This is a genomic window from Streptomyces sp. NPDC020801 (genome assembly GCF_044334385.1).
Lineage (GTDB): Bacteria > Actinomycetota > Actinomycetes > Streptomycetales > Streptomycetaceae > Streptomyces.
The window spans coordinates 1-54,924 of sequence record NZ_JBIRST010000027.1; the positions used below are offsets into that span (position 1 = coordinate 1).

The window sequence follows — 54,924 nt, forward strand, 5'->3', positions numbered from 1 at the left end:
AGCTTCGACCCCTGCCTCCCCTGCGGCGTCCACATGTACATCGGCAACGGCAAAACCCTCACCACCCACCACACCCCCACCTACGGAGCCAACCACGGCTGAGCAGGGCGCCGGGGCGGACGGCGGACGGCTGGAGAACCTCTTCGCGCAGCTCACCGAACGACAGTGAGGAGCAGACCATGGGCAGCATCCGAGTCGGCAGGCCCGACGTGCGGCCGGACACCACAGGACACGTTCCCGGACTCCACGAGGGCAACGCCGGCCCCTACCGGCGGCAGCCGGGGCACCACAAGGACGGCACCGCCGACGCGCGCCGCTCCACGGGCATCCACTGGAAGAAGCACAACGCGATCATGAAGATCATGCCGAACATCTCGCCCGGATGACGGCAACGGCACGGCGAGGGCAGGGCGACGACAAGTACGAGTACAGGGCAAGTACAGGGAAGGAACGGGGATGACAGCCAAACAGGTGCTGACGGCGGAGGCCGTCGTGGTCGGCGGGCTGGCGCTGGCACTGCTGGTCAAGGAGATGCCCGGGATCGTGCGCGAGATCAGGATCTGGCGGATGGTCGGTGTCCGCAACGGCTCCCGCCACTCGCGCTGACGCTCGAGCGGGGCCGGTGCTTGATCAGGACAGGGCCCAGCCGGTCGGCGTGCCCTTCGCCGACCACCGCGGCACGGTCCTCGACCAGGTCGAGCCTCCGGTACGCGGCCACGTCGCCGGGCCTGGAGGAACGGGCCGTAGCCGCGTACGTCGACGGAGACCGCTCGGTATCCCGCGGCCGCCGACGCGGCCATGAATACCAGGACTCCGGGAAGCCGTGCACGAGCAGGACCAGCGGCCCGGCGCCCTGCTCCACCAGGTGGATCCGGCCGGCGGGTGCGGGGACCAGACGGTGTACGGCCTTGGTGTCCCGGGCGGGCTGCGGCATGAATCCTCCGTGGTGGCAGGGGTGTTGGGCGGGACGTGGTGTACCGATCCTGCGTCCCGGTGAGGGAGGACCGCGCATCGTGTTGCCGATCCGGGAAAACCGGTGCCCCCACCCGGATTGCGGCGGCCGGAGGAAGGCCGGGGCCGAACCTGTAATCCGTCGCGGACTGCGCGGCGGATTGGTACGGGATATTTCCTCACCTGATCGGGGGAGTCACCAATCCGCCCCGGCCGCAGAACCGGATTCCCTGTGTGAGGGACGAAGAGAGGGACCAGCGAGAACCGCGCAGCCTGCCGCGTCTGCCGCGGTCCGCGCTCGGTGCGCTGAGCGGGGTTCTGGCCGGGTTCGCCGCGCCGGCGGTGGCCGAACCGGTGGCGGCGGGAGTCCGTCCGCAGTCCGGTCCGGTCGTCGCGGTGGGAGGTGCGGCCATCGACCGAACACCGGCCCCGGTGAAGGACTGGGCGATCCGTCATTTCGGCACGGACGACAAGCTCGCGCTGCAGCCCGGCATTCTCGCCGTGCTGACCGTGCCGGCGCTGGTGCTGGGCATGGTGGGCCCTGCGATACAGGCGGACCGGAGCCGCCGGGGTACTTCTCTTCGGAGCCGTCGGGGCGGTGGCCGCCACCGGCAGACCCGACTCGAGCGGTCCCGCCGACGCGCTGCCCTCTCTCGTGGGCGCCGTCGTGGGCGCCCTCCTGCTGTACGTCCTCGTCGGGCGCCTGCGGGCATCAAGCCGCCCGGAGGAGTCCGCGACAAACCGGTCCTCCACAGCCCGAACCCCGGCCCGGCACGCGGAAGTTGCCGGCCGAGCCCGACGACTGGGACCGCAGGGGCTTCGTCCGCGCGGCCTCCGCCGTCGCGGGCGCCGTCGGACGGTCGCTGAACGGCGCCCGCGGCCAGGACGCGGCAGGCCCCGACCGCGTCGATCACCGCCTGGCGGGAAGGAATGCAATGCAACGACCGTCCGACAAGACGCGCACCGGGCGCGCACCGAAGCGGACACGCGGTCCGCGACCCGCACCCCGCACCGCCGTCGTGGGCAGCGGAGTCGCGGGACTGACCGCCGCGTACGTGCTGGGCCGCACCCACCACGTCACCCTGTACGAGGCCGACGGCCGGCTCGGCGGCCACGCCCACACGCACGACCTGACGGCGTACGACGGCAGTACCCACCGGGTCGACTCCGGCTTCATCGTGCACAACCGCCGCACCTACCCGAACCTGCTGCGGCTCTTCGGTGAACTCGGTGTCGCCACCCAGGAGTCGGAGATGAGCATGTCGGTGCGGTGCGAGGGCTGCGGCCTCGAGTACGCCGGCGCCCGCGGGCCCCGCGGACTGCTCGCCCAGCCGCGCAACGTCCTGCGCGGGGCGTATCTGCGGATGCTCGCGGAGGTGCCGCTCTTCCACCGGGCGGCCCGCCGCCTGCTCGACCGGGGCGCCGACGACACGCTGACCCTCGGCGGCTTCCTGCACCGCGCCGGCTTCTCGCCCTACTTCCGGGCCCACTTCATGACGCCGGTGGTGTCCGCCGTGTGGTCCTGCGACGCGGAGACGGCCCTGCGGTACCCGGCCGTCCATCTGTTCCGGTTCCTCGCCCACCACGGGATGCTCTCGGTGAGTGGCTCGCCGGTGTGGCGGACCGTCACCGGCGGCTCGCGCTCCTACGTCGACCGCATCGCGGCCGGCCTGCCCGAGGTGCGCACCGCCACGCCGGTCCGGTCCCTGCTGCGGCACACGGACGGCGTGGACGTCACCGCCCACGACGGGACAACCGCCTCCTACGACCACGTCGTCGTCGCCGTACACCCCGACCAGGCCCTCCGGCTGCTCGCGGACGCCACCCCGCCGGAGAAGGAGGTGCTCGGCGCGTTCCGCTACTCGCGCAACACCACCCTGCTGCACACCGACACCACCCTCCTCCCGCGCTCACCCGGCGCCCGCTCCTCCTGGAACTACCTGATGCCGTCCTGCCGGGCGGGCGCCGACCGGGTGCGGGTGAGCTACGACATGAACAGGCTGCAACGCCTGGACGCACCGGAGACGTTCGTCGTCACCCTCGGCGGCCAGGACCGCGTCGACCCCGGCCGGGTGCTGGCCCGCATGACCTACGAACACCCCTTGTTCACGCCCGAGTCGGTGGCCGCCCAGCACCGGCTGCCCGAACTGAACACGGCCGTGACCGCGTTCGCGGGCGCCTACCACGGCTGGGGGTTCCACGAGGACGGCTGCCGCAGCGGAGCCGGGGCCGCCGCCGCGCTGGGGGTGAGGTGGTGACCGGTCAGTCCACCTCGCGCGCCGCCCCGCCGGGGCCACCCGCCCTCTACCCGTGCACGGTCACCCATGTCCGCACTGCACCGCGGCGCTACGTCCTGCGCCACCGCACCTACCTTTGGCTGGTCGACCTCGACCAACTGCCCGGGCTGCCGCGCGCGCTGCGGCCGCTCGCCCGGTTCCGGGCCCGCGACCACTTCACGGGCCGGGCTCCCTCGCTACGGGCCGCCCTCGACGGCTTCCTCGGCGAACACGGCGTCGACCTGCAGGGCGGCACGGTCGTGATGCTCGCGCACGCCCGCGTCCTCGGCCATGTCTTCAACCCGCTGACCCTGTACTGGTGCCACGGACCCGACGGGCGGCTTCGCTGCGTGGTCGCCGAGGTTCACAACACCTACGGCGAACGCCACGCCTACCTGCTGGCGACCGGCAAGGCCGAAATCGCCCACGCCGAAAAGGAGTTCTACGTCTCGCCGTTCTTCCCCGTCGACGGCCGCTACCGGATGCGGCTCCCGCTGCCGGGGGAGCGGCTGGATCTGACGGTGCGTCTGGACCGGCCGGGCAGCAGGCCGTTCACGGCCACCGTCCGCGGCGTCCGGCGCGAGGCGACCACGCCCGCGCTGCTGCGCCTGGCCCTGCGCAACCCCTGGTCCACGCTGGCGGTGTCGGCCGCCATCCGCTTCCACGGCATCCGCCTGTACCTGCGGGGCCTTCCGGTGCAGCCGCGCCCGGACCGCCGCACCCGGAGAGAGTGTCATGACCACAGCTGAAACCCGCCCCGCCACCCACCGCCCGCGCGGCGGCCGCCGAGCAGCCCCGGCCGACCCCGCCCGCTGGCCCGACGTGGCCGCCGCGCCGAAGGCGTCGTGGCCGGTGCGGTCCGTCACCGCGTCCGTGGTCGGGCGCGCCCTGCGGCAACTGCCGCTGCGGGTGAGGTTCGCCGGTGGCGCCACCGTGGGACTGGGCGGCCCGCTGATGGAGGTGCACGATGCGGGGGCGTTCCATGCGCGCCTCGGCACCCGCGGACTCATCGGCTTCGGCGAGTCGTACATGGCGGGCGAGTGGGAGGCCCCGGACCTGGTCGGCGTCCTCACCGTGTTCGCGGCGCACGCGGCGGGCCTGATCCCGGCCCCACTGCAGCGGCTGCGTGGCCTGTGGGCCCAGCGGCAGCCGGACGCGCAGCGCAACACACCCGACGGGGCGCGCACCAACATCAGCCGCCACTACGACCTGTCCAACGGCCTCTTCGCCCTTTTCCTGGACGAGACCCTCACCTACTCGTCCGCCGTCTTCCGCGGCTTCCCCGCCGACTGGTCGCTGCTGGCCACCGCCCAGCAGCGCAAGATCGACCGTCTCCTCCACCTGGCCGGGGTACGCCGGGGCACCCGGCTGCTGGAGATCGGCACCGGCTGGGGCGAACTGGCCCTGCGGGCCGCCGCCCGCGGCGCGCACGTCACCTCGCTGACCCTCTCCGGCGAACAGCGCGAACTGGCCCTGCGGCGCGTGCGCGCGGCCGGACTCGCCGACCGCGTCCGCGTCGAGCTCCGCGACTACCGCGAGGCCCGGGGCACCTACGACGCGGTGGTGAGCGTGGAGATGATCGAGGCCGTCGGCGCGGAGTTCTGGCCCGTGTACTTCCGCACCCTGGACGAACGCCTGGCACCGGGCGGCCGAGTGGCCCTCCAGACCATCACCATGCCGCACGAGCGGATGCTGGCCGCCCGCGGCACCCACACCTGGATCCAGAAGTACGTCTTCCCCGGCGGTCTCATCCCCTCCGTGGAGGCCGTCGAGGCGACCGTCCGCGACCACACCGGCCTGAGCGTCGCCCGCCGCGACGGCTTCGGCGCGCACTACGCCGAGACCCTGCGCCTGTGGCGGGAGCGGTTCACCGAGCGCGCCGAGGCCGTCGCCGGGCTCGGCTTCGACGAGACCTTCCGCCGGCTGTGGGCCTTCTACCTGGCCTACTCCGAGGCCGGTTTCCGCTCCGGCTACCTCGACGTCCAGCAGTACCTGCTCACCAAGGAGAACCCCGCCCCATGACCACCGCCCGCACCTCCGCCCGGCCCGGTGCCGCACACCGGCTCGCCGCACTCGCCGAGGGCGCGCTCGGCGGCCCCCTGCCGGTGCGCCTGCGCACCTGGGACGGCAGCGAGACCGGGCCGCCCGACGCTCCCGCGCTCGTCGTACGCTCCCGGCGCGCGCTGCGCCGCCTGCTGTGGGAGCCGGGCGAACTGGGCCTGGCCCAGGCGTACGTCACAGGCGAACTCGAGGTGGAGGGCGACCTGGTGGCCGCCCTGCGCGCGATGTGGGCCGCCGCGCGCGAGCGGGGGCTGCACGCCCCGCGGCCCTCGCTCGCCGACCGGGCCCGCGCGGTCGGCCACGCCGTGCGGCTCGGCGCCCTCGGCCCGCGCCCGCCCGCGCCCGGCTCCCAGGCCAGGCTGCGCGGCGGCCTGCACAGCAAGGCCCGCGACCGTGCGGCGATCAGTCACCACTACGACCTGTCAGGCGACTTCTACCGGCTGCTCCTCGACGAAACGATGGCCTACTCCTGCGGCTACTGGCCGGGCGAGGACCCCGAGGCCGCCCCCGCCGTCGCCCAGCGCGCCAAACTGGAGCTGATCTGCCGCAAGCTCGGCCTTCTCCCGGGCGCCCGCCTGCTCGACATCGGCTGCGGCTGGGGCTCACTGACCCTGTACGCGGCGGAACAGCACAAGGCACAGGTCACCGCCGTCACCCTGGCCCGGGAACAGGCGGCGTGCGTACGGCGGCAGGTGCGCGAGCGGCAGCTGGAGCACCGCGTCGAGGTGGTCTGCCAGGACTACCGCGACATCGAGGGCGCGGGCCACGACGCCGTCGCCACCGTAGAGATGGGCGAACACGTGGGTGACGCCGAGTACCCGGCGTTCGCCGCCGCCCTGCACCGTCTGGTCCGCCCGAAGGGACGCGTGCTGGTCCAGCAGATGTCGCGCGGTACGCGTGCCCCGGGCGGCGGGGCGTTCATCGAGGCGTACATCGCCCCGGACATGCACATGCGCCCGATGGGGGAGACCGCAGGGCTGCTGGAGGCGGCCGGTCTGGAGGTCCGCTCGGTGGAGTCGATGCGCGAGCACTACGTCCGCACCATCGCCGCCTGGCACCGCACCCTGGAGGAGCGGTGGGAGGAGGTCGTGCGGACGGTCGGCGCCCAGAGGGCACGCGTGTGGCGGCTGTACCTGGCCGGTGGTGCCCTGGCCTTCGAAGAGCGCCGCATGGGCGTCGACCAGTTCCTGTGCGTGCGGCCCACCGCCGACGGTGTCAGCGGTCTGACGGGTTCGGAAGCCGCCGGCTGGTACCGGAACCTGGAGGGCCGGTGAACCCGTTCGCATGGCACGCCTTCGCCGTCGGCCTCGGATGGGCTGCGGCGGCCGCCCTGGCCGTCATGCTCGTCACCTTCGGCTTCGCCCTCCGCCTCGGCGTGCACCGCGTCGTCGACGTCGCCTGGGGGGCGGCCTTCGCCGCGGTCGCCGGGGTGACCCTCGCCGTCTCGGCCGGGCAGGGCGACACCGCCCGGCGCGTCCTGGTGACGGTCCTCACCGCCGTGTGGGGGCTGCGGCTCGCGGCGCACATCGCCCGGCGCGGCCGCGGCCACGGCGAGGACCCGCGCTACGAGGCCATGCTCGCCCGTGCGCGGGGCAACCGGAACCTGTACGCGCTGCGGATGATCTACCTGGTCCAGGGAGCCCTGGTCTGGCTGGTCTCCCTGCCCGTGCAGGCCGCCCAGTACGCTCCCCGGCCGCTGTCCGGCCTGGCCTGGACCGGGGCGCTGGTGTGGTCGGCCGGACTGTTCTTCGAGGCCGTCGGGGACGCCCAGCTGGCCCGCTTCAGGGCCGACCCCGCCAACCGCGGCCGGATCATGGACCGGGGCCTGTGGGCGCTCACCCGCCACCCCAACTACTTCGGCGACTTCTGCGTCTGGTGGGGACTGTTCCTCGTCGCCTGCGACGGCGGAGCCGTACCCGCCGCGGTGTCCGTGGTCTCCCCGCTGGTCATGAGCGCGCTGCTGATCAAGGGCAGCGGAAAGCGCCTGCTGGAGCGGCACATGGCCGGCCGCCCGGGCTGGGACGCGTATGCGGCACGCACCAGCGGGTTCTTCCCCCGCCCGCCCCGCAGGCGGGGATGAGCCGGTGGGGAGCCCGCCGGGCGACGGGCTTCGAAGGGCTCCCCACCGGACCTACGACGGCACGCTCAGCAGGGCGATCGCCGCGGTGGTCGGCTGCCGCGATCCGCCGGCCGGCTCCACGGTGATGCCGATGCCCGACGCGCCGTCGACGGCTCCCCGCATCAGCACCGCCTGGCTGGTGCGGCCGGGGTTCATCAGGCCGGCCGAGCGCATCCTGCCTGCGTCGTCGAACCACAGCTGGTACACCTTGCCCCGGGGCGGCTCGGGCATCCGGGAGGCCACGAACACGGCCCGGTCACGGACGGCGGAGACCACCAGGGTGCCCGCCCCGCCCGCCACCCGGGCCGAACGCGACTTGGCGTCGGGAGCCGCCAGCACCCCGGCCAGCTCCTCGACCTGCCGCTCCGCCCGCACGGCCCGGTCCTGCGCGTCCTGGGCCCGCTCGTGCTGCCAGATCGCCGTGCCGCCGAACGCCGCCGCGGCGGCCACACAGGCGGCCAGCGCCCACCGGGCCGGACCGCGCCCGCCCGGCACGCGGTGGCGGACCCGCTCCAGGTGCGCGGCACCCGGCGGCACCTGGCGCACAGTGGTGATGCGGTGCAGGACCTGCTCGCGCAGCGCTGGGCGGGCCGGCACGGACGAGGCCAGCGCCAGGCGGGCCGCCGTGGCCGCGAACTCCGCGGTCTCCCGCACGCACGAGTCGCAGTCCGCCAGGTGGCGTTCGAAGGCGGCACGCTCGTCCCCGGGCAGCGCGTGCAGGGCGTAGGCACCCGTCAGGCCGTGCGGATCCGTGGTGGTCATGCCGTCACCCCCAGGCAGTCGCGGAGGCGTATGAGGCCGTCGCGCAGCCGGGTCTTGACCGTGCCGAGCGGCAGCGCGAGCGCCTCGGCGACCTGCCGGTGGGTCAGTCCGCGGTAGTACGCCAGGGTGACCGACTGCCGCTGCAGCTCGGTCAGGGTGCGCAGACAGCGGCGTACCTGCTCCTGCTCCAGCCGTGTCTCGACCTGCTCGGTCACCTCGTCGTACTCCGGGGTGCGCTCCAGCAGCGCTGCCCTGTGGTCGCGCATCGCCGCCGCCTCCGCCGAGCGGACCCGGTCCACCGCCCGCCGGTGGGCCAGGGTGAGGATCCAGTTGACGGCGCTGCCGCGTTCGGGCCGGTAGCGCGGGGCGGAGCGCCACACCTCCACCAGCACGTCCTGCGCCACTTCCTCCGACTGGGCCTGGTCGCGCAGCACCGCGCGGACGACCCCGAGGACGGAGCCGGCCACCGCGTCGTAGACCGCGGCGAAAGCCTCCTGATCGCCCAGTGCCACCTCGTGCAGCAGCTTCTGCAGATCAGGTTCGGCTGAGGGGTTTCTGCCGATATGCACGGCTTCCTTCACAACGGTCCTCCCATGAGTGCGACAGGTGAGTGCGACAGGCCAGAAGATCCCCGCGTAATCCGGGGCCGCACGACCTGCGGATTGGTCGCGCGGGAAAGTGATTCAGGCGCGGGGCGCACGACGTCCGGCCGTCCGCGCTCCGGTGTGCCGGCACGGCACCCCCGTTCCTCGTCGCCCTCCGCCGCGCGGACGGCCGGCAGGGCGGTCCGCGCCGCCGTGCCGTCGTCCTCCCCGGACCGCCCGCACATGCGTGATCCGTCACGCGGCACACGCGGCACACAAGGCACACGCGGACACGCGGCAGACGCGGTACGAGCGGTACACGCGGTACTTCGGGCACGGGCACCGCCGCGGATGCGGGCCGGGGACACATCGGGGGAGAAAAACCGGGAATGCGTGTCACAGCCGCGGCCCGGCCGGGTCCACGGGTAAGACAGCAGTTCACCGGACCGCAGAGAGGACCTGGCTCATGACCCCGCAGACTTGGCCGGCCGCCGCCACCGCCTGCGGGGCGGCCTGCGGGATCCCGGGCGCGGACGACATGGGCGGCGGTCTGCCCCGCACGATCGGCGGCGTGGCCCCTGACACTGGGGAGAACGTCATCGCGGGGGCCGAGCGCCTCACCGGCCCGGCGATCGCCGAGGCCGACGTCATCGCCGCCCTGTCCCCGTCCCGCCCGGCGTCCCTGGCCGGGACGGTCCGGCAGCAGGTGTCCGTGCGCAGCGGACACCCTCAGGTGCGGCTCCAGCCGGACATCGCCCCGGCCGCCGTCCCGCCCCGGCCAAACGGGCTCGTCGCCCGGGCCGAGGCCGCGGCGGCGCCGTACCCCGTGCGCGCCCGCGTCCGCGCCGGCGGCCTCTCCCACCCGATGCCGCATGTCCGCTCCCACCCGATGCCGCATGTCCGCTGAACCAGAGGCCCCCGGCGCGGTCCGGCTGCCGCGGAGCCGGCCACACCTGTCCGCCGCCTGGTGGCCGGCGCTGCGCCGCACCCCGGTGGCCATGTGGCGCGACGACGTCTCCGACTACGCCGCTGCCCTGACCTACTACGCGATCCTCACCGTGCTGCCCGCCCTGCTGGTCACGGTCATCGCCTTCGCGCTGATCAGCCCGGGCACGGCGGAGCAGTTCATCACCCACGTCACCGCCTACGCCCCGGCCCAGTCCGGCGCCGAACTGCACGATGTGCTCGCCCGCATGCTGCGGGCCGACTCCACGACGTGGACCCTCCTCGTCACCGGCGCCGCCAGCGCCCTGTGGTCCGCCTCCAGCTACCTCGCCGTCTTCCGCCGCGCCCTGCACCGCATGCACCGCACGGAGGACCGGCGCTCGCCCTGGCGCAGGGCGCACCGCATCGTCCTGACCGCCCTGGCGCTGCTCGGCCTGCTCGTCGTCAGTGCCCTCGTCCTGCTGCTGACCGGCCCCGTCGCGGAAGCCGCGGGCCGGCTGCTCGGTCTGGACGCCACCGTCGCCTGGGCCTGGAGCCTGCTGCGCTGGCCGCTGCTGCTCGGTCTGGCGGCCGTGCTGGTCGTCGTCGTCTTCCACACCGGCCCCTTCCCGGCCCGCCGGCGCCGCCACAGCCTGCCCGGCGGCATCCTGGCCGCCGTCCTGTGGCTGACCGTCTCCGCGGGCTTCGCCCTGTACGCCTCCGCCCTCGGCGCCTACAGCAGGCTCTACGGCTCGCTGGCCGGCTCCGTGGTCTTCCTCGTCTGGCTGTGGCTGTCCAACCTCGCCCTGCTCACCGGCGCCCAGTTCACCGCGGAACTGAGCAGGACACCGCACGGGCGGTATGAGCGGTGCGATCGGGGGTAGGCGGTGGAGGCCGGCCCGTGGCGGGCAGGCACGGGGGCTGGTGAACCGGGAGGGAACACGATGGCGGCGACGACCACGGTGACGACGGACAGGGGCACGGCAGCGCGGCTGCCGGAGGTCGCAGACCCGTCACGGGTGGCCCCCAAGGACGCCCGCGCGCTGTCGAAGCTGTTCTTCGACCAGCTGGCGACGCTGGAGGAGGGCACCCCCGAGCACCAGTACGCGCGCAACACCCTGATCGAGATGAACATGTCCCTCGTCCGCTACGCGGCGGCCCGGTTCCGCAGCCGGGGCCCGGAGGAGATGGAGGACATCGTCCAGGTCGGGATGATCGGCCTGATCAAGGCGATCGACCGGTTCGAGCTGACCCGCGAGGTGGAGTTCACCTCCTTCGCCATCCCCTACATCGTGGGTGAGATCAAGCGGTTCTTCCGCGACACCTCCTGGGCCGTCCACGTGCCGCGCCGGCTGCAGGAGGCGCGGGTGGAGCTGGCCAAGGCGACGGAGGAACTGCGCAGCCGGCTGGGCCGCACCCCCACGGTCAGGGAACTGTCGGAACTGATGAGCCTGTCCGAGGACGAGGTCATCGAGGCCAGGCTGGCCGCCAACGGCTACAATTCCGCCTCCCTGGACGCGGCGCTCAACGCCGGCGACGAGGGCGAGACCGCCCTCGCCGACTTCATCGGCTCCGACGACGCGGCACTGGAACTGGTGGAGGACTTCCACGCGCTGGCCCCCATGATCGCCGAACTCGGCGAACGGGACCGGCAGATCATCCACATGCGGTTCGTGGAGGAGCTCACCCAGGCCCAGATCGGCGAACGCCTCGGCGTGTCGCAGATGCACGTCTCACGTCTGCTCTCACGCACCCTGGCCCGGCTGCGCGAGGGCATGCTCTCCGTGCGCTGACTCGGCAGACCCAACCGGACGAGGCTCGGGCGGGCGGTGGCGCACTCCGCGGCCCGGCGCGCTCAGGTGGCGGTGATGACGAGGACCGCCTGGTCGTCCTCGACGTCCCTGCCGCCGGTGAAGTCCCCCACGTCGCCGGTCACCGCGTCGAGGACCTCGGTGGCCGTCGGTTTGCCGGGCGCAGAGGCCAGGGCCTCGGCGAGCCGGTCGTCACCGTACCTCTCGCGGCCGCCGCCACGGCATTCGGTGATGCCGTCGGTGTAGAGCAGCAGGCTCTCGTGCGGGCGCAGCAGGACGCGGCGCGCGGCCAGCTGCGGGTCGGTGCCCAGACCGAGCAGGGCGCCCGGTGCGTCGATCACGTGCACGGTGTGCCGGTGGTCGAGCAGTAGCGGCTCGGTGTGACCGGCGCGGACCAGGTCGACCGCGACGCCGTCCGGTCCGGGGGTCAGACGGCCGTGGACCAGGGTGACGAACCCGGTGTCAAGTCGTTCGGGGCGGTCGTTCAGAGCCTTGTCGACGGCCTCGACCACCTTCACGGGGCCGGGCAGCAGCGGAGAGACGGCGCGGGCGGTGTGCCGGACCAGGGCGGTGGTGGTGGCGGCGAGCGCGCCGCGCCCGCAGACGTCGCCGAGCAGGAACGCCCAGGACCCCTCCCCGGCGGGGAAGACGTCGTAGAAGTCGCCGCCGATGTCCAGGCCCTCGCCCGCCGGGTGGTAGTGGGCGGCGAGCTGCACACCGGGTATCTCGGGCAGGTCGGACAGCAGCAGTCCGGTCTGCAGGTCGCGAGCCAGGGTGACGCGCTGGGTGTACTGACGGGCGTTGCGCGCGGCGGAGGCGGCGCGCCGGGCCAGCTCCTCGGCCAGCGAGACCCGGTGGCCGTCGAAGGCGGGATCGCCGGTGGAGAGCAGGGTGAGCGCCCCGAAGGGCCGTCCCCGGTCGGTGAGCGGTGCGCAGACGTAACCGGTGACACCCAGGTCGCGCCAGGGGCCGGGGCAGGCCGGGGCACGCCGGGCCACCTCCGTCACCCCCGAGGCCAGCACCTGGACGACGGGATCGCCGTCCGTGCCGTGGCCCGGTGCGCCGGCGGCCAGCAGGGCTCGGCCCCGTGGGTCGGCGGCCGCAACGGCCGCCCTCCGGACGTGGCCGGCGTCCACGACGTCGACCGTGGCCAGTGGTGCGAGGGCGGGGACGCACAGGGTGGCCAGGCGGTGCAGCGCCTGCGCCTCGTCCAGATGGGCGGCCAGGGCGGTGCTGGCGGTCAGCAGGAACGTCAGGTCGTCGCGGGCCGCCTTCTCCCGGGCGTCGGCGGCCAGCCGGGCCTGTTCGGCCTGGTGCCGTTCGATGGCCAGGGCGGCGGTGTCGGCGAAGACACCGGCGAGGGCGAGGTCGGCGTCCTGCGGTGCGCGCGGGGTGCGGTGGTACATCGCGAAGGTGCCCAGCACCCGGCCGTCGCGGGAGAGGATCGGTGCGGACCAGGACGCCGCCAGGTGGGCCCGCTCGGCCGGGGCGCGGAAGTCGGCCCACAGCGGGTCGTGGGCGATGTCGGTGACGATCACGTTCTCCCGCCGCCAGGCCGCGGTGCCGCACGAGCCCACGCCCTCGCCGATGGCGATTCCGTCGACCGCCCGGTTGTAGAAGCCGGGCAGGCTGGGCGCCGCGCCGTGGCGCAGATGGCGCCCGTCCGGTGTGGCCAGCAGCACCGAGGCCAGCATGTCGGGCGTGAGCTCCTCGATCGCCCGGCACATGCCGTCCAGCACCTCCTCGAGCGGCGCCTGCCGGGCGATCTGCTCCAGCAGCACCCGGTGTTCGGTGGTGAGCCGCTGCGCCTGCTTGACCCGGGTGGTCTCCACCCCGATCATCCGGACCCCGGCGATGCGGTCGCGTGCGTCCCGGCGGGGCTCGCAGGTGAAGTCGAAGTACGCCTCGCGGGCCCCGGGGCCCTCGCCCAGGACGACACGGGCGTCACGCCCCACGTACGGTTCGCCGCTGCGGTACACGTGGTCGAGCAGCCCGACGAAGCCCTGCGCGGTCGGTTCCGGAAGCAGTTCCCCGAAGGGCAGGCCCGTGCGGGTCTGCTCCGCTGCGCCGAGGGCGGCGAAGAACGCGGGATTGGCCGCTTCCAGCACGTGCCCGGGACCCGTCATCGACGCGAACAGCACCGCGGAACTGCCGAACAGCGTGGAAAGATCGTCAACGGCGTGCGGGGAGAAGCCACCCTGCTCGGGGGGTGGTACGGCTGGAGACGGCTGTTCTGGGCGGCGCTCGGTCGTCATCTCCTCACCCGCTCCCAGGCGGCGCATGGCGTGCGCCTCTGGCACCCATCATCGCGCAGTGCCCCGGCGAAGGCATGCACTGACGATCGAGGGGCGGCAGCGCCCCAGGCGGGGGATCCGGCGGACCGGGGCACCGGGCCGCCGGTGTGCTGCGGTGCGGGGCGGTCAGCGGCGGTGAGCGGCGGGGTGGAGTGGTGTGCGGCGGGGTGGGGGAGTGGTCGGAGTGTTCCTGGTGCACCGGCGTCAGGGCGTGGCACCCGCTCATCCTGACGCACGGGACGCCTCAACCCCCGGGCCGAGACCACGGCCCGCGCGTGCCCCTGGGCCCGTGCCCCCCGCGCCCCCCCGTGCCCCGGGCCCCTGTGCCCCCGTTGCCCCGTGCCCGGGCTCCCGCCCGTCGTCCGCCGGTAGGCGGGGCCGGGACCGCCCGCGGGGGCCGGGCCTAGCGGTTCACTGCCCGCATCCCGGCCGCGTCGTAGCGCTCACCGGCGGCCTGCGGAAGCTCGGCGTCGATCCGGGCCAGGTCGTCCTTGGTCAGTTCGACGTCGACCGCGCCGGCGTTCTGCTCCAGGTAGGTGCGGCGCTTGGTGCCCGGAATCGGGACCAGGTCCTCGCCCTGCGCCAGCACCCAGGCGATCGCCAGCTGCGCCGGTGTCACGTCCTTCTCCGCGGCGATCTCCTTCACCTTCGCCGCGAGCCTGAGGTTCGCCTCGAGGTTGTCACCGGTGAAGCGGGGACCGCCGCGCCGGAAGTCGCCCTCTTCCAGGTCGTCCGGCGAGGAGAACCGGCCCGCCAGGAAGCCGCGGCCCAGGGGCGAGTAGGGCACGAACCCGATGCCGAGCTCCCGGCAGGTGGGCAGCACCTCCGCCTCCGGGTCGCGCGTCCACAGCGAGTACTCGGTCTGCACCGCCGTGACCGGATGCACGGCGTTCGCGCGGCGGATGGTCTCCGGCGCCGCCTCGCTCAGCCCGATGTGGCGCACCTTGCCCTCCGCGACCAGCTCCGCGAGGGCGCCCACGGTCTCCTCTATCGGCACGTTCGGGTCGACGCGGTGCTGGTAGTAGAGGTCGATGTAGTCGGTGCCGAGCCGCTTGAGCGAGCCGTGGATCGAGCTGCGCACGTGGTCGGCCGAGCCGTCCTGCGGTCCTATCGTGCTCATGTCGCCCGGAACGGCTTCGTCCATCCGGTAGTTGAACTTCGTGGCGATCACGTACTCGTCGCGGTGGCCCCTGATCGCGCGGCCGACCAGCGTCTCGTTCGTGAGCGGCCCGTAGAGCTGCGCGGTGTCGATGAAATCGATGCCCAGCTCCAGGGCGCGCCGGATGGTGGCGATGCCCTCTTCCTCGTCGGTGGCGCCGTAAAAGGCGGACATCCCCATGGCCCCGAGGCCGATGGCCGATACCTGGAGGTCTCGCAGCCTGCGCTGTTTCATACCGAGTCCCAGCCTTCCCCTGCAGAGTCGATCTTCGATCCGCCGCACGGCGGTCCGTGACGCGGCCGCCGGCCTTCGTCCGTCCAGCCACTCGTCCAGCCGCGGGATGCCCGCCGGACGGCCATGCTCGGGACGTTAGGTGCTGAAGTGCGCTCCAAGTCAAGGCGAGTCCTTGCGGCGCTCTCGCCCAGAAGTGCGCGGCATACCCTCGCGTGGTGCAATGGGCGTGGCGGGCCGCCGATGTCGCTCGTGCCGCGGGCGCGCCGCCCCAGGGGACCAGGTGGCCGGCCACCGGCCCCTGTACCACCCATCCGCTCCTGAGGAGTGGCCGTGAACGATGTCGAAGAAATGGGTCCCGTCGACTACCTGGTCATCGAGTTCCCCGGCAACGGCATGACGGGCGAGTCCTTCCCCCTCCTGGTCGATCTGGTCGAGCGCGGGATCATCCGGATCATCGACCTCACGTTCGTACGCAAGGACGCCGATGGCTCGGTCACTGCCCTGGAACTGACGGATCTGGGCGACGAGCTCGATCTGTCGGTCTTCGAGGGCGCCTCGGCCGGACTGCTGGACCAGGGCGACCTCGACGAGGCGGGTGCCGCGCTGGAGCCCGGCAACTCCGCGGCGGTCCTGGTGTACGAGAACGTGTGGGCCGCGCCGCTAGCCAGGCAACTGCGGCGCAGCGGGGCCCAGCTCGTCGCGGGCGGCCGCATTCCCGTGCAGGCCCTGCTGGCCTCGCTGGACGCCACCGAGGGGTCGCCGCCGCCCGGTGGCTCCGCGGTCGCGTGAGGCACTGGTCCACGCGGGCCGTGACCGTATCCGCCGTCATCCGTACGCAGTGTGGGAGATGAGAGAGCATGCCCGGACTCATTCGGGGCGTGGCGCGTACCGCCGCAGTGGCCGGCACCGCGACCGCCGTGTCCAACCGTGTGTCACGGCGCCAGGCGGGGCGATGGGCGCAGCAGGACCAAGCGCAGGAGCAGGCCCCGCAACAGGCGCAGCAGCCGGCCGCACCGCCCGCGCCGGCCGCACCGCCCGAGCCGCCTGCGCCGGCCGCACCGCCCACGCCGGCCGCGCCGGCGGCAGCGCCGACCATCGCAGACGACATGTCCAGCAAGATCGATCAGCTCAAGGAACTGGGCGAGCTGAAGGCGCAAGGCGTGCTGACGGACGAGGAGTTCGAGGCCCAGAAGCGCCGGGTCCTCGGCTGAGGGCGACGTAACCGTCCAGGACTCGCTCGTGCAGCGATGCACTTCAGTAGCGCTGCGCCTTGGCGAGGACCGGGGTCAGCCTGGGCTCGGCCGGCGCCCGGCTGAATGCGACGGGCTGGCCGCTCTGGCCGGGTCCGAGGTTCTCCGCACCGAGGTAGCGGGTCTCGACCACGTGGCCGTCCGGGTCCTTGAAGTCGATCTGCACGGCGTACGACGCCTTCTGGCCCGTCTTGTTGGTGATGGTGACCAGCACGGCGAGCACGCCGCCCGTCTGTGCCTTCGGCAGTCCCTTCATGGCCACCTCGTCGAGGGCGTTGCCCCGGCCCGGCACGTTTTTCAGTTCCTTCTGAGCGGTCGCGGCCGAACGGGCGGTGTCGGCCGACACCGACGCCTCGAACTCCGAGGCGCGGGCTGCCGCCGACGAGGCTGCCGCCGAGGCGGAGGCCCGCGCGGAGGCGACGGCGGAGGTGGCGGACGAGGCGAGCGCCGACGGCGGCGTCCCGGCGAACGAGGCGGTGTCCGGGGTGGCGGGCGTCGAGCGGGCCGACGGCCCGGTGGCCGAACCGCCGCCGTTGCCGCACCCGGACAGCGCACCCGTGGCGACGACGCAGACGACGACGGCCAGGGGGAGGGGGACACACAGCCCGCGCACGCGCGGGGCCAGACACAAAGGCATCACGGTCTCCTCCGGTCGGGGAACGCTTACGCCTCATGATTGATCGCGGGCGCCCGGTGCGCGACTTCGCCGGTGCGTCAGGTGCGTCCAGTACTTCAGGCGTGTCAGGGTGCCCGGCTGCGCCCGGGCCGGTTCCCGCGCCCCCTCCGGTTTCGGCGCCCCTCCGGTTTCGGCGCCCCTCCGGTTTCGGCGCCCCTCCGGCTCCGGTGCCCCTCCGTAGGGAGGTTTTGCATCGTTGGAAGAGGGCCGTAGTCCCTCCCATACGAGACATCCGTTTCCTGGTCCGCCCCAGGGTGCTCTCCCGCTCCACCAGCCGGAATTCCGCGGTGAGTTCACGTCCGCCCGGCTCGCCCCGACCCGACAGACTGCGCAGCAGCGAGGCCACCGCAGTCCGGGCGATGGCCTGTTCACCCCAGTTGATCCGCGACGCCCGGCAGAACCTCGACGGCACCTGGCAGTTCGCCGTGGTCAAGGCGGGCGAACAGCCGCCCGTGGCCCGCGACCTCGGCGAGCGGATCCTCGTCCCGTACCCGGTCGAGTCCCAGCTCCCGGGCATCGAACGCGAGGGCCCCGCCCGCCCGTGGTCGCCCGACGACCCTTCCTGTACGGCCTCAGGGCCGGCGCCGGCAACGACCGGGTCGGCAGCTACTTCGGTCTGTATGACGGCCACCCTCGACCAGGGCTTCCGGCCGGACGGCCTGTACACCGCGCCGAGCGACACAGCGCCCGCGTACGACCTGAGGATGCACAGGAAGATGGGCTTCGACGCCGTCCGCAAGCACATCAGGGTCGAACCCGACCGCTGGTTCCACCGGGCCGGCCGGCCCGGCCTGCTGGTGTGGCAGGACATCCGGCGATGACGGCCGGCGTCACCCCGTCCGCCGCGGCCCGCACCGAGTACGAGCACGAGATGAAGCAGATCATCGACGAGCACATAGCAGCCCGTCGGTCGTCATGTGGGTCGTCTTGAACGAGGCTGGGGCCAGTAAGATGTCGGCCGCATCGCCGACCAGGCCAAGTCGTGGGACCCGACCCGGCTGGTCAACAACATGTTCCGGCCTCAGCCTCGGGGCGGACGGCGGAGCCGGCGACATCATGGACGAGCACGGCTGTCCGGGCCCCACCCTGCCGCCGCATCCGGACGGCCGGCGCGCGCTGGTCACCGGAGAGTACGGCGGTCTCGGCCTTGCGCCCGATGTGCGGCGCCTGAGGGCGGCTCAGGCCGCGCTGATCGACGACGCGTCACGGGCCACCGTGGCCGGGTGCGCCCAGCACCGGTACCGGACATGACACCGGCTGATCGGCCCGGCCGGGCCGATCAGTTCTCTTTGGCGCAGGCGCAGGCGCCGGTCACGCCGGGAGCCGGCCGAGGGCCCGCGGCCCCATCTGCCCGCCCGGCCCCGGCCTCATCCGGCCGCGGCCGCCACGGCCGCGGGGTTCTCGCCGGTCAGTTCCACGACGCGGTTCAGGGGAACGCCGGCCGCCAGTGCCCGTCCGAGCAGCGCTTCCCGGCCCTCGGTGCAGTCGCGGTAGGCGAGGAGCTCCTCTTCCAGGCGCGCGATGGACTCGGGGGCGCCCTGGTGGCGCAGACGGGTCAGTTCCTCCTCGCTCAGCGGAACCGGCAGCCGTTCCGCCCGCTCCGGAATGGCCGATGTCTCCTCGGGCGGCAGCAGCCGCAGTCGAGGAGACGCGGCGGTGACGCCCTGCGCGTCGAGCCACGCCCGCACCGCAGGGGTCTCCATGCACGACAGCGCACCGAGCGCGGCCGGCGGCACACCGAGGGAAGGGGTGGCGTCGTCCAGCAGGAACAGGTAGGCGTCGTCGGTCATCCTCGGTGTCTCCTCGGCGCGTGATCGGGCTGTCTGCCCGTCCCGATACCCCGCCGCGGCCCGATCATGGCGGACGGGTGCGGGGGCCGGTCAGAGAAAGCGGCGGATCGGTGTGACGGCGGCTTCACGCATGCGCTGCACGAGCGAGCGGCCCTTCCAGCGTGTGGGGTCGATCGCCTCGCTCCGTTCGGCGTCGGCGTCGAAGTCCCGGTCGAGCCGGGCGGTGAACTCCTCGTCGAGCACGGCGAGCATGACCTCCTCGTCGTGCTCCATGGAGCGCCTGTTGAAGTTGGTGGAACCGATCAGCGACGCGACACCGTCCACGGTCATGATCTTGGTGTGGAGCATGGTGGGCTGGAACTGGCGGATCACGACTCCCGCGTCGAGCAGTGTCCGGTAGTGGTGCTGGCCCGCGAGGCGGCACGCCCGCTGGTCGGTGTACGGGCCGGGCAGCAGGATCTCCACCGCCACCCCGCGCCGGGCGGTGGCGGCCAGCAGTTCGACGAAGTAGACGTCGGGAGCGAAGTACGCCGTGGACAGACGGAAGCGTCGCTCGGCGGACGTCAGCACCACCCGGATCAGCGTCTGCATGTCCTGCCATCCGAAACTGGCAGACCCGCGGACCACCTGGACGGTGGCCCGGCCCGGCTGTTCATGGCCGGTGAACCGGTCGCACTCGTCGTAGAGCGTGTCATGGCATTCGGCCCAGTTCTGCGCGAAGGCGGCGGCGATGCCGTCGACGGCCGGGCCACGGACCTGGACGTGGGTGTCGCGCCACTCGCCCGGATGGCGCGCGTCGCCGCACCACTCCTCGGCGATGCCGACACCGCCGGTGAAGGCCACGGTCTCGTCGACGACGAGTGCCTTGCGGTGGCAGCGGTGGTTCTGCTTGAGCGGCGACAGCCGTGCGGGCCGGCGGAACCAGGCGACCTGCACCCCGGCGGCATCCATGTCGTCCAGCAGTTCACGCTCGATCTTGTTGGCGCCGAAGCCGTCGAGCAGCAGCCGTACCCGCAGCCCCGCACGGGCCCGGTCGGCGAGGGCCGCCGCGAAGTCACGGGCGATCTCGCCACGCCAGTAGACGAAGGTCATCATGTCCACGGTGTGCCGCGCCGAGCGGATCGCCTCGAGCATGGCGGGGAAGATGGCGTCGCCGTTGCGCAGGGGTATGAGTTCGTTTCCCTCGGTGGCGGCGATGCCGATGAGCCTCTCCAGCCGTCTTCGCAGGCGCAGCTTGCGATCCTCGGTGGCGGTGAGCGCGCCGGTCGCGACCCCTCCCCGGCCGGCGTCGGGTTCGCTCGGGTGCGTGGGGTGCGTGGGGTGCGTGGGGTGCGTGTCTTGGGTGGCCGGTCGCACGTCCGCCTCCTGATGGTGTGGGCGTTCCCGGGCACTGGGTGCTCGAGAACCGCCTGCGGTCTGGCTGGCCTACGTATACCAAGCCACGCGCCCATCAAGCCTTGTGCTCACCCTGTGCCCCCGCCTCGCTTCCCGGGACGTGGTGCGGGATGCGGCTCGGCTTGCCGCGCCGGATGTGGCGCGGGACGTGATGCCGGATGTGGCGCGGGAGGTGATGCCGGATGCGGCGCCGGATGTGGCGCGGGATGCGGCACGTGCCTCAGCCGCGGCTGCTGGTGGGCACCGGTGGCTGAGGTGCGTCGGTCTGCCTCAGCTCGGCGAGCAGTTCGTTCTGCCCGGCCAGCAACTCGGTGAGGATGCGGCGGGCCGCGCGCAGCAGTTCGGCGACATCGCCTCCGGCGAGGGCGTAGCGGACCGTGGAGCCCTCCCGGATGGACACGACGATGCCCGAACGCCGCAGCACGGCAAGCTGCTGCGACAGGCTGGACGGCTCGATCTCGATGTCGGCCAGCAGGTCCCGCACCGGTACCGGACCGTGCTGCAGCAGTTCCAGGACCCTGATGCGCACGGGGTGACCAAGCATACGGAAGAACTCCGCCTTGGCCTGATAGAGGGGGACCTGCATGAGCGCTCGCTCCCTGCCGCGTCGAGTGATGGTCTGGATGGTCTCGGGCGAGCGGCGGCACCTCGAAGGCGCCGCCGCGGTGATGCCCTGTCAAGCCGATCCTGATGGCCCGGGGCGGCGCGCATCCGCGTATTGGGATCATGCTGATGTGGTGACTTGAAGAAGTCTTCACATTTTGGGCGCGCGTCGGCCCGGGCTCTGGGAGGCCCTAGATCTCGATCTGTTCCTCGACGCGCTTGAGCTGGTGACGGGCCATCGCCAGGTTCGAGCGGGTCTTGTCGAGAACGAGGTACAGGAACAGGCCGTTGCCGTTGCGGCCGGTGACCAGGCGGATGAGGTGGTACTGGTGCTCGAGCGTGATCAGGATGTCCTCGATCTGGCTCTGCAGGCCCAACTGCTCCATGGTCCGCACCTTGGCGCGGATGACGTCCGTGTTCCCGGCCGCGGCGATCGTCAGGTCCAGATCCTTGCCCCCGCCCAGGGTGCCCAGGGCCATGCCGCTGGTGTAGTCGACGACCGCCGCCCCCAGCGCCCCCTCGACCGCGGTCATCATTTCCTTCAGCGATACTTCCACGCTCGCCACAGCGTCTCCCTCGGTTGTCGGCTGCGGCGGGCCGGCGACTGCCGCCCCGCCCGGTTGATCGACCGTAGGCATGCGATCGCGGCGAGAGGGGCGGGTCTCCAGGAGTGACGTCCGATGATCGAAATATGGTGTCTGGCGATAGTTCGCCGACCGATCTTGTCACCACTGCGTAACCAGTCGGCGAGCACCGGAACCCGTTGACCCTCCCCCCTGTCTCCCACCGCGAAGGCCGGCGACGGACCGGCCCGGTGAACCGCGAAATCGGGGGACCCCATGCAGTACGGAATCGGCATCCGCAAAGCAGCCCTGGCCACGGCCGTGCTCTCGGCCGCACTGGCGGTGACCGGCTGCCAGCCGGGGCAGGACGGGACCGGGGCGGGACAGTCCTCGGGAACACCGGCAACCGCCGGCTCCGCGTCCTCGGCGGGAGCGCCCGGCTCCGCCTCCTCGGCACCGTCCGGCGGCCACGGCACGTCGGCACCGTCCGGCGGCCACGGCACGACGGCGCCGGCCGGGAGCACGCCCGCCGGCTCGGCGGCGCCGAGCCCGTCGCTGAAGACATGTGCGGCGACCGGTCTGAAGGTGGATGCGTATCAGGCGGCCCACCGCCCGGAGGGCACGGGGACCGGGGCGGCGATCGTGGGGTTCACCAACGTCTCCGGACAGCCGTGCATCCTGCGGGGCCATCCCTCGGTCGCCGGAGCCGCCAATGGCTCCCCGCAGCACAACGCGCCCCTGACGGTGACGCCCACGGGCTCCGCCTCGCCGGTGCGCGTCGCACCGGGTGGCAAGGCATGGCTGAAGCTGACCTTCGTCCAGGTCCAGGGAGAGGGCGACGGCTACTGCGTGTCCGGCGCGCAGCCCGTGGTGTATCCGACCCTGGTGATCGGTCTGCCGGGTGCCGGCAAGCACCAGGTTGCCCTGTCGGACGGTGAGTTCGCCGAGTGCGACAACAAGGTGACCGCCACCGCGGTGTCGGCGGCGAAGCCTTCCTGACCAGGGCCGGCGGCCTCCCGGGACGGGCCGGCCCGCAGCAGGCAGCGGGCCGGCCCGGCGGGCAGACCGAAGGACCGGCACCTGCCGTGCCCGCCACCCGCCGGGTACGTCACACTGTGCCCGTGAACGAAGAGGTCAGGGGACTGCACGAGCGGCTCGCACGGATGGAGGAGCTGCTCACCGCGGCCCAGGAACGGCCGGCCGAGCCGGCCTGGCGCCGGCCCACCAGCGGAGAGTCGCGCTGGGCCGTGACTGCGGCGGTGCTCGTCGCGGTCGCACTGCAGTTGCTGCTGCCCGGGCGGCTGGCCTTCCACCCGGTGTGGCTGCTGCCCGCACTGGAGCTGCTCCTGCTTCTCGCGCTCTTCCCCGCCTTCCACACCCGTGCGCCACGGACGACCTCGCTGCTGCGCGTCGGCGGGCTGGCGCTGGCCGCCCTGGTCAGCCTGGCCAACGGCTGGTCGGCGGTGCAGCTGATCAAGGGGCTGGTGCGTGGCACCGAAGGAAGCGACGCCGGGACGCTGCTGATGGCCGCGGCGGCCATCTGGCTGACCAACGTCATCGTCTTCGCCCTGTGGTACTGGGAGTGGGACCGGGGCGGACCGGCCGCCCGCGCCGCCGGGCGGGAGGACTACCCCGACTTCCTCTTCCCGCAGATGCAGAGCAAGGAGCTGACCCAGCCCGACTGGGAGCCGGCCTTCGCCGACTACCTGTACGTCTCCTTCACCAACGCCACGGCCTTCAGCCCCACCGACACCATGCCCCTGTCCCGCTGGGCGAAGCTGCTGATGGCGCTTCAGGCGTCGGTCTCCCTGCTCACCCTGGCCCTGGTGGTCGCCCGGTCGGTGAACATCATCCGGGGGTGAGCTGCCGGGCCCCGGACAGGTGGCTAGGGCCGCCCGGGGCCGCCCGGCGCATCGGTGTCCTGGGCGGGCGTCCCGGCTCGGTGTCCCGGATCGTGCCCCGAGCCGGATTGCGGCTTGCGTCCCTGGTCGGGGGAAGATGAGATCGCGACCGGACGCACGACCGAAGCGGAGGAGTGGGTGCCATGCAGCACGAGCGAGCGGGCAAGCCGGCCGGACCCGAGGACCTGATCGACGTCGCCCGCCTGGTGACGGCGTACTACGCGCTGCACCCCGACCCGGCCGACCCGGGGCAGCGCGTGGCGTTCGGCACGTCCGGACACCGCGGATCGTCCCTGGCGACGGCGTTCAACGAGGACCACATCGCCTCGACCAGCCAGGCCATCTGCGAGTACCGCGCACAGCAGGGCACCGACGGCCCCCTCTTCCTGGGCGCGGACACCCATGCGCTGTCCGAGCCCGCGAAGATCACCGCCCTGGAGGTGTTCGCGGCCAACGACGTCACCGTGCTCATCGACACGGCGGACGGCTACACCCCCACCCCGGCGGTCTCGCACGCCATCCTCACCCACAACCGGGGCCGCACCTCCGGCCTCGCCGACGGCGTGGTCGTGACCCCCTCGCACAACCCGCCCGCCGACGGCGGGTTCAAGTACAACCCGCCGAGCGGTGGCCCGGCAGGCTCGGACGCGACCTCCTGGATCGAGGACCGGGCCAACGAGATCATCGCGGCCGGCCTGAAGGACGTCCGGCGCATCCCCTACACCCACGCGCTCGCCGCGCCCGGCACCGATCGCTACGACTTCCTGGGCTCCTACGTCACGGATCTGCCGAGCGTGCTCGACCTGGACGCGATCCGGACCGCGGGCGTGCGGATCGGCGCCGACCCGCTGGGCGGAGCCTCCGTCGCCTACTGGGGCCGCATCGCCGAGCAGCACCGGCTCGACCTGACCGTGGTCAACCCGCTCACCGATCCGACCTGGCGCTTCATGACGCTGGACTGGGACGGCAAGATCCGCATGGACTGCTCCTCGCCGTATGCGATGGCCTCGCTCATCGAGCAGCGCGACCGGTTCCGGATCGCGACGGGGAACGACGCCGACGCCGACCGGCACGGCATCGTCACCCCCGACGCCGGGCTGATGAACCCCAACCACTATCTCGCCACGGCCATCTCCTACCTCTTCGCCCACCGCACGCAGTGGCCGGCCGAGGCGGGGGTCGGCAAGACGCTGGTGTCGTCCGGAATGATCGACCGGGTCGCCGCCGACCTCGGCCGCCGGCTGGTCGAAGTGCCCGTGGGCTTCAAGTGGTTCGTGGACGGGCTGGTCGACGGATCGCTCGGCTTCGGCGGTGAGGAGTCCGCCGGGGCGTCGTTCCTGCGCCGGGACGGCTCGGTGTGGACCACCGACAAGGACGGCATCATCCTCGCCCTGCTCGCCTCCGAGATCACGGCGGTCACGGACCGGACGCCGTCCGAGCACTACGCCGCGCTCACCGCCCGCTTCGGCGAGCCCGCCTACGCCCGTATCGACGCACCCGCTTCCCGGGAGGAGAAGGCCCGCCTGGCCAAGCTGTCCCCGGCCCAGGTCACCGCCGACACCCTGGCCGGGGAGCCGGTCACCGCGGTGCTCACCGCGGCGCCGGGCAACGGAGCGTCCATCGGCGGCATCAAGGTGACCACCGAGAACGCCTGGTTCGCGGCCCGCCCCTCGGGCACGGAGGACGTCTACAAGATCTACGCGGAGTCGTTCCAGGGCCCCGACCACCTCTGCCAGGTGCAGGACGAGGCCAAGCTCGTGGTGCTGGCCGCACTGGGCGGCTGACACCCCCGGCATTCGCGCCGCGGGTGTCCGGCGCCGCTGGGTGTCCGGCGCCGCGGGTGTCCGGTACGCAGGTGTCCGGTCGGCGGGTGTCCGGCGCCGCGGGCAGCGGCGCGGGGACGCCCGTTGACCGCGCGGGGAAGCGCCTGCGGGGCGCGGTCACCGGGCGTCCCGAGCACGGGCCGCGCGGCTACGGCCACGCCGTCCCGCGCCGTCCCGCGCCCCTCTGCACCGGTCCGAGCCCCTCTGCACCGGCCCGCGCACCGACCAGCGCCGGCCCGTGTCGCTCTGCGTCGGCCGTGTCGGTGAGGGCGGGCTGAGCCTGCCCGCACACCGGCTTCGCAGCATCGCCAGGACTCCGGAGCCGTGCACTTCGGGTTCGGTTTCCGAGCCGGAGCCTCAGCTGTTGGCCAGGGTGCGGCCGAGGAGGGTCAGCAGGCGGTCCCAGTGCCGCTGCAGTGCGGAGGGGTTGAAGGCGTCGGTGTCGGACATGGTGAAGCCGTGGACGGTGCCGGGGTAGATCTCGGAGGTGTAGCCGACACCCGCGGCGTCCAGGGCCTGGTTGAGCTCGCCGAGGGCCTCGGGCGTCATGTCGGTTTCGGCGTGGCCGAGGTGGACCTGGGCGGTGAGCTCGGAGAGGAGGCGGTGCAGGCTGTCGGGCCCGTCGGCGCCCACGGGGCCGTGGAATCCGGCGACGGCGGCCACCTGGCCGGGGTGGGCCGCGGCGGTGCGCATCGCCAGGAGGCCGCCTATGCAGTAGCCGGTCACCGCGACCGGTCCGGCGCCGACCTCGGGCTGGGTGGTGAGGAACCTGAGGTAGGCGTCGGCGTCGCTCAGGACACGTTCGGCGGTGTGCGCCTCGATCAAGGGCATCAGCCGGGCGATGACCGCGGGCCGGACCTCTTCTCCGATGTGCTCGGGAAGTTCGATCAGTGGTGCCGGGCCGTGCCGGTAGAAGAGGTTGGGGACGAGCACGTAGTACCCGTGCCCGGCCAGTTCGCGGGCCATCTCCCGCAGCACGGGCCGGATGCCGAAGCCGTCCGCGTACATCAGCACCCCTGGGTGCCGCTCGCCGTGGTCGGGGAAGGCGGCGAAAGCGTCGGCCTGGCCGTCCGCGGTGGGAATCTGCAGCATCTTGGTGGCATGAATTCTCCTGTCGTGGTTGACGTGTCAAGCCTGTGATCAACACGACGGAGGCGGAGCTCGCGCTGCAGCGCCAGATCCTTGATCGAACAGCGGGCCCGCACCGGCCCGTACGGCGCTCAGAAGAGCACCGGGTCACCAATCCGTGTGTGGCGCAATGCCGTCCCGGTATTCATTGCCGAGCAACATAGCCCGCCGGACGAAGTCGATGCCGGCTCCCCAGTCCAGGTGCCGTTCGCGAAAACGATCCCGGTCAACAACCCGGATCCTGAACCCGGTCGACGCGTTGCCCGTGACGGGGACACCGATCCTGTGGTTGCCCGGCCCTCACCGCACTGCGAAACACGCCCTAACTCCCGTACTGCGCAAGGACGTTCCGCAGGTGGTTGTCGGGGCCGCGCAGGAACAGGGCCAGCAGCTCGTCGGCGGGGTTGCACAGGGGCCACTCCGATTCGTAGAGCTCCTCCGCCTCCCGCAGCCGGTCCAGCTCCTCCTCGTCCAGGTGCTCCTTCGGCAGGGTCACCAGCGGACGTGTCTTCGCGTAGCGGCCGGGCCCGGGAACCGGGGCGCACTTCCAGACCGCACCGAAGGCGCGCACCTGCACCTCGCCCAGGTACCACGCGGACACGGTCATGAACGGGTCGTCGCCCGCCGCATCCGCCGCCTCGTAGGAGGAGAACCGGCCGCGCACCAGCTCCTCGAGCCGGTCGAGCGACGCGGGGGAGAAGTCCCACTCGCCGGGCGACTCCCGCTGCCAGGCCGCGAACGCCTCCCGCTGCCGGGCCAGCCAGCCGTTCAGGCGCGGATTGTCGGACCACTCGGGGCTGTCGATGGTGTCCATGTCCCGGATCCTACGAGTCGCCCCCACCCACGGGGTTCGCGCGGCGCGCCGCGCAACAGTCCCGCACATCGGTCCGGTTGACCGGCGCCACGCCGCAAATACTGTGCGACAGCTGTGACTTGAGGGTCTTAGTGTGTCCTGGGTGTGACGCCATACAGCACGGGGGCCCTTGGCGTCACCCACACGGACCCACCCCACTGGGCTCCCGGGGAGATCGCATGATTCACCCGACACCCCACCGCAGGCGTGCCCGCCTCTGGGCACGCCTGGCCGTCGCCCTCTCGTGCGCCGGCGCAGCCACGCTGACCGGCCTCCCCGGTCTGTCCACCGCGGACGCCGCGGCCAGGCCCAAGCCGGGCGTCCCCTGCGAGCAGCTCTACGACCTCTCCGGGACGCCCGGCACCACCATGCCCTGGGACCAGGATGCCACCCGGCCACCCGGCGACTGGGACGACTACACCTACGTCAACCAGCGCAACGCCATGGACGGCGTGACCCTGCCGGACGACCAGGCGGAGGCGGACAAGATCCTCAACGAGGCCGGCAACGACCCGAAGAAGTGGCCGGAGGGCAACCCCAAGAAGGTCTACGCCTCCTACAAGCGCTACCTCGACGACCACAACGGTGCGAACGAGTACGGCTCGTTCAAGGGCTGGCTCGACGACGCCTACATCGACATGGCCGCCCGCCGCCCGCGCGGCAACGCCTTCGAGAAGAAGGTCGTCAAGGACCTCGGGCTGCTCGGCCCGGACTGGATCTGCCAGGAACCCGTCGAGTACACCGACCCGAAGACCGGAGAGAAGCGTTACCGGATCTACGACGCGGTCAACCACCGGACCAAGGAGTTCGTCGAGATCAAGTCCGGGCCGAACCACGCCGGCGGCCAGGGACCGAAGGACCGGGCCGTCCTCAGTGACCCGAAGTACAAGGACTACCGGCTGCGCGGTGTCTTCGGCCAGCCGCAGAACGACGACACCCGCACGTTCTACAAGAACCTCGCCAAGGACTACGGCGACCTGGGCGGCAAGCCGCGGGTGACGACGTACGAGCACGTCTCGACACCGAGGGCGACGTTCAAGCCCGGCGACTACACCGCGAGATCGACCGAGTTCGCGGTCGGCGGAGCGACCTCGCGCGGTGGTTCGACCGGCATCGTGGGCGGTTCCCGGCCCACTCCCGCCGACATGGCGCGGCAGCTGGCAGCCGTACGCCGCAACGACCCGAACGCAATGCGCGTGCGCACTCCGGGCGGTGTCGACTTCTCCACGCTCGAACTGTCCTACTTCGGCAAGCCGGTCAAGGGCAAGGGCGTCAACTACTCCTTCTCCGCCAACCGGTCGGCGAACGAGGACGCCGGATGGGGAGGGCAGGAGAAGGCCCGTCTCATCTCCGACGCGTTCTTCACCTGGCTCGCGCTGACGCCGGAGAAGTTCTGGGTCAACCTCAACCCGGACCAGCCCGACAAGATCATGGACGCGACGTTCGGGAAGACCGACGCCGGCCGTGTCCTGCTCCAGGCCGACCTGGAGATGAAGCACGACTACGCCAAGGACCTGGACCCGCGCCAGGGCACCGGCAAGCAGCTCGCGGAGGCGATGCGGGCCGCCGGACTGCCCTGCGGCTCCGTCGAGCGCAACTGGATCGTGCCCAAGCCCGCCAAGGTCCGCGCCGACGAGAACGGCATCTACATCCTGGACGCGCCGCTGAGGGTCAACTCCGAGGCGGCCTCGGTGAAGACGCCGACCCCGAACGGCAACTGCGACCTGACCGACGCCCAGCGCACCACCTACCAGACCCTGGTGCGGCAGATCGTCATCCCGGACGTCGAGAAGAAGATCAACACAGCCCCGCAGTACGCGGACCTGCGCCGCGTCTACAGTGCCCGCGTCGCCGCCGAGTACGTCCGTCTGCAGGACCGGCAGCAGGCCACCGACTACCGTTCGATCATCGACAGCGACAATGTCGCCAAGTGGCCGCTGCGCGGCAAGAACGCCTCCTGGACCCCGCGTCAGACGTGGGAGGAGTACGTGAAGTCCTTCACCAAGGGCGACTACAGCTACCCGTGCGGCAACGGCGGGGAGCCGAAGACCTGCGTCCTTGGCGGTGTGGACTTCTCCAAGGCCCCCAAGCGGAACATCAGCCGCACCGAGTTCCGGGCCGAGCACAGGAACCTGCCGAAGTCCACGGACACCTCGGTGACCAGCATGACCGACAGCGCCGACAACAGCACGCTGCTCCTGCTGGGCGGCAACACCGACGGCACGGCCCCCTCCGGCGGCGGTGACGGCGGACAGACGCCGGCCCCGGCTCCCAGCCACACCGCCAAGCCCACCGGAGGGCCTTCCACCCCGGCCACCCACACCCCCGAGCCGGGCGACAGCACCCGTGCCCCGGGCGGGCACGAGCCCTCCACGCCGCCCGGCGGCAACGGCGACGACAACTCAGGCGGCCTCGCCAGCACCGGCGCTCAGGTCCTCACCGTGGCGGGCATCGCCGTGGCCCTCCTGGCCGCCGGCGCCGCTCTCGTGTGGTGGCGACGCCGGCGCACCAGCGGGAGCTGACCGCTGAGCGCGGACCCGGATCAGGAGGCCCCCCGCCCAGGCCAGGGCGGGGGGCCTTCGCCCGGTGAGGACAGCCGCCGTGACGAAGCGCTGGAACCGGTCGGCCTAGAGGCGGAGGGCCTCGGCGGCCGCGAAGCTCTCGGCGGCCAGCCCCGACCGGCCGGCGTCCGGCCGAAGGAGTTCCGCCACGACGCCGGCCGTGGAACGGTGCCAGAGACCCGAGCGGCGCACCATCGCGTGGTCCCCGTTCCGGATCAGCACGGCACCGGCCCGCGCACCCGCCCTCCGGGCCCGTAGGACGTACTCCACGGATGCCGTGGCACTGGTGACCCGGTCCTGGTCGCCATGAAGTACGACGACCCGCACATCCCCGAGATGCCCGGTGGGCTCACCCGGCGGCAGCCAGGGCGCGAGGGCCAGCACGCCTCGCACGCGCGGATGAGCTGCCGCGCGCAGGGCCGCCCTGCCTCCCATGGAATGGCCGACCAGGACGACCGGCACGTCCCGGGCCAGCCGGTCGAGCTCACCCAGCGCACGGAAGGCGTCCTGCACCGGATCACCTTCGTTCCAGCCGCGATGCCGGTACCGCACGTGCCCCAGGAGGACCTCCTCCAGTGACACGGACAGCGCCGCCGCCCGCAGCACGGGGCGCATCCTGAGCGAGGCCAGGTGCCAGGGCCGCGCGGCCTGGAAGCCGTCCGGCCGTCCCCCGTGCAGGGTGAGGACGGCGGCCCGCGCCCGCTCCGGCCGGTGCCGCACCAGGAGCGCCGAAGCCGCCGAATCCCCGTCGTGGCCCCGCATCATCGGCATGACGTCTTTCTCGCAGGACATTCCGCGGCGACACCTCCCGCAGGGAATCCGTGGCCGCGCCCGAATCGGTTTGGTGCGGCCGTCCACGGCAGTCAGGCGTGCGTGAGCGGTGCTGCGCGGGACATGTCCCGCAGCGCGGTGCTCTGCAGTGCGGTGATGCGCTGGACCAGGCAGATCGCCAGGACCGCTGCCGCGAGGTCGAGTGCCTGCGAACACCACGAGGACGGCCGGCGAGGTTCCTCGGGCCTGCTGATCCGCCACCGTGATCACCACGTGCCCGGCCCACGCCGCCCACCAGACGTTCACCAGGACATCGCGCGCTTCCTCGCGCGTCGCCCCGGTGCCGCTCGCCTTCAGGACGTGGCCGGCCCGGAAGGAGGGCCGGCCGCGCGGCACCGGTGACGCTGCCGCCCGTCGCTCAGCCGCGTCCGCGCCCGCTGCCCAGCGACTCCAGTACGGCACGCGCCATGGCTGCCTCACCCCTGGCGTTGGGGTGTGCGGGCGCGGCCGGGGAGGCCGGCTGCAACGGTTCGATCCAGCGGTCCGCGGGGGCCTTGCACATGTCGTGGCCGACAGTGGGCCGGTAGGTGTCGACGTACTGGGCACGGTTCCACGCGGCCACCAGGCGAAGCACGAGGTTCAGCCGCTGCTCGGTGTCCCGTAGATACGGGAAGTCCTGCGAAGCGAACGGCACCGAGGGGAAGCAGCCGCTGCCGTCGTCGGGCAGGAGATCCGGGTAGCCGACTACGACCACCCGGGCGTGCGGCGCCCTGGCGTGCACGGCCCGCAGCACGCGGTCCACCTTCGGTGCGGTCTGCGCGATGTTCACCGTCAACTGGTCGAACCCGGAAGAACTGTAGTAGCGCCGGCACGGGTCTCCCACCGGCTCCTGGGAACCGAGGCGGGCGCAGGTGGCGATGATGGAGCCGAAACCGACGTCGTTGCCACCGATCTGCAGCGTCACCAGATCGGTGTGCCGGTCCAGCGCGTTGAGCTGGGCGTCGTTGGTGCCCTGCGGCTTCCACATGTTCTCGGTCGTCGCCCCGCTGCAGCTGACGTCCTTGAACGCGGTCACAGCCCCCTCCGCCGCGACGATCGAGGGGTAGTTGTGGTCCGAGCGGGCACAGTTGGCGTCCACCTGTTGCGGGATGCCCGGGCCCGAGGTGTACGAGTCGCCGAGGGCCACGTAGCGCGTGGTACGGCCCCCTCCCTCGCCGTGCGCGGCGGCGGGTGCCGTGGAAGCGGCGACGAGGGCGCAACCGCCCAGCGCCGCCCCCACGGTGACCGGCCAGCGGTGCCGTCTCGCCACCTCACCCGGATACATGTCGTTGGCCATGCACATCCTCCCCCTCGCACCGGACAGCGCGCGGCGCCGGCACCGAGTACCGGCGGCCGCACGTTCGACTGGGCTTGTATACCGTTCGGTATGTCCCCAGGGCCAGAGGCCGGAACGACCGGTTGCCGCGACTGTTGTCATCTCATGCGGGGCCGCACCGGTACAGGGTCTGGGCGGCGGCTCCTTGGCCGGCCGGTCCCGGGAGGCCCGGGACCGGGGTGCAGGCGGAGCGGACCCAGTCGGTGATCCGAGTGGTGGACGTCGTCCCGCCGGTGTCCCCGAACAGGGCGCTCATGCCGCCGCCGTCGCCGCCCAGCAGCACGTACCGGAGTCTGCCCGAGTCGACCAGCCACCGGAACTGCTCCTCGGTCGGGAACGGCACCCTGCCGCTGAAGCCGCCGAGCGGCAGGACGCGGGCGCCGGTGGCGAGGATGTACGGGGCCGCGCCGTTCCAGTTGGTGGTGGCGAAGACATACGTGGCCGAGCCCTGGTGTTCCCTGGTGTAGCGCAGCAAGTTCCGCTGGGCCGAGGTGAGTTGGCCGTCCCCGCCCATGGCTCCGAAGCCGCCCGTGGCTCCGGAGCCGCCCGGGCCGCCGCGGCCGGCCTGCCTGCCGCGCGTGGTGCCGCCGTCGCCCCAGGGTAGTTGCCCCGTGTGTCCGGCCGCCCAGGTCACCGAGCCGTGGCCGCGGTTCGTGCCGGACGGGCCGATCGCGCCCATGCCTGAGCTGCCGTGCGAGGGGCTGAAGACCTGCGCGGCCCATGCACCCGGTGCGATCAGCACGGCCGTGAGGGACGCGGCGAGCCCGGCGAGGGCGAGCCGGCCCCCGGACGGAGCGCGACCGCGACGGGCCATGACCAGCGCGGCTGCCAGCAGTCCGACGGCCGTGAGACCGAGCCCGCCCACCGCGGGCGCCAGCCACGGCAGGAACGACGGGAACTCGCCGGCCAGGTGGGCGCTCCACGCCGCGGTCGCCGCCACCGCGCCCGGCAGCGCCCATGCGCGGCGGCCGCCGGCCCGGCAGGCGCGCCACATCAGCGCGATGCCGCCCCCCGTGAGCGCGGCGAGCGAAACCGCGATCACACCCATGTAGTAGGTGTGGCCGCCGACGCTGCCCGCGCTGAAGACCAGGAAGAACGTGGCCAGCCAGGTGCCCCACAGGACGAACCCGGAGCGGATCCGGTCGGTGCGCGGCCTGCCCCGGCGCCACAGCGGACCACACACCGCGGCGACGGCCGCGATCGGGTAGAGCCAGCCGGTCTGCGAGGCCAGCGACGTGCCGAACATCTTCGACCAGCCGTTCTGCTCCCCGCCCCGGCCGCCGGCGAATCCGCCGCCTCCGGCCTGGGGCGCGGCGGCCGTACGGCCGGTCGGGCCGGCCTCCCGCAGCACGCCGCCGCTCGCGCCGCTTGCGCCGCCGGGGCTGAGGACGTGCCGGCCGCCCGCGAACCGACCGTCACCGAACCGGCCGTTCTTGCCCCCGCCCTGCGTCGCGCTCACACTGCCCGTGGAGGCCGCGCTGACGCCGAGCGAGGAGAAGCGGTTCAGGAAGTTGTAGCCCACCACCATGCTGAACGCGGAGTTGTTGGTGGTGCCGTCCACGTAGGGCCGGTCCTGGGCCGGGGTGAGGGTGACGGCCAGCATCCATGAGGCCGAGACGGCCGTCATCACCACGGCGGACACGCCGAGATGCGCCAGCCGCCTGCGCAGCGTGATCGGCGCCGACAGCAGGTACACCGCGCAGAGCGCGGGCAGCACCGCCCATGCTTCCAGCATCTTGGCCTGGAAGCCGAGCCCGACCCACACCCCGGCGAGAATCAGCGGGCGCAGCCGGCCGTCCCGGGCCGCGCGCTGGGTGGCCTCGGCCGCCAGCAGCATGCACAGCGTGAACGCCGGGTCCTCGACCGCAGTGCGGAAGAGCCCCACGGCAACCGGGGTCAGCAGGAACGCCGTGTCGGCGATCAGCGCCGCGGGCACGCCCGCCCAGCGGCGCACCAGCCGGTGCAGGACCAGCAGGCTGCCCACCCCCTCGGCGACCTGCGGAAGGATCAGCGCCCACGGATGGAATCCGAAGATCCGGGCGGAAATCGCCTGCGGCCACAGGAATCCCGGAAGTTTGTCGAGCGTGATGGAGTTTCCGGGATCGAAAGAGCCGTAGAGGAAAGCCTTCCAGCTCCCCGTCATACTGCGGACGGCGCTCGCATAGAAGGCCTGGTACTGACTGTGGTTGATGCCCCATGCGTAGAGCACGGCGGCGAGCACGGTGATGACCAGCAGCGCCGGGCGCGCGTACGCGGGCTGGTCGGCCGGCGACCTCCAGAGCGCGCGACGTTCGGCGCCGATGGGGGTGGTCGGGTCGAGGACTGTCGTAGCCATGCGCAGCAGTCTTCGGCATCGGGCGGCCCCATCGGCGCCGACGCGGCCCGATGCGAGCAAGTTCTGATCCGACTGGGGCCAATCCTTTAACCACGCCGGACTGCTTTTCAAGCGGCGAAGTGCCGCCCATTACCTGCCGTATACACATGTTTCACACAGGAATCTCACGGGTGCCGCACAGATTTCTGTCCTGGTTCCCCAATTGTGTTGCGGAGCGCCGGCCTGTTTCAGTCTTTCGCCGTCGACGTCGATGAGCCGTTCGCGCGGTGTGACGGGTGAGTTCGGGCCACAGGCCTGGACCGCACCGGTTCGGACGCCGCCGTACGGAACGTGGCCCGCGGCCCGGACCGGCTGCGGGCCGCTTCGAGGCGGTCGGTCCGCTCCGGGCCTGGCGCCACGGCACTGCTCCTCGACCGCCGGTCGGACGCCGGGGGTGGGTGCTCGAGCCCGGGCACATGACACCTCGCTCACCCCTCGCGGCCGGCCCGGCCCGGCACGGGCCCAGGCGGCCCGCTGCGGGTGCCGGCGGTGCCCGCCGTGCTCGCCCGCGACCGGAGTCCGTTCCCTGCCGCGACGTGCCTACGCCGGTGTACTCCCGCAGAGCTCCACCCGCGCCGGGAGGTCTCCGCCGTCCCTCCCCGCGCGGGGGCCCTCGTGGGCGACCTGCCCTCCACGTGCGCCCGGGACCCGTGGTGCCCCGGGCACGCCCGAACGCTCCAGCCACTCCCGGTAGGCAGGCGCCTGCCGGGCCGCCTCCCAGTAGGCCTCCTCCAACTCGCCATAGCAATCACCGAGTTCGGCCTCGGTGCGGGCCGCGAGCAACAGCCGTACCCCTATCGGGTCGCCCTGCAGAGGCCGGATGGCCAGGTCGGCGCGAGGGGCCGCGGTGGGCTGACTGACCGTGATCACCTCGCCGGTGGCGGCCAGGGAGTACGCGGTGAGGTAGTCGCCGTGCAGCACCTGCGGTTCAAGGCCGGCCTCCCGCAGCACCCGGCACAGGCCGTCCCATTCGCCGTCGACGGTGGAGTCGATCATCCAGCGGTCGTCGACGAGATCTGCGAGCCGCACCTCGCGCTGCGCCGCCGCCGGATGATCCGCGGCGAGGGACACGAACTGCGGCTCCCGCTCGACCAGTACCCGCACACGGAGCTCGGGAGGGATCCGCAGCGGACTGCCCTCCACCTCGTGCACGAAGGCCACGTCGAGCCGGCCCGAGGCGACCATGCGCAGCAGGAAGTTGGCGGAGACGTCCATCTGGAGCGTGGGCCCGGCCCGGGGCACGCGGGCCCGCAGCCGGCGCAGCCAGCCCGGTATCGCCCGGCTCGCGGTGGCGCCGATGCGCAGCTGGGGCCCGCCCGCGGCCCGGGCCGCCGCCGCCCTCGTCTCGGTGACGAGCGCGGCGAGTTCGGCGACCAGGGGCCTGGCGCGACTGAGCACCGCGTGGCCCAGCGGCGTGGGACGGCAGCCGGTGCGTGCGCGGACGAAGAGCTGACCGCCGAGCGCCTGTTCTATGCGGCGCAACTGGGTGCTCAACGAGGGCTGCGCCATGCCGAGTTCCCGGGACGCCTTGTGCAGGCTGCCGTTGTCGGCGACGGCGCACAGGACGCGCAGGTGCCTCATCTCGAGCTCCATGGGGGGAGCGTAGGGCGGGGCGGGGCACCGCACCAGATGTTCAAATCCCAACGGAATTAGACGAGTCGGCCGCCGATAGCTCCGTGCTATCCCCACTTGCCATCATCCGCCGCCCCTTGAGCTCCCCGAGACTCCTGCGTAACCGATCGTTCACCACCCCACACGAACGAGCAGGAGTCCCCCACATGACGTCGTCCCGTACGACCCCCAAGTCTGCCAAGACCTCCAGGAGACTGCTCTCCCTCGCGCTCGGCCTCGGTCTGGCGTCCGCCGCGGTGGGCACCGCGGTTCCGGCGAGCGCTCAGCCGGCCGGCACCGTCGCGTCCGGCTCCGCCACCGCCGGGTACGCCCGGTACGCGGGCTCGGCCGAGAACGCCGCCGGCAACAGGGCGTTCTTCGACGCCGTGCTGAAGTCGGTCGCCAAGAAGCAGGCCGCCCACCCGAACCTGCAGTCGGTGACCGTCTACTACAACGCCTCCCAGGCACCGAGCTTCCGCTCCCAGATATCGAGCGCCGCCTCCATCTGGAACAGCTCGGTGTCGAACGTCAAGCTCCAGGCGACGTCGGGCAGCGCGGACTTCGGCTACTACGAGGGCAGCGACCCGCGCGGGTCCTACGCCTCCACCGACGGTCACGGCAGTGGCTACATCTTCCTCGACTACGCGCAGAACCAGCAGTACGACTCCATCCGCGTCGCCGCTCACGAGACGGGTCACGTGCTGGGCCTGCCGGACCACTACAGCGGCCCGTGCAGCGAGCTGATGTCCGGCGGCGGCCCCGGCCCGTCCTGCACCAACCGCTATCCGAACGCCAACGAGCGCTACCGCGTCGACCAGTTGTGGGCCAACGGCCTCGCCAAGGCCTTGGAGAAGATGAACAAGGCGCACTGACCCGAGATCTCCGGTCCTCCCCGTCCGCCCCCCACCGTTGCCGGTCGCCTCGTCCCGTGGGGCCGCCGGTACCGCTCGCGCGCGGGGAGGACCGGTCACCACGGCGGACGCTCCAGCGCGAACGGCCCTGTGGAGTCCGGCCCCGGCCCCCGGCACCACGTGCTGCGGGATGCAGCCGGCGGTGAACCGAACCGGTCGCGGGTACCTCCGGCGGCTCACGACGGGGCGTGACGGCCGGCGTCACCCCGCGCGCCGCCGACCGGTGATGCTGATGCCGGGGGTGCCGGGGGTGCCGGGGGTGCCGGGGGTGCCGGGGGTGCCGGGGGTGCCGGGGGTGCCGGGGGTGCCGGGGGTGCCGGGGGTGCCGGCGGTGCGTCGGCTTGCACGGTGACGGGCGTCGACCGGGCGACTTCCCGGGTGTGCCGCCGAGCGGTGCCGCGCCCGTTTGTACGGTCCATCTGCCGCCACTCCGGACGCAGTCCGGTCAGGGTCGTGGTGAGGAAGTACCCGGCTCCGCCGGCGAGCAGCACCGGCGCGAGTCCCGCCGAGGCCACCGCCGCGCCGGCGATCAGTCCGCCGAGGGGGATGCCGGCCCAGGCCAGCGAGTCACCGAGCGCGCCGACCCGGCCGAGCATCCGGCGCGGTATCCGCTCGAACAGGACGGCTCCCAGCACCGGGTTGAGGAAGCCCGCCCCGAATCCACCGACGGCGAACACCGCCAGTACGGCCCCCATCGGCGCGCCACAGGCCAGGACGAGGAACCTCGGCGCACCGGCCAGCAGGAACCCGGTGAAGAACACCACCCGGCGCGGCAGCCGGTGCGCCGCCAGCGCGGCGACCAGGCTGCCGCCGACCGCCGTGGCACCCATCACGGTGCCCGTCAGACCGAGCGCAGCCGGCCCGCGGCCGGACTCCCTGGCCCAGACCGGCATGAGTACCGTCGTGAACGCCGCGTCCAGCAGGTTGGTGATCGCGACCATGACGATGACGGTGAGCAGCAGCGGCTCGCCGCGCAGGAAGGTGAACCCCTCGCCGAAGCGTCGCCAGTAACCGGGTTCCGTCTCCCCGGCCCGTGCCGGGGTCTCCTCGGCGGCACGGCCCATGCCACGAGGCAGCGACAGCCCGATGACCACCGACCCGAGAGCGAAGCAGCAGGCGTTGACGACGAGTCCTGTCAACGGGCCGAGCAGGGCCACCAGCGAGCCGCCGGCCGCCGGGCCGATGGTCGAGGCGAGCCGCTCGGTCACGCCGGACAGCCCGGTGGCCCGCTCCAGCGGCACCCCGCCTCGGTCGGCCGCCTCCGGGACCATCACCTCCTTGGCCAGGTCGCCGGGGCCGCGGGCCGCGCCGATCAGCGCGACCAGGGCCAGCAGCACCGGAAAGGACAGCAGGCCCAGCGCGTGCAACACGGGCACCGCCGCGGCCGCGGCCGCGCTGGCCAGATCGGTGGTCCAGGAGACGGCCCGTGGGCCGGTCCGGTCCACCAGCGGCCCGGTGAACGCCTTGACCAGGACGTAGGGGGTCATCTCGCAGAAGGCGACCAGTCCCGTCCGGGTGGCGCTGCCGGTGGTGACGAGCACGAACCAGGGAAGTGCCACGGCCGAGACCCGGGTACCGGTCAGTGAGACGGCCATGGCCGAGAGCACGCCTACCAGGGGGCGCAGGCTCCGCCCGCCGGACATGGTGGTGGCGCCCGGGACACCGCGGGTCACGACGTCTCCGTTCCGGTCGCTTCCCCGGGGTGGGAAGGAACCTCCGGAACAGCGGGCGCGTCCAGCTCGGGCAGGAGCTGCGTGATGACGGCGACCCGCTCGGCTCCCTCGGGAGCGCCGGACGCCTCCTGAGGTGTGTCCCTCCGGTAGCGGGCGACGACGTCCCGCAACTCCTGGCGCAGGGCGACGGCCTCCTCGGGCGTGAGCCGCAGGGCCCAGTCGCTCATGTCGAAGGTGTCCCGCCACGCACGGGGCATCGTCTGGACCTCGTTGACCGCCCGCTGGATGCGCATCGTGTAGGCGGCGGCGACGGACTGGAGGTAGGCCAGCGCGGCCTCCGGCTCCCGCTCGGCCAGCTCCGGGTCGTTGAGCTCCGTCGACTGGTGCACCGAACGCCACCAGCGCTCGCGCGCGTTGCCGCGTTCCGTGTCCTCCTCGACGAAGCCGGCCGCGCCGAGCTGGCGCAGGTGGTAGCTGGCCGTGCCGGAGTTCACCCCCAGCCGCTCCGCGAGGCGGGTGGCCGTCGAAGGGCCGTACTTCCGCAGCAGCCCGACCAGCTGCACACGCACGGGGTGTGCCAGGGCGCGCAGCCCCTTGGCATCCAGGACCACCGCGTCCGGTTCGGCCTTCGGGCCGGCCGGTCGCTCGCTCGGAACAGTCATGACGGGCACTCTAGACTGCAAACAGTTCTTCGCAAAGACTTCTTCGCAAAGAGTTCTTTGCGAAGAGTTCTTTGCGAAGAACTCTTTGCGTGCCGCCGGTGGTGATGTCCCTTGAAGGCGTCGAGCCGAGCCATGCGGTCCTGGCTGCCCGCGCCTGTTCCGGGCGACCCGCGCCGACGGCAACAACCGCCTCGTGGCGGCCTTCCGCAAACCGGCACCGGCTCGCCATGGCTTCCGGCTACGGAGAAGCGCCGAGCACCGCCAAGGGGTGACGGTGCTCGGCGGGTGCCCACCAGGCGGACGGGGTGTCAGTGAGAGCGGCGCGTGGTCCGGCGGCGCAGCGCCGGTACGGTGCCGCCACCGGCCACGACCAGTGCGGCGGCGACGCCGGCGATCACCGGGTGCTGCTGCTCGCGCCGGTCTCGGCGAGGCCGGTGCCACCGCCCGCGGGCGACGGGGCACTGCTCGCCCCCGGCGCGGCGGCCGTGCCGCTGTGGGTGGGGACGGCCCCCGCCGGAGCCGTGGTCGACGGGCGGCGGACGAGGGCGCGGAGGAGGCGGGCGCGGACGGCGAGGCAGGAGCCGAGGAGGCGCCGGAGGGCATGCACTCGCCGCCGGAGACGACCAGGTCGGGCCCTGTGGTCCTGTGGTCCTGTCGTCTCTGTCCCTCCTCGGCGTCCCGGCGGCATGTCGCCGGGACGCCAAGCGCACCACGACATGCCGCCGGGACGGCGAGTGCACCTACTCGAGGAGCTTCCTGGCGACCCGCGCCGCCGCCTCGCTCTCGGCCGCGGCGGGCGACAGCTCGCTCAGCGTGTCGAGGTCGGTGTCCTGTTGCAACTCTGCCTCCCACGCGGCGGCGAGCCTTACCTGTTCCTCGCGCGGCAGCCGCTGGACCTGTTCCCTGTGATGTGGGTCAAGGGCGGCCAGGAAGCGCTCGATGGTGTCGATGGGCATCTGTTCTCCTCCGTCACGGGGTCGGCCCCTTGGGGGCACCACCACCAGCGTGATCGGGAACGCGGGCGTTGTCGCCGCCGCCGTGGCCCGCGCGCACCCGAACGGAGGAAGCGGTGCGCAGCGCGCCCACGCCCCGGACGCGGCGCCGGTCAGAAGGAGGTGTGGGCGAACCAGCGGTCGAGGACCGCGCTCTCCCCCCGGACCTCGAAGGCGGCATCCTTGTACGTACGCCGCCCGTACAGCAGGAGCAGGAGGTCGGCCGCCGGTCCGCGTACCGTCGCATGCGCCTCGGACGGCTCGGCGTCGGCTCCGTCCCTGGGCAGCAGGCGGAAGCCGTCCGGATCGAGCCGCACCCGCCATTCCTCGACGGTGTGCCCGGCGGGGTCCGCGCACTGGAAGGCGACGGACTCGCCGTCGCCGCGCAACTCGGCCACGGTGGGGGCGAAGAGATGCGCGTAGGGCAGGTTGACGAGGAACTCGTCCACCCCGTCCCTGGCGGGCACGGGGTCGATGTGTGACTCCCGGCCGAGGGCGTGCTCCGCGTCCACCCGGTGCACCAGGGTCTCGAACAGCATCCGGCGGGCCCAGAACCGGGCATGCTGGTCCTCGCCCCAGGCCCACATCGCCGCCCGCGGGTCCGTGTCCCGCAGTACGGCGGCCACGTGGGGTACGCCCGCCGCCACCCAGGCGGCGTACTCCTGAGCTCGGTCCGGCAGCCCCAGGTCCACGTCGCGGCTGCGCGGCGGTTCCTGCACCAGCCGGGTCAGCAAAGTGCTGAACCAGCGCTGCAGCGCCCCCACGTGCTGCATGAGATCGGCCAGGGTCCAGCCGGGGCAGGAGGGCACGGCCGTCGCCGGGTCGGCACCCGCGACCACTTCCGCGAAGAGCAGGGTCTCCCGCTCGATGGCCTGCCGGTAGGTGTCGTAGGGCAGAGGGTGCCCGGACGGGCTGGTCGTCTCCATCTGCTGCCGCCTTTCTGTCCGCGGGATGGATCTTGCCGGGCTCAGTGTGGATGCTGGAGTCCACTCGAAGGCAAGTCCCACCGTCCACGCCGCCCCTGCCACCTCCCTCCCGGACGGCGCCGGTTGGCCCCGGAAGCCGGAACCCGCCCGGTACCGAAACGGGGAGCGGATCACCGCAGGCCGCATCGGAGGGCCAGGTCCCGCAGCCGTGGAGCCAGCGGTTTCTCGTGGCCGGTCGGGGTCAGATGTCCCGCGTGGTCAGGTGGTCCCGAGGGGGCAGGTGGTCCCGCGTGGTCAGGTGCTCCCGGATCCTCTCCCGAGTGCGGGCGCAGGTCGATGCAGTCGATCCCCGCTACTTCTCTGCCCGACGCGAACGTTGGCCCGGCTGCCGTGGGTCTTCCGCCTCCCGGGCGATCCGTCCGGCGTGTCGCCCGCATGGTGCCCCGGGAGGTGGACGGCGCATCCGCGAAGGATGAGGCATGGGGATCGTCCTGCCGACTCTGTTCGCCGTGCTGGCCGCGCTCAGCAACGCGCTCGCCACCGTACTGCAGCGCCGCGCAGCGCTGACCGTGCCACAGTCCCAGGGGTTCCGCCCGGGGCTGATTCTCGACCTGCTGCGGCGGCCGGTCTGGGTCGCCGGGGTGCTGACGGTGGTGACGGCCGGCGTGTGGCAGGCGGCCGCGCTGGCGACCGGCCCGCTTTCGCTCGTACAGCCGCTGTTCGTCCTGGAGTTGCCTCTCGCCCTGCTGCTCGCCTCGGTGATGCAACACCGCCGGCCGTCCGGCGCGCTGTTGCTGAAACTGTTCGTCGTCGTGGCGGGACTGGCGCTGGCACTGCTGTCCGCCGCGCCGGCAGGCAACCGCACGCACGTCGCCATCGACCGCTGGCTGCCCGTCCTGGCCGCCTCCGCGGGCGCTGTCGTGGTGCTGACCGCGGTGGGGCTGAGGCGACCGCCGGGCAGGTTCCGCGCCGCCTGCCTGGGTACGGCCACCGCTGTCTGCTTCGCCCTCACGGCCGGCCTGATGAAGACGGCCGTGCACATCCTCACCGACGCCGGACTCGGTGCCTTCCTCACCTCCTGGCAGACGTACGCCTTCGGCGCGAGCGGCGTCTGCGCCATGCTCCTCCTGGAACACGCCATGCAGGGGGGCCCCCTGATCGCCTCTCAGCCCGCCCTCACCCTCGGCGACGCCACCGTGAGCTTCCTGCTCGGGGTGCTGGTCTACGAGGAGCACGTGCGGGCCGGCTGGTGGCTGCTGCCGCTGACCCTCGGGATCGGTCTGATCGCCGCGGGAGTGCTCGCCCTGGCCAGGAGCGAGACCGAGTCGTTGTAGCGGGCCTCGCCTGGTGCGGACCGTCACCGATTACCTGTCAGGTCATCGACCCGGACACGCACACGGCGCGAGGATCGTAGGCGCACGGATGCCGACGGACCGACCGGAAGGACGCCATGCCCGCCTACGCCATAGCCCACCTGCGCGATGCCGCCCCGCACCCGGAGATCGCCGAGTACATCGAGCGGATCACCGCCACCTTCGCGCCGTACGGCGGCCGCTTTCTCGTGCACGCCGCGCAGCACGAGGTGAAGGAGGGCAGCTGGCCCGGACATGCCGTGGTGATCGCCTTCCCGGGGATCGACGAGGCGCGGGCCTGGTGGGACTCGCCCGCATACCAGGAGATCGCACCCCTGCGCTCACGGCACATCGAGGGCGACATCATCCTCGTACCGGGAGTCCCCGACGGCTACGACCCGGCGGCCGCCGCACGAGCGATGCGCGAGGCCCTGCCCGCCCGGTAGCCCCGCCCGCATCGCCGCCGGTGCACTGGCCGCGCGGCACCTGACCGTGGTCCGCGGGTGGGCCGCCTCCCCGGCGTGTCTTCTCTTCCCTCCGCTTCCCCTCTTGACGTGTCTGGTTCAGACCTTTAGGTTCACGGGTCACCAGTCATCCAAGTACGCATCCGTTGTTCATCATGATGAACAACGGCAGGGCTCACTCCGCACGATCAGCCGTGCACGCCCACGCTCTCCACCACCACGGGAGGCCCCCCACATGACCCGTCCCCAGCTCCTCGCGATGACGACCGTCGCGGGGCTCGTCGGCACGCTGGCCGCCTTCGGAACCGGCAGCGCGAACGCCGCCGACCCGAAAGTCGCGCCCGGCGGAAACTTCGATCTGTCGACGTGGCAGCTCCAGGAGCCGGTCGGCTCCCCCGGATCCCCGACCACCATCCCCCCGTCCCGGCTGCGGGGGCCCGACGGTTACCAGGACGCCTACTTCTACACCGACACCCGCGACGGCGCGATGACCTTCTGGGCGCCCGAGAAGGGTGTCACGACGCCGAACTCGCACTACGCCCGCTCGGAGCTGCGGGAGACGAACCGCGACGGCAGCGCCGCGAACTGGTCGCTCGGCGGCACCCACCGGCTGAGCGCGACCCTGCGCGTGGTGTCCGTGACGTCCAACGTGTGCGTGGGCCAGATCCACCTCGGCACCGGCGGCTCGTCCACCAAACCGCTTCTGGAGCTGTACTACCACGCCAACGGCGACATCGTCCTCGGCACCGAGAACTCACCGGCCGGCGGTCAGACGCCCCACCAGGTCGGGCACGTGCCGATCGGCAGGACCTGGAGCTACACCATCGGCGTCTCGGGGGGCGACACCATCGACCTCACCGTCAACGGCAGCACCACCCACTACCCGATCCCCGCCTCCTTCAAGCCGTACAAGCAGTACTTCAAGGCCGGCTCCTACAACCAATCCTCCTCGGAAAGCACCACCAAGGGGGCCCGTGTCGCCTTCTACGGCCTGACGGTCGCCCACGGCTGAGCCGCGTAGTACCGCGGTACCACCCGCCCGGCGCAGTTCGGCCCGCGGTACCACCGAACCGGGGCGATCCGGACCTTAGGTTTGCGGGTGAGGCGTCAGGAGCGACGGACGGGCGCCACGGTCCGAGAGAAAGAGCGCCAATGATCGACGCACAGCGGCTGACCAAGAGGTACGGCGAGAAGACGGCCGTCGACGGGCTGGACTTCGTCGTGAAGCCGGGCACCGTGACCGGGTTCCTGGGGCCCAACGGCGCGGGGAAGTCCACCACCATGCGCATGATCGTCGGGCTTGATGCCCCGACCAGTGGTTCCGTGACGGTGAACGGCGGCCGCTACGCCCGCCACCGGGCACCGCTGCAGGAGGTCGGTGCGCTTCTTGAGGCCAAGTCGGTCCATCCGGGCCGCTCGGCGTACAACCACCTCAGGGCCCTGGCGCTGACGCACGGGATTCCGCGCCGCCGGGTCGACGAGGTGATCGAGCTCGCCGGACTGGGCAGCGTGGCGAAGAAGCGGGCAGGCACCTTCTCCCTGGGCATGGGCCAGCGCCTCGGCATCGCGGCGGCGCTGCTGGGCGACCCGCAGACGGTGATGCTGGACGAGCCGGTCAACGGACTGGACCCGGAAGGCGTTCTCTGGATCCGCAATCTGCTGACCTCCCTCGCGCTGCAGGGACGGACCGTCTTCGTCTCCTCCCACCTGATGAGCGAGGTGGCGCTGGTGGCCGACCATCTGATCATCGTGGGGCGTGGACGGCTGCTGGCCGACACGACCGTGCGCGACCTGGTGCGCGAGGCCGGGGGCGACACGGTGAAGGTCGCGACGCAGGACCCGGCGCGGCTGCGGGACGTACTGGCCGGGCCGGGCGTCGACATCACCGGGCGGGTCGGCGCCGAGGAACTGCAGGTGACCGGACTGACCGCCCGTGAGATCGGGCTGAAGGCGGCGGAGCACGGAATCGCGCTGTTCGAGCTGAGCACACGGACGGTGTCGCTGGAGGAGGCGTTCATGGAGCTGACGAGGGACGCCGTGGAGTACCACGCGTCCACCACCGGCACCGAGGACACCGAGACGCTCGGGAGGACGGCATGAGCACCCTCACCGCAACCACCGGGACGCCCCGCACCGCCCCCGACCGCCCCGTCCACCGGGTGACCGGCCGTCGTGTGCTGTCCTCCGAGTGGGCCAAGCTCTGGTCACTGCGCTCGACGTGGATCAACCTGGGGCTGGGCCTGCTCTTCCTGATCGCGTTCGGGCTGATCGCCGCGAGCCGGTACAGGTCGGGGATCGGCTCCGGCCGCATGGACAGGGACTTCGCCCGTTCCACGGCCGTGAGCCTGTCCCTCTTCGGTACGCACTTCGCGCAGCTGGCACTCGGCGTGCTCGGTGTCCTGGTCACGGCGGGCGAGTACTCGACCGGGATGATCCGCTCGACGCTGGCGGCCGTGCCGCGCCGGCTCCCGGTGCTGTGGTCCAAGGCGACGGTGACCGGGCTGGTCGCGCTGGTGGCCGGCACGCTGGGCGCGTTCGTCGCCTTCCTCGCCGGCAGCGGAATCGTCTCGGGGACGCCCGCGGCCATGGGCCTTGCGCACGCAGGTGTCGTACGGAGCCTGCTGGGTGCCGGGCTGTACCTCGGCCTGGTCGGCGTCATCGGTACCGCCCTGGGGGCGCTGCTGCGGTCGGTGGCCGGGGGGATCTCCGTGCTGGTCGCCGCCCTGATGCTGATCCCGGGCCTGGTCTCCCTGCTGCCCAGCTCCTGGCAGGGCGACATCGGCCCCTATCTGCCGAGCAGCGCGGGGGAGTCGATGTTCGCCCTCACACACGACGCCACCACCTTGGCGCCCACGGCCGGGTTGCTCGTCTTCCTCGGCTGGACGGTCCTCGCGCTGGCGGGGGCGGCGTACCGGCTGGTGCGCGGCGACGCCTGAGCGCCTGCACCATGGCCGGGTGACCATCATGACCCCCATGACCACTGCGACCGCAGGCACCGCCCCGGCCACCGGCAGAGCCGAGGACATCGGCGGGATGGGACCGCTCGTCGCCCTGCTGAGCCGGAGCGGCCAGCGGTTGCGGCAGGCCGACCGGGCCCGTCCGTGGGTGCTGGACACCGCGGTGGTGGCGCTGGTCTTCCTGATGTTCTGCCTGCCGGACCTGCTGCACGCGGGTGCCGGACACGGCGACGGCCCGCGCCGGTTCCGCCTAGTGTTCGCCCAGCTGCCCCCGGCGGGAATGCCGGCGTTGCAGGCCGGGCTGGTGCTGCCGCTGCTGTGGCGACGGCGCAGGCCCGCGGTGGCCTTCGGCGCCGTCGCGGCCGTGTTCGTCCTGCAGTGGTCCCTGGGGGCCGCGCTGCGCGCGGACGTCGCCCTCTTCATCGCCCTGTACAGCCTGGCGCTCCACGGACGGCTGCGGCAGCTGCCCTGGGCCTGCGGGATCATGGCGGCCGGAATGGTGCTGGCCGCGGTGCGGGTGGCGTCGGCGGTGTCCGTCTGGGACGCGCTGTTCTTCCTCCTGAGCACGGCGACCGCGGCCGTCGCGCTCGGCCTCGTGGTACGGATCCGCCGCGCCCAGCTCGCCGGCCTGCGGGAACGTGCGGCCCGCCTGGAAATCGAGCGCGACCAGCGCAGCAGGCTCGCGGCCGCCACCGAACGGGCGCGTGTGGCACGCGAGATGCACGACATCGTCGGCCACAACCTGTCCGTCATCATCACCCTCGCCGACGCCGGCGTCTACGCCACCGCGACCGCACCCGAACGCGGCAAGGAGGCCCTTCGGCTCATCGGCGACACCGGCCGTCAGGCCCTTGGCGAACTGCGGCGCGTGCTGGGCGTACTGCGCGCGGCGACGGACAGCCACTCCGGCGGGCCGGAGCTCAGCCCCCAGCCCGGCATCGCGGACATCGACGCCTTGTGCGCCGGCGTGCGGACCGCCGGACTGGAGGTGGTCTACCGCACCGCCGGTAACGTCGAGGCCCTGGACAGCGGAGTACAGCTGACGGTCTACCGCATCGTCCAGGAAGCCCTCACGAACACTCTGAAGCACGCCGGCGCCGATACACGGGTGAACCTGGCGGTCGTCGTCGAGGACACGCGGCTTACCATCCGGGTCCGGGACATGGGTCGGGCCGTCGGCCACCCCGGCCCGAACGAGGAAGGTCAAGGCCTGGTGGGCATGCGCGAACGAGCGGCGCTGTACGGCGGGACCGTCAGCGCGGGACCCGCCAAGGGCGGCGGCTGGACGGTGGAGGCAGCCCTCGACCTCACACCCCGAGGCGGTGCCCGGTGACCACCGTGCTCATCGTGGACGACCAGCCGCTGCAGCGGTTCGGCTTCCGCATGCTGCTCGACTCGGTGCCCGAGACCCAGGTGGTCGGCGAGGCCGCACACGGGGCCGAGGCCGTCCGCATGGCCGCCGAACTGCGCCCCGACGTCGTCCTGATGGACGTACGCATGCCGGGTGTGGACGGCATCGAGGCCACCCGCCGCATCACCGCCGCCGGGGACCGCTCGCGCGTCCTCGTGCTGACCACCTTCGACCTCGACGAATACGTCCATGCGGCCCTGCGCGCCGGGGCCAGCGGCTTCCTCCTGAAGGACGTCCGTCCCGAGGAACTGCTGGCCGGCATCCGCGCCGTCGCGGCGGGCGATGCCGTCATCGCCCCGGCTCCGACCCGCCGCCTGCTGGAGGAGTTCGCCGAGCACATCCCCTCGCACCGGAGGAGCGGCGCCGAGGACCCCAGGCTGACGTCCCTCACCGACCGGGAGCGCGAGATCCTCGTCGCCATCGGCAAGGGCTGGACCAACGGCGAGATCGCCGGCCGGTTCGTCCTGTCCGAGTCCACCGTCAAGACCCACGTGGGCCGCGTCCTGGCCAAGATCGGCGCCCGCGACCGCGTCCAGGCCGTGATCTTCGCCTACGACTTCGGTCTCACCCGTCCCGGTGCCGGCTGAGCCGGCGAGTGGGCGTGGCGCCGACGATGCCGGCCCTCGCCACCAGCAGCACCGCGCCGCGGAGCTCGCGCCGGGACGCCCGGTGGAGGGCTTCCGCCGCCCGGTCGGGGTGGGCCGAAGGTGCCGCTGGAACGTCCGTCAGTCGACGGGCCACGTGTGGACCGGGGCGTTGAGGTGCATGTAGTCGATGTACAGCTGCGTCATCCGCCGCAGGGCCTCGTGGCGGCCGGCGTGGGTGGAGGCTTCGATGTGGTGGAACATCTCCTTCTGCCACACCGCTCCGTTGCGGGCGGTCACGCACCGCTGCTCGATGATGCCGAGCAGCGGCTCCCGCCAGGCCTCGTCCATGCCGGACCGCTCCAGCCCCCGGTGCGCCAGCGGCAGCAGACGCCGCAGGACGAGTTCGGGCACCGGCACCTCACCCATGCCCGGCCAGTACAGCCGTGCCTCGATGCCGTGCCGCGCCGCCGTGTGCAGGTTGTCCTCGGCGGCCGAGAAGGACATCCGTGACCACACCGGCCTGTCCTCCTCGACCAGGGCGCGGGTGAGCCCGTAGTAGAAGGCGCCGTTGGCGAGGGTGTCGGCGACGGTCGGGCCGGCGGGCAGTACCCGGTTCTCCACCCTCAGATGCGGTTTGTCGTGGGCGATGGCGTAGACCGGGCGGTTCCAGCGGTAGATGGTGCCGTTGTGGAGCGTGAGCTCGGACAGTTCGGGGACGTCACCGCGGTCCAGTGTCTCCCCGGGCTCCTGCTCGTCGCACAGGGGCAGCAGCGCCGGGAAGTAGCGCAGGTTCTCCTCGAAGAGGTCGAAGACGCTGTTGATCCACCGTTCTCCGAACCACACCCTGGGCCGCACCCCCTGCACCTTGATCTCCTGCGGGCGTGTGTCGGTGGCCTGCTCGAACAGCGGGATACGGGTCTCGTGCCACAGTTCCCTGCCGAAGAGGAACGGCGAATTGGCCGCCAGCGCGACCTGGACCCCGGCGATCGCCTGCGCCGCGTTCCAGTAGTCGGCGAACTCCTCGGGGGACACCTGGAGGTGGAACTGGGTGCTGGTGCACGCGGCCTCGGGGGTGATCGTGTCCGCATACGTCCGCAGCCGGTCGACGCCGTCCACCTCCAGTCGCAGATCCTCGCCGCGAGCCGCGAAGACCTGGTCGTTGAGGAGCCGGTAGCGCGCGTTCTCCGACAGGGCACCCTCGCCGACGTCCTCCTGCCGCAGCGTGGGAAGGATGCCGATGATGATCAGACGCGCACCGACCGACCTCGCCCGGTGCTCCGCGTGGTTCAGCGCCGAGCGGATCTCGGACTCCCAGGAGTCGGGGCCGCCCGCCGTCAGCCGGCGCGGCGGAATGTTGATCTCGAGGTTGAACCGGCCGAGCTCGGTGGCCCAGGCGGGGTCCGCGATCGCCTCGAGCACATCGCTGTTGCGCATCGCGGGTTCCGCCCCGTCGTCGACCAGGTTCAGCTCGATCTCCAGCCCCACCTGCGGCCGCTCGGACTCGAACCGTGACTCGCGCAGCATCTGCGCGAAGGCGTCGAGACACTCCTGCATCTTGATCCGGTACCGGCGGCGGTCCTCGCGGGTGAAAACCAGCGCCGGGACGTCCCGTCCCATCGGCCCTCCCGGGTTCCCATCTCGGACACCTCTGCATCCAGCGTCGCACCACCGGGCGGCCCCGACCAGGCGGAATGGGGACCGCCTGGGCGGGGCGACGCGGGGCGGGGCGCGGCAGCTGCTCGCGGACCCGTCGCCCGGGTTCGACCCGCCGGCCGTCCGCATGGACCTCCTCCGGGTCAGCGCGATGGGCGCGTGCCCTTGCGCCGGCCGAGGCCGATCCCGAGGAACAGGACGTCGGCGAGGAACAGCACGATGCCGATGGCGAGCAGAAACGTCATGCCGGTGACCGTGACACCGATCGCCGCCAGGGCGACGGCCACGACGACGAGGAGGAGGAACAGAGCCCACATCTTTGATCGCTTTCCCGGCTCGCTCACGGGGACCGGTGTCCGTGACGTGTCCGTGACGTGTCCGTGATGGCTGATGGCTGATGAGTTTCCGCGGTGACCGATGGCAGGGGAACCCATGAGTGCGGTGTGCGAGGGAATCCATGAGGAGGGCATGAGGCGTGGCCGCGGCCGGCCCCTTGCTCACCGGCGGGCCAGCCGCCGCTCGCCGGCCGATCCGGACTTGTAGCGCAGGTCGTAGTGGGCGAAGATCGCCGGCTCGTCCGCCACGGGGAGCTCACCATCGGTGTCGATGGAGGGGGCGTCCTTGACGAGCTTTCTGTCGAACGCGACGTTCAGGTGGCCGGGACTGACGGTGGCTCCTGCCAGGGGGACGAAGACCAGCCGCTGACGTCCGAGCATGCCCGTCTTCACCGTGGCGAAAAAAGGCTGGTCAGTGATGGTGTCGACGTAGATCGCCTCCAGTTCGCCGATCTTGCCGGCGTCGGCGCCGTGTACGGCGTGTCCGCGCCACTGGCGGATGTCCTGGGCCTCGAACATGGTCTTCCTCCACTTCACCGCACCATTCACCGGTCTGAATCCATCTACCCGCCCGACCGCGAAATTCTCGGTCCGGGTGCGGGGCCGCCCCCATGACCGTGGCGCGGGGTGCCTCAGCACGGCGGGGACCCTTCCTTCCGGTCCGGCAGTGTCCGTATGTGCCCGTGCTTGACAACTCCTCTGCCGAGCAGAGTAGTTCGGCTTCCCGAAGGGTGCGTCTGCCGTCGGGCTCGCCGCCCGGGGCCGGCGGGCGCGAGCGTCGCCTTCGCGGCATCCGGCTCGGCCCCGAACCGGGCGGCCGCCCAGGCCGTGGTGCCGCTCGCGGTGGTCGGCCCCGGCCTGACCAGAACTCAGGCCAAGGCTGCCCAGCGCCGGCCGAAGGCGCCTCTTTCGCCGGTCGTGGGCGGGGCGGCAGGCACCCGCGCGAGGCACGCTCCGTACGCCCACGCGAGGCACGTTCCGTACGTGCGCGCGGGACAAGTTCCGTACACCCGTACGGGACAAGTTCCGTACGCCCGCACGGGGCGACTTCCGTACGGGAGGCAATCCGTAGGCCGTCCGGCACCGAATGCACCGTGGGGGTTCGGCAGCGTGCCCCCACCGGGCCGGCCCGGCAGTGGCGAGGTACCCGCCCGAGTGCCGGGCCGGCCCTGTAGTGCCGGCGCGGGTGGCGTCGTGTGTCGCGCCCCGGTTCCCTTGATCTGCTGGCACCCCTTGACCGAGTAGGTCTTGTTACGCAACTCTGGAGGCCAAATACCTCTTGGTGCGAGGAGGCCGGCGTGGAGTGGACGGGCGCGCGGTACGCGGACGGACCGACGGTGGAGGTGCGGACCTGGATCCGGGCCGCCCCCCAGCGGGTGTGGGAACTGGTGTCGGACGTGGAGCTGATGCCGAGCCTGAGTGAGGAACTGCAGTCGGTCGAGTGGCAGCACGGAGCGACCGGGCCCGTCGTGGGAGCCAGGTTCGTCGGCCGCAGCGAGCACGAGGCGCTCGGGAAGTGGGCGACCACCTCGACCGTCATCGAATGCGAACCCGGGCGGGTCTTCGCCTGGGCCGTGGAGGACCCGGACCGTCCCGCGGCCGTCTGGCGGTTCCGGCTGGAGCCCAGGGACGGCGGGACCGAGCTGTCGGAGTGGATGCGGCTGGGCCCGGCTCGATCCGGCCTGTCGTCCGCGATCGACCGAATGCCGGAGAAGGAGCAGAAGATCGTGTTCGTACGGCTGCGGGAGTTCGAGCGCAACATGACGGCGACGCTGGAGCAGATCAAGAAACTGGCGGAGGCGTGATGCGGACCGCCACGACCGTCGAGGCGTCGGGCTTCGACTCCTGGACCCGGCAGGCCGATTTCGTCGCCGAGGCCGAGAAGCTCGGTCTGGACATCTGCTGGGTGGCCGAGGCATGGGGCTCGGACGCCCCGTCCGCCCTGGGCTTCTACGCAGCCCGGACCCAGAGGATCCTGCTCGGCTCCGGAGTGATGCAGGTGGGCACCCGCACTCCGGTGGCTCTCGCCCAGACGGCGATCACCCTGGCCAACCTCTCCGGCGGACGCTTTCTGCTGGGCCTGGGCCCCTCCGGCCCCCAGGTGATGGAGGGCCTGCACGGAGTGCCCTTCGCCCGCCCGCTGGCTCGCGTCCGGGAGACCGTGGAGATCCTCCGGCAGGTGTTCGAGGGCGGCAGAATCTCCTACTCGGGCACCGAGTTCCGCATTCCGCTGCCCGGCGGGGAAGCCGTCCCCATGCGGCTCTCACTGCGCGCGGAGCATCCGATCCCCCTCTACCTGGCCGCCCTGTCCCCGGCCATGCTGCGGCTTGCCGGAGAGGTCGCCGACGGCTGGCTCGGCACCAGCTTCGTACCGGAAGGCGCGGCAGAGGCCTACTTCGCCCCCTTGGACGAAGGTCTGGCCCGGGCCGGGCGCACCCGCGCCGCACTCGACGTCTGCCAGGGCGCGGAGGTCTCGTTCGCACCGGACGAGGAAGCCCTGCGCGCGATGGTGGCCGGGCGCAAGAAGGAACTGGCCTTCAGCCTCGGCGGGATGGGGCCGGCGTCGAGCAACTTCTACAACCGGGCCTACGGCCGTCAGGGCTGGGCCGAGGTCGCCGCCGAGGTGCGGGAGCGCTGGCAGTCCGGCGACCGGGACGGCGCGGCGAACCTGGTGACCGACGAGATGGTACTGGCCACCACGCTCATCGGCACCGAGGACATGGTGCGCCGCCGGCTGCGCGTCTGGCGCGACGCGGGCGTGGACACCGTCCGCCTGTACCCGGCCGGTGACACGCTGGAGGCCAGACTCGACACACTGGGCAGGGCGATCGAACTGGTCAGGGAAGTGGGAGGCGAGCCGGTCGGGGATGCGGGCGGTGAGCCGGTCGGGGAAGCGGGAGGCGCGTCATGAGCCCGGCACGTCCGTCGTTCGCCGACTGGCCGTGCTCGATCGCGCGGACGGTGAACCTGCTGGGCGACACGTGGACGCCCCTGATCCTCAGAGAGGCCTTCTACGGCAGCCGGCGCTTCGACGAGTTCCGGCAGGAGCTGCGCATCGCCCGTAACACCCTCGCCGACCGCTTGCGCCGCCTGGTGGAGGAGGAACTGATGGAGAGGCGGCCGTACGAGAGCGAGCCGCCCCGCCACGAGTACGTGCTGACCGAGAAGGGCCGGGACCTGTTCCCCGTCCTTGCCGCGATGTCACGCTGGGGCGACCGGTGGCTGGCGGGGGAGGAGGGCGTTCCGGTCACCCTGCACCACGACGCGTGCGGCCACGACGCCCACGCGCGAGTGGTCTGCTCCGAGTGCGGCGAGCCGATGCGCGCAGAGGACACGTCGGTACGGATGGGCCCCGGCTATCCGGCGCGGCTCAGGACACGGCCCGACGTCCAGCGCCGCTTCGCACGCCCCTGACAGCGCCGGGCACGCCGGCTCGCGCCGGGCACCCGGGTGCGCGGGGCACCCCGAGCGGTGAAGCACCTGCCGTCCCCGGACACTGGAAACCGGACCACGCACCCTGCGGCCGCGGACGTGCTCACGTGCACGCGCTCAGGAGATGACGCCGTGAACTCCTTGTCACCCGGCTTCCACGGGCGGGGCAACCGCCTGGCGGACCGGCTGCCCCCCGGTCAGCAACCGCGCACGCAGGACGGCAGATCCGGCCCGGTGGACCGGGATCACGGGTAGCGTGGGCCGCGGGCCGGAGGGTTGCCCGCGAGACGGCGGACCGATGGTGGCGTGATGTGTGCTGCTCGCCGGCGACCGGCGGCTGCTGACTCCGGGGATCCTGGTCGCCGTGGGTGCGTTGGCCTGCTGGGCGCTGTGGCGGCTGGAGTTCGTCTCCACCTGGTGCGCCCTCGCGGCACTGTGCTCGGTCGCCCTGCTCGGTTGGGTGCGTGGCCGCCCGGCCTCTTCCCATGGGGCATCGCCGTGTTGCGCATCACTGACGCCGAAAAGGTGTCTGCCGGGGGCACTGCGGTCATGCTGGTTCCCGGAGTCGCGGTAGGCCGGGAGGTGCACGGATGCGGTGGTGGGCCGGAGGATGGGTGATGGCCGGGACGGTCGTCCTGGCGGCGTGCGGCGGACCCACGGGGGGTGGGCCGGCCCAGGAGCCGTCCAGGAGCGGCTCTGCTACGCCGTCGGCCGGTGCGCCGACACCGAAGCCGACGCACACGTCCGCGGCCCCGTCCACGAGCGGGCGGCCCGCGAGCCCGCCGCCGACCGGCCGGCCGGCGTCGCCCACGGCACCCTCCGCCACCGCGGGCAGGTGTGCCTCCGGACATGTGGACATCACCGTCGGGCCCGGTGACGCGGCCGTCCGGCGGCTGTGCGTGCGGCCCGGCACCGTGGTGTCCCTCCTCCTGCGGCCGCGCGTGGACGACAAGCGGTGGACGGGCGTGCAGAGTTCCGCACCGGTCTTCGTCCTCGTGTCCGGATGGCACCTGGACGCGAACGGCACCGCCCACGCCACGCTGCGCTGCGCGAGCACGCGCGCCGGCGCGGCCACGGTGACCGCGCCGGCGAAGGCGCCGGACGTGGCGGGTGCGGCGCGCGTCGCCTTCACACTGGACGTGAGCGTGGTTCCGTACCCGAAGGAGGGCTGAGCGCCGGGAACCGGCGCGCTTGCGTCTAGCGCGCCGTGACCGTCAAGTAGCTGGTCTTCCTGACCCGGCCGTGGTGTGCCACAACGGTCACGGGGTAGCGGCCGGGCTTGAGGCCGGCCCGGACGGTGGCCGTGTTGTAGTAGCGCGGGTCGTCGCCGTCGGCGCCCTTGCTGTCGTCGGCGTTGAGGCGCAGTACGTGGGTGAAGGCCGGTGACGTGGCGGTCAGCCGCCGCTCCTCGCCCGGGTCGGGGTCCTTGTCGTGCCACATGACGGCGACCCGCCCTCCGGGGAGGACCTTGAAGGCGGGTCCGCGGGGGCTGTCGGCGTAGCCGATGTCCGGGTCGAAGAAGTCGGGGCCGTACGCCTGGCCGAGGTAGTCGGGATCGCCCGGGCGGGACGAACGGACCGTCAGACGTTTCTCGGCGATCCGGCGGCCGTGCGCACCGTACAGCCCGAAGGTGTACGTGCCGTCCGCCAGGCCCGGTTTGAGCTGCGGCTCGGCCGAGAAGGCCCGGGGGTCGTAGTAGTCGTACACGTCGTTGTGCACG

The 54,924-nt window shown here is 72.4% G+C and carries 53 protein-coding genes and 2 pseudogenes (1 of these 55 only partly in view); 30 read left to right on the forward strand and 25 right to left on the reverse strand.

Annotated elements, in window-relative coordinates; genetic code table 11:
- Positions 1-179 precede the first annotated feature (179 nt).
- Entirely contained in the window at positions 180-386 is a 207-nt protein-coding gene (locus ACH4UM_RS35830; RefSeq protein ID WP_398188896.1) for a hypothetical protein, read from the forward strand.
- 70 nt (positions 387-456) lie between these two features.
- Positions 457-606: a hypothetical protein gene (locus ACH4UM_RS35835; RefSeq protein WP_398188899.1), complete on the forward strand. Its 150-nt coding sequence runs from the start codon at positions 457-459 to the stop codon at positions 604-606.
- Here ACH4UM_RS35835 and ACH4UM_RS35840 read toward each other — a convergent pair.
- Positions 596-934: pseudogene (locus ACH4UM_RS35840) on the reverse strand (alpha/beta fold hydrolase); the annotation flags it as partial. The gene ACH4UM_RS35835 and the pseudogene ACH4UM_RS35840 overlap by 11 nt on opposite strands.
- Before the next feature lie 952 nt (positions 935-1,886).
- Between ACH4UM_RS35840 and ACH4UM_RS35845 the strand changes: the two are divergent.
- From ACH4UM_RS35845 to ACH4UM_RS35865, 5 genes are read left to right on the forward strand one after another with little or no spacing between them, the layout of a single operon-like run.
- Entirely contained in the window at positions 1,887-3,209 is a 1,323-nt protein-coding gene (locus ACH4UM_RS35845; protein WP_398188901.1) for an NAD(P)/FAD-dependent oxidoreductase, read from the forward strand.
- A complete protein-coding gene (locus ACH4UM_RS35850; protein WP_398188904.1) occupies positions 3,206-3,976 on the forward strand; it encodes a DUF1365 domain-containing protein in 771 nt (256 codons plus the stop codon). Before ACH4UM_RS35845 ends, ACH4UM_RS35850 begins: the two co-directional genes overlap by 4 nt.
- Complete coding sequence (locus tag ACH4UM_RS35855; RefSeq protein ID WP_398188907.1) at positions 3,963-5,249, forward strand: class I SAM-dependent methyltransferase; 1,287 nt, start codon at positions 3,963-3,965, stop codon at positions 5,247-5,249. The genes ACH4UM_RS35850 and ACH4UM_RS35855 overlap by 14 nt, the downstream gene beginning before the upstream one ends.
- Positions 5,246-6,562: a class I SAM-dependent methyltransferase gene (locus ACH4UM_RS35860; protein ID WP_398188910.1), complete on the forward strand. Its 1,317-nt coding sequence runs from the start codon at positions 5,246-5,248 to the stop codon at positions 6,560-6,562. The genes ACH4UM_RS35855 and ACH4UM_RS35860 overlap by 4 nt, the downstream gene beginning before the upstream one ends.
- Positions 6,559-7,368, forward strand: a complete 810-nt coding sequence (locus tag ACH4UM_RS35865) for a DUF1295 domain-containing protein (RefSeq protein ID WP_398188913.1) — start codon at positions 6,559-6,561, stop codon at positions 7,366-7,368. Before ACH4UM_RS35860 ends, ACH4UM_RS35865 begins: the two co-directional genes overlap by 4 nt.
- A gap of 51 nt (positions 7,369-7,419) precedes the next feature.
- On the opposite strand, the gene ACH4UM_RS35870 is transcribed toward ACH4UM_RS35865, so the two are convergent.
- Both ACH4UM_RS35870 and ACH4UM_RS35875 read right to left on the reverse strand, forming a co-directional pair.
- On the reverse strand, positions 7,420-8,169 hold the full coding sequence (locus ACH4UM_RS35870) for an anti-sigma factor domain-containing protein (protein ID WP_398188916.1): 750 nt from the start codon (positions 8,167-8,169) through the stop codon (positions 7,420-7,422).
- Positions 8,166-8,750: a sigma-70 family RNA polymerase sigma factor gene (locus tag ACH4UM_RS35875; RefSeq protein WP_398188919.1), complete on the reverse strand. Its 585-nt coding sequence runs from the start codon at positions 8,748-8,750 to the stop codon at positions 8,166-8,168. The genes ACH4UM_RS35870 and ACH4UM_RS35875 overlap by 4 nt, the downstream gene beginning before the upstream one ends.
- A gap of 469 nt (positions 8,751-9,219) precedes the next feature.
- Here ACH4UM_RS35875 and ACH4UM_RS35880 point away from each other — a divergent pair, with 469 nt between their 5' ends.
- The 3 genes from ACH4UM_RS35880 to ACH4UM_RS35890 are packed head-to-tail and all read left to right on the forward strand — an operon-like array spanning position 9,220 to position 11,470.
- Complete coding sequence (locus tag ACH4UM_RS35880; protein WP_398188922.1) at positions 9,220-9,660, forward strand: hypothetical protein; 441 nt, start codon at positions 9,220-9,222, stop codon at positions 9,658-9,660.
- On the forward strand, positions 9,650-10,561 hold the full coding sequence (locus tag ACH4UM_RS35885; RefSeq protein ID WP_398188925.1) for a YihY/virulence factor BrkB family protein: 912 nt from the start codon (positions 9,650-9,652) through the stop codon (positions 10,559-10,561). Before ACH4UM_RS35880 ends, ACH4UM_RS35885 begins: the two co-directional genes overlap by 11 nt.
- A 60-nt stretch (positions 10,562-10,621) precedes the next feature.
- Positions 10,622-11,470 carry an RNA polymerase sigma factor SigF gene (locus tag ACH4UM_RS35890; protein ID WP_398188928.1) on the forward strand — a complete coding sequence of 283 codons (849 nt, stop codon included), beginning with the start codon at positions 10,622-10,624 and terminating at the stop codon, positions 11,468-11,470.
- 62 nt (positions 11,471-11,532) lie between these two features.
- On the opposite strand, the gene ACH4UM_RS35895 is transcribed toward ACH4UM_RS35890, so the two are convergent.
- Complete coding sequence (locus ACH4UM_RS35895; protein ID WP_398188931.1) at positions 11,533-13,770, reverse strand: SpoIIE family protein phosphatase; 2,238 nt, start codon at positions 13,768-13,770, stop codon at positions 11,533-11,535.
- Positions 13,771-14,185: 415 nt separating this feature from the next.
- The gene (locus tag ACH4UM_RS35900) at positions 14,186-15,175 is read right to left on the reverse strand and encodes an aldo/keto reductase (RefSeq protein WP_398188934.1); all 990 of its coding nucleotides are present in this window, start codon (positions 15,173-15,175) and stop codon (positions 14,186-14,188) included.
- Between the two features lie 348 nt (positions 15,176-15,523).
- On the opposite strand from ACH4UM_RS35900, the gene ACH4UM_RS35905 reads away from it, so the two are divergent.
- Together ACH4UM_RS35905 and ACH4UM_RS35910 are read left to right on the forward strand one after the other, a co-directional pair.
- The gene (locus ACH4UM_RS35905) at positions 15,524-15,964 is read left to right on the forward strand and encodes a DUF6325 family protein (protein WP_398189113.1); all 441 of its coding nucleotides are present in this window, start codon (positions 15,524-15,526) and stop codon (positions 15,962-15,964) included.
- 68 nt (positions 15,965-16,032) lie between these two features.
- Positions 16,033-16,386, forward strand: coding sequence for an SHOCT domain-containing protein (locus tag ACH4UM_RS35910; protein WP_398188937.1), 354 nt, complete (start codon positions 16,033-16,035; stop codon positions 16,384-16,386).
- Positions 16,387-16,429: 43 nt separating this feature from the next.
- Here the strand turns inward: ACH4UM_RS35910 and ACH4UM_RS35915 are convergent, their stop codons facing one another.
- Positions 16,430-17,062, reverse strand: a complete 633-nt coding sequence (locus ACH4UM_RS35915) for a hypothetical protein (protein ID WP_398188940.1) — start codon at positions 17,060-17,062, stop codon at positions 16,430-16,432.
- Positions 17,063-17,472: 410 nt separating this feature from the next.
- Here ACH4UM_RS35915 and ACH4UM_RS35920 point away from each other — a divergent pair.
- Positions 17,473-18,352: pseudogene (locus tag ACH4UM_RS35920) on the forward strand (glycoside hydrolase family 2 TIM barrel-domain containing protein); the annotation flags it as partial.
- A 116-nt stretch (positions 18,353-18,468) separates the two neighbouring features.
- On the opposite strand, the gene ACH4UM_RS35925 reads toward ACH4UM_RS35920, so the two are convergent.
- From ACH4UM_RS35925 to ACH4UM_RS35940, 4 genes are all read right to left on the reverse strand, one after another.
- Positions 18,469-18,891, reverse strand: a complete 423-nt coding sequence (locus tag ACH4UM_RS35925) for a DUF6003 family protein (protein ID WP_398188942.1) — start codon at positions 18,889-18,891, stop codon at positions 18,469-18,471.
- A 90-nt stretch (positions 18,892-18,981) separates the two neighbouring features.
- Positions 18,982-20,247: a phosphatidylserine/phosphatidylglycerophosphate/cardiolipin synthase family protein gene (locus ACH4UM_RS35930; RefSeq protein WP_398188945.1), complete on the reverse strand. Its 1,266-nt coding sequence runs from the start codon at positions 20,245-20,247 to the stop codon at positions 18,982-18,984.
- Between the two features lie 259 nt (positions 20,248-20,506).
- Positions 20,507-20,872, reverse strand: coding sequence for an ArsR/SmtB family transcription factor (locus ACH4UM_RS35935; protein WP_398188948.1), 366 nt, complete (start codon positions 20,870-20,872; stop codon positions 20,507-20,509).
- 208 nt (positions 20,873-21,080) lie between these two features.
- Positions 21,081-21,455, reverse strand: a complete 375-nt coding sequence (locus ACH4UM_RS35940; protein WP_398188951.1) for a hypothetical protein — start codon at positions 21,453-21,455, stop codon at positions 21,081-21,083.
- 273 nt (positions 21,456-21,728) lie between these two features.
- Between ACH4UM_RS35940 and ACH4UM_RS35945 the strand changes: the two genes are divergently transcribed.
- From ACH4UM_RS35945 to pgm, 3 genes are all read left to right on the forward strand, one after another.
- A complete protein-coding gene (locus ACH4UM_RS35945; RefSeq protein WP_398188954.1) occupies positions 21,729-22,451 on the forward strand; it encodes a DUF4232 domain-containing protein in 723 nt (240 codons plus the stop codon).
- Positions 22,452-22,573: 122 nt separating this feature from the next.
- Positions 22,574-23,314, forward strand: coding sequence for a hypothetical protein (locus ACH4UM_RS35950; RefSeq protein ID WP_398188957.1), 741 nt, complete (start codon positions 22,574-22,576; stop codon positions 23,312-23,314).
- A gap of 182 nt (positions 23,315-23,496) precedes the next feature.
- Entirely contained in the window at positions 23,497-25,137 is a 1,641-nt protein-coding gene (pgm, locus tag ACH4UM_RS35955; RefSeq protein WP_398188960.1) for a phosphoglucomutase (alpha-D-glucose-1,6-bisphosphate-dependent), read from the forward strand.
- A 396-nt stretch (positions 25,138-25,533) separates the two neighbouring features.
- On the opposite strand, the gene ACH4UM_RS35960 is transcribed toward pgm, so the two are convergent.
- Positions 25,534-26,268, reverse strand: a complete 735-nt coding sequence (locus ACH4UM_RS35960; RefSeq protein WP_398188963.1) for a dienelactone hydrolase family protein — start codon at positions 26,266-26,268, stop codon at positions 25,534-25,536.
- A 358-nt stretch (positions 26,269-26,626) separates the two neighbouring features.
- On the reverse strand, positions 26,627-27,118 hold the full coding sequence (locus ACH4UM_RS35965; RefSeq protein ID WP_398188966.1) for a hypothetical protein: 492 nt from the start codon (positions 27,116-27,118) through the stop codon (positions 26,627-26,629).
- 218 nt (positions 27,119-27,336) lie between these two features.
- Between ACH4UM_RS35965 and ACH4UM_RS35970 the strand changes: the two genes are divergently transcribed.
- Entirely contained in the window at positions 27,337-29,679 is a 2,343-nt protein-coding gene (locus ACH4UM_RS35970; RefSeq protein ID WP_398188969.1) for an LPXTG cell wall anchor domain-containing protein, read from the forward strand.
- Positions 29,680-29,784: 105 nt separating this feature from the next.
- Here the strand turns inward: ACH4UM_RS35970 and ACH4UM_RS35975 are convergent, their stop codons facing one another.
- From ACH4UM_RS35975 to ACH4UM_RS35990, 4 genes are all read right to left on the reverse strand, one after another.
- Positions 29,785-30,510, reverse strand: coding sequence for an alpha/beta fold hydrolase (locus tag ACH4UM_RS35975; protein WP_398188972.1), 726 nt, complete (start codon positions 30,508-30,510; stop codon positions 29,785-29,787).
- A gap of 397 nt (positions 30,511-30,907) precedes the next feature.
- Positions 30,908-31,825 (reverse strand): SGNH/GDSL hydrolase family protein, encoded by a 918-nt coding sequence (locus ACH4UM_RS35980; protein WP_398188974.1) that lies wholly within the window; start codon positions 31,823-31,825, stop codon positions 30,908-30,910.
- A gap of 142 nt (positions 31,826-31,967) precedes the next feature.
- Complete coding sequence (locus ACH4UM_RS35985) at positions 31,968-34,199, reverse strand: ArnT family glycosyltransferase (protein WP_398188977.1); 2,232 nt, start codon at positions 34,197-34,199, stop codon at positions 31,968-31,970.
- 579 nt (positions 34,200-34,778) lie between these two features.
- Positions 34,779-35,831: a LysR family transcriptional regulator gene (locus tag ACH4UM_RS35990; protein WP_398188980.1), complete on the reverse strand. Its 1,053-nt coding sequence runs from the start codon at positions 35,829-35,831 to the stop codon at positions 34,779-34,781.
- A gap of 185 nt (positions 35,832-36,016) precedes the next feature.
- Between ACH4UM_RS35990 and snpA the strand changes: the two genes are divergently transcribed.
- Positions 36,017-36,721 carry a snapalysin gene (gene snpA, locus ACH4UM_RS35995; RefSeq protein ID WP_398188983.1) on the forward strand — a complete coding sequence of 235 codons (705 nt, stop codon included), beginning with the start codon at positions 36,017-36,019 and terminating at the stop codon, positions 36,719-36,721.
- A 215-nt stretch (positions 36,722-36,936) separates the two neighbouring features.
- Here snpA and ACH4UM_RS36000 read toward each other — a convergent pair whose 3' ends face one another.
- The 5 genes from ACH4UM_RS36000 to ACH4UM_RS36020 all read right to left on the reverse strand — a co-directional run bounded on the left by ACH4UM_RS36000 (position 36,937) and on the right by ACH4UM_RS36020 (position 41,013).
- Positions 36,937-38,403 carry an MFS transporter gene (locus tag ACH4UM_RS36000; protein WP_398189115.1) on the reverse strand — a complete coding sequence of 489 codons (1,467 nt, stop codon included), beginning with the start codon at positions 38,401-38,403 and terminating at the stop codon, positions 36,937-36,939.
- A gap of 26 nt (positions 38,404-38,429) precedes the next feature.
- Positions 38,430-39,095 (reverse strand): ArsR/SmtB family transcription factor, encoded by a 666-nt coding sequence (locus ACH4UM_RS36005; RefSeq protein WP_398188985.1) that lies wholly within the window; start codon positions 39,093-39,095, stop codon positions 38,430-38,432.
- 394 nt (positions 39,096-39,489) lie between these two features.
- On the reverse strand, positions 39,490-39,702 hold the full coding sequence (locus tag ACH4UM_RS36010) for a hypothetical protein (RefSeq protein WP_398188987.1): 213 nt from the start codon (positions 39,700-39,702) through the stop codon (positions 39,490-39,492).
- A gap of 133 nt (positions 39,703-39,835) precedes the next feature.
- The gene (locus tag ACH4UM_RS36015; protein WP_398188989.1) at positions 39,836-40,051 is read right to left on the reverse strand and encodes a hypothetical protein; all 216 of its coding nucleotides are present in this window, start codon (positions 40,049-40,051) and stop codon (positions 39,836-39,838) included.
- A gap of 149 nt (positions 40,052-40,200) precedes the next feature.
- Complete coding sequence (locus ACH4UM_RS36020; RefSeq protein WP_398188992.1) at positions 40,201-41,013, reverse strand: maleylpyruvate isomerase family mycothiol-dependent enzyme; 813 nt, start codon at positions 41,011-41,013, stop codon at positions 40,201-40,203.
- 479 nt (positions 41,014-41,492) lie between these two features.
- Between ACH4UM_RS36020 and ACH4UM_RS36025 the strand changes: the two genes are divergently transcribed.
- From ACH4UM_RS36025 to ACH4UM_RS36055, 7 genes are all read left to right on the forward strand, one after another.
- Entirely contained in the window at positions 41,493-42,347 is an 855-nt protein-coding gene (locus ACH4UM_RS36025; protein WP_398188995.1) for a DMT family transporter, read from the forward strand.
- Between the two features lie 116 nt (positions 42,348-42,463).
- Positions 42,464-42,811: a DUF1330 domain-containing protein gene (locus tag ACH4UM_RS36030; protein ID WP_398188998.1), complete on the forward strand. Its 348-nt coding sequence runs from the start codon at positions 42,464-42,466 to the stop codon at positions 42,809-42,811.
- A gap of 253 nt (positions 42,812-43,064) precedes the next feature.
- Complete coding sequence (locus ACH4UM_RS36035; RefSeq protein ID WP_398189000.1) at positions 43,065-43,841, forward strand: polysaccharide lyase family 7 protein; 777 nt, start codon at positions 43,065-43,067, stop codon at positions 43,839-43,841.
- A gap of 140 nt (positions 43,842-43,981) precedes the next feature.
- Entirely contained in the window at positions 43,982-44,929 is a 948-nt protein-coding gene (locus ACH4UM_RS36040) for an ATP-binding cassette domain-containing protein (RefSeq protein WP_398189003.1), read from the forward strand.
- The gene (locus ACH4UM_RS36045) at positions 44,926-45,765 is read left to right on the forward strand and encodes an ABC transporter permease (RefSeq protein WP_398189006.1); all 840 of its coding nucleotides are present in this window, start codon (positions 44,926-44,928) and stop codon (positions 45,763-45,765) included. Before ACH4UM_RS36040 ends, ACH4UM_RS36045 begins: the two co-directional genes overlap by 4 nt.
- A 37-nt stretch (positions 45,766-45,802) precedes the next feature.
- On the forward strand, positions 45,803-47,119 hold the full coding sequence (locus ACH4UM_RS36050) for a sensor histidine kinase (RefSeq protein ID WP_398189009.1): 1,317 nt from the start codon (positions 45,803-45,805) through the stop codon (positions 47,117-47,119).
- Positions 47,116-47,784 (forward strand): response regulator, encoded by a 669-nt coding sequence (locus ACH4UM_RS36055; RefSeq protein WP_398189012.1) that lies wholly within the window; start codon positions 47,116-47,118, stop codon positions 47,782-47,784. The genes ACH4UM_RS36050 and ACH4UM_RS36055 overlap by 4 nt, the downstream gene beginning before the upstream one ends.
- A gap of 138 nt (positions 47,785-47,922) precedes the next feature.
- Here ACH4UM_RS36055 and ACH4UM_RS36060 read toward each other — a convergent pair whose 3' ends face one another.
- From ACH4UM_RS36060 to ACH4UM_RS36070, 3 genes are all read right to left on the reverse strand, one after another.
- Entirely contained in the window at positions 47,923-49,401 is a 1,479-nt protein-coding gene (locus ACH4UM_RS36060) for a glutamate-cysteine ligase family protein (protein ID WP_398189015.1), read from the reverse strand.
- Positions 49,402-49,580: 179 nt separating this feature from the next.
- Entirely contained in the window at positions 49,581-49,781 is a 201-nt protein-coding gene (locus tag ACH4UM_RS36065; protein WP_398189018.1) for a hypothetical protein, read from the reverse strand.
- A gap of 153 nt (positions 49,782-49,934) precedes the next feature.
- Complete coding sequence (locus ACH4UM_RS36070; protein ID WP_398189021.1) at positions 49,935-50,291, reverse strand: PRC-barrel domain-containing protein; 357 nt, start codon at positions 50,289-50,291, stop codon at positions 49,935-49,937.
- Between the two features lie 779 nt (positions 50,292-51,070).
- On the opposite strand from ACH4UM_RS36070, the gene ACH4UM_RS36075 reads away from it, so the two are divergent.
- From ACH4UM_RS36075 to ACH4UM_RS36095, 5 genes are all read left to right on the forward strand, one after another.
- On the forward strand, positions 51,071-51,577 hold the full coding sequence (locus ACH4UM_RS36075; protein ID WP_398189024.1) for an SRPBCC family protein: 507 nt from the start codon (positions 51,071-51,073) through the stop codon (positions 51,575-51,577).
- Positions 51,577-52,683: an LLM class flavin-dependent oxidoreductase gene (locus ACH4UM_RS36080; protein WP_398189027.1), complete on the forward strand. Its 1,107-nt coding sequence runs from the start codon at positions 51,577-51,579 to the stop codon at positions 52,681-52,683. The genes ACH4UM_RS36075 and ACH4UM_RS36080 overlap by 1 nt, the downstream gene beginning before the upstream one ends.
- Positions 52,680-53,186, forward strand: coding sequence for a winged helix-turn-helix transcriptional regulator (locus tag ACH4UM_RS36085; RefSeq protein WP_398189029.1), 507 nt, complete (start codon positions 52,680-52,682; stop codon positions 53,184-53,186). The genes ACH4UM_RS36080 and ACH4UM_RS36085 overlap by 4 nt, the downstream gene beginning before the upstream one ends.
- 331 nt (positions 53,187-53,517) lie before the next feature.
- Positions 53,518-53,778, forward strand: coding sequence for a DUF6629 family protein (locus ACH4UM_RS36090; protein ID WP_398189032.1), 261 nt, complete (start codon positions 53,518-53,520; stop codon positions 53,776-53,778).
- Positions 53,779-54,055: 277 nt separating this feature from the next.
- Positions 54,056-54,376: an acetyl-CoA synthetase gene (locus tag ACH4UM_RS36095; protein ID WP_398189035.1), complete on the forward strand. Its 321-nt coding sequence runs from the start codon at positions 54,056-54,058 to the stop codon at positions 54,374-54,376.
- Positions 54,377-54,401: 25 nt separating this feature from the next.
- On the opposite strand, the gene ACH4UM_RS36100 is transcribed toward ACH4UM_RS36095, so the two are convergent.
- Positions 54,402-54,924, reverse strand: the final stretch of a protein-coding gene (locus tag ACH4UM_RS36100; protein WP_398189038.1) for a hypothetical protein. It continues 566 nt past the right edge of the window; 523 of the gene's 1,089 nt are visible here — the last part of the coding sequence; its start codon lies off the right edge, out of view — the gene reads right to left on this strand; it ends in the stop codon at positions 54,402-54,404.

What these genes read in the sequence shown, in the direction of transcription:
- ACH4UM_RS35830 (WP_398188896.1), top strand. Translation starts at nt 180, where the DNA reads ATGGGCAGCATCCGAGTCGGCAGGCCCGACGTGCGGCCGGACACCACA.
- ACH4UM_RS35835 (WP_398188899.1), top strand. Translation starts at nt 457, where the DNA reads ATGACAGCCAAACAGGTGCTGACGGCGGAGGCCGTCGTGGTCGGCGGG.
- ACH4UM_RS35845 (WP_398188901.1), top strand. Translation starts at nt 1,887, where the DNA reads ATGCAACGACCGTCCGACAAGACGCGCACCGGGCGCGCACCGAAGCGG.
- ACH4UM_RS35855 (WP_398188907.1), top strand. Translation starts at nt 3,963, where the DNA reads ATGACCACAGCTGAAACCCGCCCCGCCACCCACCGCCCGCGCGGCGGC.
- ACH4UM_RS35860 (WP_398188910.1), top strand. Translation starts at nt 5,246, where the DNA reads ATGACCACCGCCCGCACCTCCGCCCGGCCCGGTGCCGCACACCGGCTC.
- ACH4UM_RS35870 (WP_398188916.1), bottom strand. Translation starts at nt 8,169, where the DNA reads ATGACCACCACGGATCCGCACGGCCTGACGGGTGCCTACGCCCTGCAC.
- ACH4UM_RS35880 (WP_398188922.1), top strand. Translation starts at nt 9,220, where the DNA reads ATGACCCCGCAGACTTGGCCGGCCGCCGCCACCGCCTGCGGGGCGGCC.
- ACH4UM_RS35885 (WP_398188925.1), top strand. Translation starts at nt 9,650, where the DNA reads ATGTCCGCTGAACCAGAGGCCCCCGGCGCGGTCCGGCTGCCGCGGAGC.
- ACH4UM_RS35890 (WP_398188928.1), top strand. Translation starts at nt 10,622, where the DNA reads ATGGCGGCGACGACCACGGTGACGACGGACAGGGGCACGGCAGCGCGG.
- ACH4UM_RS35895 (WP_398188931.1), bottom strand. Translation starts at nt 13,770, where the DNA reads ATGCGCCGCCTGGGAGCGGGTGAGGAGATGACGACCGAGCGCCGCCCA.
- ACH4UM_RS35900 (WP_398188934.1), bottom strand. Translation starts at nt 15,175, where the DNA reads ATGAAACAGCGCAGGCTGCGAGACCTCCAGGTATCGGCCATCGGCCTC.
- ACH4UM_RS35905 (WP_398189113.1), top strand. Translation starts at nt 15,524, where the DNA reads ATGGGTCCCGTCGACTACCTGGTCATCGAGTTCCCCGGCAACGGCATG.
- ACH4UM_RS35910 (WP_398188937.1), top strand. Translation starts at nt 16,033, where the DNA reads ATGCCCGGACTCATTCGGGGCGTGGCGCGTACCGCCGCAGTGGCCGGC.
- ACH4UM_RS35915 (WP_398188940.1), bottom strand. Translation starts at nt 17,062, where the DNA reads ATGCCTTTGTGTCTGGCCCCGCGCGTGCGCGGGCTGTGTGTCCCCCTC.
- ACH4UM_RS35925 (WP_398188942.1), bottom strand. Translation starts at nt 18,891, where the DNA reads ATGACCGACGACGCCTACCTGTTCCTGCTGGACGACGCCACCCCTTCC.
- ACH4UM_RS35935 (WP_398188948.1), bottom strand. Translation starts at nt 20,872, where the DNA reads ATGCAGGTCCCCCTCTATCAGGCCAAGGCGGAGTTCTTCCGTATGCTT.
- ACH4UM_RS35945 (WP_398188954.1), top strand. Translation starts at nt 21,729, where the DNA reads ATGCAGTACGGAATCGGCATCCGCAAAGCAGCCCTGGCCACGGCCGTG.
- pgm (WP_398188960.1), top strand. Translation starts at nt 23,497, where the DNA reads ATGCAGCACGAGCGAGCGGGCAAGCCGGCCGGACCCGAGGACCTGATC.
- ACH4UM_RS35960 (WP_398188963.1), bottom strand. Translation starts at nt 26,268, where the DNA reads ATGCTGCAGATTCCCACCGCGGACGGCCAGGCCGACGCTTTCGCCGCC.
- ACH4UM_RS35965 (WP_398188966.1), bottom strand. Translation starts at nt 27,118, where the DNA reads ATGGACACCATCGACAGCCCCGAGTGGTCCGACAATCCGCGCCTGAAC.
- ACH4UM_RS35970 (WP_398188969.1), top strand. Translation starts at nt 27,337, where the DNA reads ATGATTCACCCGACACCCCACCGCAGGCGTGCCCGCCTCTGGGCACGC.
- ACH4UM_RS35975 (WP_398188972.1), bottom strand. Translation starts at nt 30,510, where the DNA reads ATGTCCTGCGAGAAAGACGTCATGCCGATGATGCGGGGCCACGACGGG.
- ACH4UM_RS35980 (WP_398188974.1), bottom strand. Translation starts at nt 31,825, where the DNA reads ATGGCCAACGACATGTATCCGGGTGAGGTGGCGAGACGGCACCGCTGG.
- ACH4UM_RS35985 (WP_398188977.1), bottom strand. Translation starts at nt 34,199, where the DNA reads ATGGCTACGACAGTCCTCGACCCGACCACCCCCATCGGCGCCGAACGT.
- ACH4UM_RS35990 (WP_398188980.1), bottom strand. Translation starts at nt 35,831, where the DNA reads ATGGAGCTCGAGATGAGGCACCTGCGCGTCCTGTGCGCCGTCGCCGAC.
- snpA (WP_398188983.1), top strand. Translation starts at nt 36,017, where the DNA reads ATGACGTCGTCCCGTACGACCCCCAAGTCTGCCAAGACCTCCAGGAGA.
- ACH4UM_RS36000 (WP_398189115.1), bottom strand. Translation starts at nt 38,403, where the DNA reads ATGTCCGGCGGGCGGAGCCTGCGCCCCCTGGTAGGCGTGCTCTCGGCC.
- ACH4UM_RS36005 (WP_398188985.1), bottom strand. Translation starts at nt 39,095, where the DNA reads ATGACTGTTCCGAGCGAGCGACCGGCCGGCCCGAAGGCCGAACCGGAC.
- ACH4UM_RS36015 (WP_398188989.1), bottom strand. Translation starts at nt 40,051, where the DNA reads ATGCCCATCGACACCATCGAGCGCTTCCTGGCCGCCCTTGACCCACAT.
- ACH4UM_RS36020 (WP_398188992.1), bottom strand. Translation starts at nt 41,013, where the DNA reads ATGGAGACGACCAGCCCGTCCGGGCACCCTCTGCCCTACGACACCTAC.
- ACH4UM_RS36025 (WP_398188995.1), top strand. Translation starts at nt 41,493, where the DNA reads ATGGGGATCGTCCTGCCGACTCTGTTCGCCGTGCTGGCCGCGCTCAGC.
- ACH4UM_RS36030 (WP_398188998.1), top strand. Translation starts at nt 42,464, where the DNA reads ATGCCCGCCTACGCCATAGCCCACCTGCGCGATGCCGCCCCGCACCCG.
- ACH4UM_RS36035 (WP_398189000.1), top strand. Translation starts at nt 43,065, where the DNA reads ATGACCCGTCCCCAGCTCCTCGCGATGACGACCGTCGCGGGGCTCGTC.
- ACH4UM_RS36040 (WP_398189003.1), top strand. Translation starts at nt 43,982, where the DNA reads ATGATCGACGCACAGCGGCTGACCAAGAGGTACGGCGAGAAGACGGCC.
- ACH4UM_RS36045 (WP_398189006.1), top strand. Translation starts at nt 44,926, where the DNA reads ATGAGCACCCTCACCGCAACCACCGGGACGCCCCGCACCGCCCCCGAC.
- ACH4UM_RS36050 (WP_398189009.1), top strand. Translation starts at nt 45,803, where the DNA reads ATGACCACTGCGACCGCAGGCACCGCCCCGGCCACCGGCAGAGCCGAG.
- ACH4UM_RS36060 (WP_398189015.1), bottom strand. Translation starts at nt 49,401, where the DNA reads ATGGGACGGGACGTCCCGGCGCTGGTTTTCACCCGCGAGGACCGCCGC.
- ACH4UM_RS36070 (WP_398189021.1), bottom strand. Translation starts at nt 50,291, where the DNA reads ATGTTCGAGGCCCAGGACATCCGCCAGTGGCGCGGACACGCCGTACAC.
- ACH4UM_RS36080 (WP_398189027.1), top strand. Translation starts at nt 51,577, where the DNA reads ATGCGGACCGCCACGACCGTCGAGGCGTCGGGCTTCGACTCCTGGACC.
- ACH4UM_RS36085 (WP_398189029.1), top strand. Translation starts at nt 52,680, where the DNA reads ATGAGCCCGGCACGTCCGTCGTTCGCCGACTGGCCGTGCTCGATCGCG.